The 54,578-nt window shown below is 71.0% G+C and carries 57 protein-coding genes and 1 tRNA gene (2 of these 58 cut by a window edge); 20 read left to right on the forward strand and 38 right to left on the reverse strand.

Translation table 11 applies throughout. The annotated features are described in order from the left end of the window. Positions 1-273 carry the start of a hypothetical protein gene (locus H4696_RS32410; RefSeq protein WP_086864277.1) on the reverse strand. 345 nt of this gene lie to the left of the window's left edge, so the window shows 273 of its 618 coding nt (coding positions 1-273); the start codon lies at positions 271-273; the stop codon falls past the left edge of the window. Between the two features lie 91 nt (positions 274-364). Next, a complete protein-coding gene (locus H4696_RS32415; protein WP_086864278.1) occupies positions 365-1,183 on the reverse strand; it encodes an SDR family oxidoreductase in 819 nt (272 codons plus the stop codon). Positions 1,184-1,316: 133 nt separating this feature from the next. Here H4696_RS32415 and H4696_RS32420 point away from each other — a divergent pair, with 133 nt between their 5' ends. Then, on the forward strand, positions 1,317-2,114 hold the full coding sequence (locus tag H4696_RS32420; protein WP_086864279.1) for a trypsin-like serine peptidase: 798 nt from the start codon (positions 1,317-1,319) through the stop codon (positions 2,112-2,114). 7 nt (positions 2,115-2,121) lie between these two features. Next, entirely contained in the window at positions 2,122-2,346 is a 225-nt protein-coding gene (locus H4696_RS32425) for an RNA-binding S4 domain-containing protein (RefSeq protein WP_020642824.1), read from the forward strand. Here the strand turns inward: H4696_RS32425 and H4696_RS32430 are convergent. Next, entirely contained in the window at positions 2,343-3,278 is a 936-nt protein-coding gene (locus tag H4696_RS32430; RefSeq protein WP_192782654.1) for an Ldh family oxidoreductase, read from the reverse strand. The two genes, H4696_RS32425 and H4696_RS32430, sit on opposite strands and share 4 nt — an antisense overlap. A gap of 102 nt (positions 3,279-3,380) precedes the next feature. Between H4696_RS32430 and H4696_RS32435 the strand changes: the two genes are divergently transcribed. After that, positions 3,381-3,662, forward strand: coding sequence for a DUF2277 domain-containing protein (locus tag H4696_RS32435; protein ID WP_086864281.1), 282 nt, complete (start codon positions 3,381-3,383; stop codon positions 3,660-3,662). 23 nt (positions 3,663-3,685) lie between these two features. Beyond that, positions 3,686-4,525 (forward strand): patatin-like phospholipase family protein, encoded by an 840-nt coding sequence (locus tag H4696_RS32440; protein WP_169735157.1) that lies wholly within the window; start codon positions 3,686-3,688, stop codon positions 4,523-4,525. On the opposite strand, the gene H4696_RS32445 is transcribed toward H4696_RS32440, so the two are convergent. Continuing rightward, on the reverse strand, positions 4,506-4,913 hold the full coding sequence (locus tag H4696_RS32445) for a hypothetical protein (RefSeq protein WP_143265363.1): 408 nt from the start codon (positions 4,911-4,913) through the stop codon (positions 4,506-4,508). The two genes, H4696_RS32440 and H4696_RS32445, sit on opposite strands and share 20 nt — an antisense overlap. Before the next feature lie 77 nt (positions 4,914-4,990). Between H4696_RS32445 and H4696_RS32450 the strand changes: the two genes are divergently transcribed. Continuing rightward, positions 4,991-5,077 (forward strand) — tRNA-Ser (locus H4696_RS32450). Between the two features lie 33 nt (positions 5,078-5,110). Here H4696_RS32450 and H4696_RS32455 read toward each other — a convergent pair. Beyond that, complete coding sequence (locus H4696_RS32455; protein WP_192782655.1) at positions 5,111-5,584, reverse strand: MarR family winged helix-turn-helix transcriptional regulator; 474 nt, start codon at positions 5,582-5,584, stop codon at positions 5,111-5,113. A gap of 511 nt (positions 5,585-6,095) precedes the next feature. Between H4696_RS32455 and ypfJ the strand changes: the two genes are divergently transcribed. Continuing rightward, entirely contained in the window at positions 6,096-7,034 is a 939-nt protein-coding gene (ypfJ, locus tag H4696_RS32460) for a KPN_02809 family neutral zinc metallopeptidase (protein WP_086864284.1), read from the forward strand. Between the two features lie 50 nt (positions 7,035-7,084). Here the strand turns inward: ypfJ and H4696_RS32465 are convergent, their stop codons facing one another. Next, positions 7,085-8,626: a M28 family metallopeptidase gene (locus tag H4696_RS32465; RefSeq protein ID WP_192782656.1), complete on the reverse strand. Its 1,542-nt coding sequence runs from the start codon at positions 8,624-8,626 to the stop codon at positions 7,085-7,087. An 82-nt stretch (positions 8,627-8,708) separates the two neighbouring features. Here H4696_RS32465 and H4696_RS32470 point away from each other — a divergent pair, with 82 nt between their 5' ends. Beyond that, positions 8,709-9,686 (forward strand): NAD(P)H-quinone oxidoreductase, encoded by a 978-nt coding sequence (locus H4696_RS32470; RefSeq protein WP_086864285.1) that lies wholly within the window; start codon positions 8,709-8,711, stop codon positions 9,684-9,686. On the opposite strand, the gene H4696_RS32475 is transcribed toward H4696_RS32470, so the two are convergent. Beyond that, positions 9,683-10,882, reverse strand: coding sequence for a cysteine desulfurase-like protein (locus H4696_RS32475; protein WP_086864286.1), 1,200 nt, complete (start codon positions 10,880-10,882; stop codon positions 9,683-9,685). The two genes, H4696_RS32470 and H4696_RS32475, sit on opposite strands and share 4 nt — an antisense overlap. A 134-nt stretch (positions 10,883-11,016) precedes the next feature. Here H4696_RS32475 and H4696_RS32480 point away from each other — a divergent pair, with 134 nt between their 5' ends. Next, the gene (locus H4696_RS32480) at positions 11,017-11,583 is read left to right on the forward strand and encodes a bacterial proteasome activator family protein (protein ID WP_086864287.1); all 567 of its coding nucleotides are present in this window, start codon (positions 11,017-11,019) and stop codon (positions 11,581-11,583) included. Positions 11,584-11,771: 188 nt separating this feature from the next. Here the strand turns inward: H4696_RS32480 and H4696_RS32485 are convergent, their stop codons facing one another. Genes H4696_RS32485 through H4696_RS32495 form a run of 3 tightly spaced genes read right to left on the reverse strand, consistent with a single transcriptional unit; the run spans position 11,772 to position 14,635 of the window. Continuing rightward, positions 11,772-12,911, reverse strand: a complete 1,140-nt coding sequence (locus H4696_RS32485) for an epoxide hydrolase family protein (RefSeq protein WP_086864288.1) — start codon at positions 12,909-12,911, stop codon at positions 11,772-11,774. A 3-nt stretch (positions 12,912-12,914) separates the two neighbouring features. After that, entirely contained in the window at positions 12,915-13,892 is a 978-nt protein-coding gene (locus H4696_RS32490; protein ID WP_192782657.1) for a spore coat protein, read from the reverse strand. Next, positions 13,889-14,635 carry a cytidylyltransferase domain-containing protein gene (locus H4696_RS32495; protein WP_169735158.1) on the reverse strand — a complete coding sequence of 249 codons (747 nt, stop codon included), beginning with the start codon at positions 14,633-14,635 and terminating at the stop codon, positions 13,889-13,891. The genes H4696_RS32490 and H4696_RS32495 overlap by 4 nt, the downstream gene beginning before the upstream one ends. Positions 14,636-14,675: 40 nt before the next feature. Between H4696_RS32495 and pseB the strand changes: the two genes are divergently transcribed. Together pseB and pseC are read left to right on the forward strand one after the other, a co-directional pair. Next, positions 14,676-15,659 carry a UDP-N-acetylglucosamine 4,6-dehydratase (inverting) gene (gene pseB, locus H4696_RS32500; protein WP_086864290.1) on the forward strand — a complete coding sequence of 328 codons (984 nt, stop codon included), beginning with the start codon at positions 14,676-14,678 and terminating at the stop codon, positions 15,657-15,659. Continuing rightward, positions 15,652-16,782, forward strand: coding sequence for a UDP-4-amino-4,6-dideoxy-N-acetyl-beta-L-altrosamine transaminase (gene pseC / locus H4696_RS32505; RefSeq protein ID WP_086864291.1), 1,131 nt, complete (start codon positions 15,652-15,654; stop codon positions 16,780-16,782). Before pseB ends, pseC begins: the two co-directional genes overlap by 8 nt. On the opposite strand, the gene pseI is transcribed toward pseC, so the two are convergent. From pseI to H4696_RS32525, 4 genes are read right to left on the reverse strand one after another with little or no spacing between them, the layout of a single operon-like run. Continuing rightward, the gene (gene pseI, locus H4696_RS32510; RefSeq protein WP_086864292.1) at positions 16,779-17,828 is read right to left on the reverse strand and encodes a pseudaminic acid synthase; all 1,050 of its coding nucleotides are present in this window, start codon (positions 17,826-17,828) and stop codon (positions 16,779-16,781) included. The genes pseC and pseI overlap by 4 nt on opposite strands. A gap of 26 nt (positions 17,829-17,854) precedes the next feature. Beyond that, complete coding sequence (locus H4696_RS32515) at positions 17,855-18,307, reverse strand: GNAT family N-acetyltransferase (RefSeq protein WP_086864293.1); 453 nt, start codon at positions 18,305-18,307, stop codon at positions 17,855-17,857. A gap of 1 nt (position 18,308) precedes the next feature. Beyond that, positions 18,309-18,743, reverse strand: coding sequence for a hypothetical protein (locus tag H4696_RS32520; protein ID WP_086864294.1), 435 nt, complete (start codon positions 18,741-18,743; stop codon positions 18,309-18,311). Positions 18,744-18,777: 34 nt separating this feature from the next. Continuing rightward, entirely contained in the window at positions 18,778-19,404 is a 627-nt protein-coding gene (locus H4696_RS32525; protein ID WP_086864295.1) for a glycosyltransferase family 29 protein, read from the reverse strand. A gap of 144 nt (positions 19,405-19,548) precedes the next feature. On the opposite strand from H4696_RS32525, the gene wzm reads away from it, so the two are divergent. From wzm to glfT1, 3 genes are read left to right on the forward strand one after another with little or no spacing between them, the layout of a single operon-like run. Further along, positions 19,549-20,502, forward strand: a complete 954-nt coding sequence (gene wzm / locus H4696_RS32530; protein WP_086864296.1) for a galactan export ABC transporter permease subunit Wzm/RfbD — start codon at positions 19,549-19,551, stop codon at positions 20,500-20,502. A 3-nt stretch (positions 20,503-20,505) separates the two neighbouring features. After that, positions 20,506-21,321, forward strand: coding sequence for a galactan export ABC transporter ATP-binding subunit Wzt/RfbE (gene wzt / locus H4696_RS32535; protein ID WP_086864297.1), 816 nt, complete (start codon positions 20,506-20,508; stop codon positions 21,319-21,321). Continuing rightward, positions 21,321-22,229 carry a galactofuranosyltransferase GlfT1 gene (gene glfT1, locus H4696_RS32540; protein WP_169735159.1) on the forward strand — a complete coding sequence of 303 codons (909 nt, stop codon included), beginning with the start codon at positions 21,321-21,323 and terminating at the stop codon, positions 22,227-22,229. Before wzt ends, glfT1 begins: the two co-directional genes overlap by 1 nt. 70 nt (positions 22,230-22,299) lie before the next feature. Here glfT1 and H4696_RS32545 read toward each other — a convergent pair whose 3' ends face one another. The 5 genes from H4696_RS32545 to H4696_RS32565 all read right to left on the reverse strand — a co-directional run bounded on the left by H4696_RS32545 (position 22,300) and on the right by H4696_RS32565 (position 26,223). Next, positions 22,300-22,704, reverse strand: a complete 405-nt coding sequence (locus H4696_RS32545) for a hypothetical protein (protein ID WP_143265364.1) — start codon at positions 22,702-22,704, stop codon at positions 22,300-22,302. A gap of 112 nt (positions 22,705-22,816) precedes the next feature. Beyond that, positions 22,817-24,292, reverse strand: a complete 1,476-nt coding sequence (locus tag H4696_RS32550; RefSeq protein WP_086864300.1) for a hypothetical protein — start codon at positions 24,290-24,292, stop codon at positions 22,817-22,819. A gap of 11 nt (positions 24,293-24,303) precedes the next feature. Further along, positions 24,304-24,876, reverse strand: a complete 573-nt coding sequence (locus H4696_RS32555; RefSeq protein ID WP_225955865.1) for a DUF3558 family protein — start codon at positions 24,874-24,876, stop codon at positions 24,304-24,306. Between the two features lie 6 nt (positions 24,877-24,882). Next, the gene (locus H4696_RS32560) at positions 24,883-25,329 is read right to left on the reverse strand and encodes a hypothetical protein (protein WP_086864302.1); all 447 of its coding nucleotides are present in this window, start codon (positions 25,327-25,329) and stop codon (positions 24,883-24,885) included. Positions 25,330-25,458: 129 nt separating this feature from the next. Continuing rightward, positions 25,459-26,223 (reverse strand): ESX secretion-associated protein EspG, encoded by a 765-nt coding sequence (locus H4696_RS32565; protein ID WP_086864303.1) that lies wholly within the window; start codon positions 26,221-26,223, stop codon positions 25,459-25,461. Positions 26,224-26,336: 113 nt separating this feature from the next. On the opposite strand from H4696_RS32565, the gene H4696_RS32570 reads away from it, so the two are divergent. Beyond that, positions 26,337-26,582, forward strand: coding sequence for a hypothetical protein (locus tag H4696_RS32570; protein WP_086864304.1), 246 nt, complete (start codon positions 26,337-26,339; stop codon positions 26,580-26,582). Positions 26,583-26,627: 45 nt separating this feature from the next. Here H4696_RS32570 and H4696_RS32575 read toward each other — a convergent pair whose 3' ends face one another. Further along, positions 26,628-28,547, reverse strand: coding sequence for a glycosyltransferase (locus tag H4696_RS32575; RefSeq protein WP_086864305.1), 1,920 nt, complete (start codon positions 28,545-28,547; stop codon positions 26,628-26,630). An 8-nt stretch (positions 28,548-28,555) separates the two neighbouring features. Continuing rightward, a complete protein-coding gene (locus H4696_RS32580) occupies positions 28,556-29,026 on the reverse strand; it encodes a GtrA family protein (protein WP_169735160.1) in 471 nt (156 codons plus the stop codon). Between the two features lie 125 nt (positions 29,027-29,151). Here H4696_RS32580 and H4696_RS32585 point away from each other — a divergent pair, with 125 nt between their 5' ends. Together H4696_RS32585 and H4696_RS32590 are read left to right on the forward strand one after the other, a co-directional pair. Continuing rightward, positions 29,152-30,525, forward strand: a complete 1,374-nt coding sequence (locus H4696_RS32585; protein WP_086864306.1) for a decaprenylphosphoryl-beta-D-ribose oxidase — start codon at positions 29,152-29,154, stop codon at positions 30,523-30,525. After that, positions 30,522-31,277, forward strand: a complete 756-nt coding sequence (locus H4696_RS32590; protein WP_086864307.1) for a decaprenylphospho-beta-D-erythro-pentofuranosid-2-ulose 2-reductase — start codon at positions 30,522-30,524, stop codon at positions 31,275-31,277. The genes H4696_RS32585 and H4696_RS32590 overlap by 4 nt, the downstream gene beginning before the upstream one ends. Positions 31,278-31,282: 5 nt before the next feature. Here H4696_RS32590 and H4696_RS32595 read toward each other — a convergent pair whose 3' ends face one another. From H4696_RS32595 to glf, 6 genes are all read right to left on the reverse strand, one after another. Further along, complete coding sequence (locus H4696_RS32595; RefSeq protein WP_086864308.1) at positions 31,283-31,864, reverse strand: hypothetical protein; 582 nt, start codon at positions 31,862-31,864, stop codon at positions 31,283-31,285. Between the two features lie 15 nt (positions 31,865-31,879). Next, positions 31,880-33,397: a hypothetical protein gene (locus H4696_RS32600; protein WP_086864309.1), complete on the reverse strand. Its 1,518-nt coding sequence runs from the start codon at positions 33,395-33,397 to the stop codon at positions 31,880-31,882. An 81-nt stretch (positions 33,398-33,478) separates the two neighbouring features. After that, complete coding sequence (locus H4696_RS32605) at positions 33,479-34,042, reverse strand: hypothetical protein (protein WP_192782658.1); 564 nt, start codon at positions 34,040-34,042, stop codon at positions 33,479-33,481. A gap of 111 nt (positions 34,043-34,153) precedes the next feature. Continuing rightward, entirely contained in the window at positions 34,154-35,122 is a 969-nt protein-coding gene (locus H4696_RS32610; RefSeq protein ID WP_086861963.1) for a decaprenyl-phosphate phosphoribosyltransferase, read from the reverse strand. Then, positions 35,119-35,637 (reverse strand): phosphatase PAP2 family protein, encoded by a 519-nt coding sequence (locus H4696_RS32615; protein ID WP_086861962.1) that lies wholly within the window; start codon positions 35,635-35,637, stop codon positions 35,119-35,121. Before H4696_RS32615 ends, H4696_RS32610 begins: the two co-directional genes overlap by 4 nt. After that, positions 35,630-36,853 (reverse strand): UDP-galactopyranose mutase, encoded by a 1,224-nt coding sequence (gene glf, locus H4696_RS32620; protein ID WP_086861961.1) that lies wholly within the window; start codon positions 36,851-36,853, stop codon positions 35,630-35,632. The genes H4696_RS32615 and glf overlap by 8 nt, the downstream gene beginning before the upstream one ends. Before the next feature lie 79 nt (positions 36,854-36,932). Between glf and H4696_RS32625 the strand changes: the two genes are divergently transcribed. Continuing rightward, positions 36,933-38,942 (forward strand): DUF6541 family protein, encoded by a 2,010-nt coding sequence (locus H4696_RS32625; RefSeq protein ID WP_086861960.1) that lies wholly within the window; start codon positions 36,933-36,935, stop codon positions 38,940-38,942. Positions 38,943-39,080: 138 nt separating this feature from the next. On the opposite strand, the gene H4696_RS32630 is transcribed toward H4696_RS32625, so the two are convergent. After that, a complete protein-coding gene (locus H4696_RS32630) occupies positions 39,081-39,962 on the reverse strand; it encodes an LLM class flavin-dependent oxidoreductase (protein ID WP_086861959.1) in 882 nt (293 codons plus the stop codon). A gap of 96 nt (positions 39,963-40,058) precedes the next feature. Between H4696_RS32630 and H4696_RS32635 the strand changes: the two genes are divergently transcribed. Beyond that, positions 40,059-40,859, forward strand: a complete 801-nt coding sequence (locus tag H4696_RS32635) for a Cof-type HAD-IIB family hydrolase (RefSeq protein WP_086861958.1) — start codon at positions 40,059-40,061, stop codon at positions 40,857-40,859. Here H4696_RS32635 and H4696_RS32640 read toward each other — a convergent pair. From H4696_RS32640 to H4696_RS32650, 3 genes are read right to left on the reverse strand one after another with little or no spacing between them, the layout of a single operon-like run. Next, positions 40,856-41,584: a lysophospholipid acyltransferase family protein gene (locus H4696_RS32640; protein ID WP_086861957.1), complete on the reverse strand. Its 729-nt coding sequence runs from the start codon at positions 41,582-41,584 to the stop codon at positions 40,856-40,858. The genes H4696_RS32635 and H4696_RS32640 overlap by 4 nt on opposite strands. A gap of 9 nt (positions 41,585-41,593) precedes the next feature. Beyond that, positions 41,594-43,039, reverse strand: coding sequence for a glycan biosynthesis hexose transferase WsfD (wsfD, locus tag H4696_RS32645; protein WP_086861956.1), 1,446 nt, complete (start codon positions 43,037-43,039; stop codon positions 41,594-41,596). Then, positions 43,036-44,691 carry a hypothetical protein gene (locus H4696_RS32650; RefSeq protein WP_086861955.1) on the reverse strand — a complete coding sequence of 552 codons (1,656 nt, stop codon included), beginning with the start codon at positions 44,689-44,691 and terminating at the stop codon, positions 43,036-43,038. Before H4696_RS32650 ends, wsfD begins: the two co-directional genes overlap by 4 nt. Positions 44,692-44,960: 269 nt before the next feature. Here H4696_RS32650 and H4696_RS32655 point away from each other — a divergent pair, with 269 nt between their 5' ends. Beyond that, positions 44,961-46,847: a DUF6541 family protein gene (locus tag H4696_RS32655; RefSeq protein ID WP_143265174.1), complete on the forward strand. Its 1,887-nt coding sequence runs from the start codon at positions 44,961-44,963 to the stop codon at positions 46,845-46,847. Between the two features lie 400 nt (positions 46,848-47,247). Here H4696_RS32655 and H4696_RS32660 read toward each other — a convergent pair whose 3' ends face one another. From H4696_RS32660 to H4696_RS32690, 7 genes are read right to left on the reverse strand one after another with little or no spacing between them, the layout of a single operon-like run. Continuing rightward, the gene (locus H4696_RS32660; RefSeq protein ID WP_086861954.1) at positions 47,248-48,216 is read right to left on the reverse strand and encodes a lysylphosphatidylglycerol synthase transmembrane domain-containing protein; all 969 of its coding nucleotides are present in this window, start codon (positions 48,214-48,216) and stop codon (positions 47,248-47,250) included. A gap of 12 nt (positions 48,217-48,228) precedes the next feature. Continuing rightward, the gene (locus H4696_RS32665; RefSeq protein ID WP_086861953.1) at positions 48,229-49,473 is read right to left on the reverse strand and encodes an acyl-CoA reductase; all 1,245 of its coding nucleotides are present in this window, start codon (positions 49,471-49,473) and stop codon (positions 48,229-48,231) included. Beyond that, positions 49,470-50,522, reverse strand: a complete 1,053-nt coding sequence (locus H4696_RS32670) for a LuxE/PaaK family acyltransferase (RefSeq protein ID WP_086861952.1) — start codon at positions 50,520-50,522, stop codon at positions 49,470-49,472. Before H4696_RS32670 ends, H4696_RS32665 begins: the two co-directional genes overlap by 4 nt. Further along, the gene (locus tag H4696_RS32675) at positions 50,519-51,913 is read right to left on the reverse strand and encodes an AMP-binding protein (protein ID WP_086861951.1); all 1,395 of its coding nucleotides are present in this window, start codon (positions 51,911-51,913) and stop codon (positions 50,519-50,521) included. Before H4696_RS32675 ends, H4696_RS32670 begins: the two co-directional genes overlap by 4 nt. Next, the gene (locus H4696_RS32680; protein ID WP_086861950.1) at positions 51,910-52,641 is read right to left on the reverse strand and encodes an SDR family NAD(P)-dependent oxidoreductase; all 732 of its coding nucleotides are present in this window, start codon (positions 52,639-52,641) and stop codon (positions 51,910-51,912) included. The genes H4696_RS32675 and H4696_RS32680 overlap by 4 nt, the downstream gene beginning before the upstream one ends. Continuing rightward, positions 52,634-52,879, reverse strand: coding sequence for an acyl carrier protein (locus H4696_RS32685; protein WP_086861949.1), 246 nt, complete (start codon positions 52,877-52,879; stop codon positions 52,634-52,636). The genes H4696_RS32680 and H4696_RS32685 overlap by 8 nt, the downstream gene beginning before the upstream one ends. Before the next feature lie 11 nt (positions 52,880-52,890). Continuing rightward, positions 52,891-53,610, reverse strand: coding sequence for an acyl-ACP--UDP-N-acetylglucosamine O-acyltransferase family protein (locus H4696_RS32690; RefSeq protein WP_086861948.1), 720 nt, complete (start codon positions 53,608-53,610; stop codon positions 52,891-52,893). A 149-nt stretch (positions 53,611-53,759) separates the two neighbouring features. Between H4696_RS32690 and H4696_RS32695 the strand changes: the two genes are divergently transcribed. Further along, positions 53,760-54,578, forward strand: partial view of a DegT/DnrJ/EryC1/StrS family aminotransferase gene (locus H4696_RS32695; RefSeq protein ID WP_086861947.1) — the 5' portion only. It continues 288 nt past the right edge of the window; the window shows 819 of its 1,107 coding nt (coding positions 1-819); the start codon lies at positions 53,760-53,762; the stop codon falls past the right edge of the window.

The following is a 54,578-nucleotide window of genomic DNA, read 5'->3' on the forward strand; positions in this document are numbered from 1 at the left end:
CCCGCCGCCCAGCCAGCCGGCCGCGACGAGCAGCACCGCGGCGCCGCTGCCCAGCCACGTGCGGGCGCGGCGCCGGATCACCACGGACTTCGGCCGCAGGTCCTGGTCGCACACCGGCGGCCGGGTGAAGATCGGCTCGCTCGCTTCGACGTCGTCGTCGGTGCGGCGGCGCCGGGGCAGGCTCGCCGCCAGGATGCCGGTGCGATCCAGCAGTTCGACCGCGGTGCGGTCGCTGGACGGACGGGTCGCACTGCGCGGTGCGGTGCGAAGCATCGGGACCTCCGGTGCGGGGGGCTCGCGGACCCCACGCATTCTGGACCATTTCTGACGATGCTGTCAGAAACGCAACCCCAATGAGTGAAGGTCAGCTCTCCATCTGCTTGAGCCCGAGCCGGGCCAAGACCGCCAGCGGGCGCTGGTAGGCCGAGCCGAGGACACGCGGGATGGCGTCGATGACGTAGGCGTCCGGCCCGATCAGGATCCGCGCGGACTTCCGTTCCACCCCACGCAGGATCGTCTCCGCCGCCTTCTCCGGCGTGGTGTGCGCGATCCGCTCGAAGCCCCGCGCGGCCTTCTCCTGGTCGCCGGCGTCGCTGCGCGCGTTGCGCACGATGTTGGTCTTGATCCCGCCGGGGTGCACGCAGCTCACCGCGACCGGGTGCCGCGCGATCAGCATTTCTTCGCGCAGCGCCTCGGTGAATCCGCGGACGGCGAACTTCGCCGCGTTGTACGCGCTCTGCGTCGGCACGCCGACGAACCCGAACACGCTGGAAATGTTGACGACGTGCCCTTCGCCGGAAGCGATCAGGTGCGGCAGGAACGCCTTCGTGCCGTTCACGACGCCGCCGAGGTTGACGCCCATGAGCCAGTCGTAGTCCTCGAAGGACATTTCCTCGACGGTCGCGCCGAGCGCCACGCCCGCGTTGTTCACGATGACGTTCGCGCCACCGAAGTCGCTGACGACCTCCTCGGCGTGGGCGAGCACGGCGGCCCGGTCGGCGACGTCGAGGGTGTACGCGCGGGCGTTGTCGCCGGCCAGCTTCGCCGTCTCCGCCGCGTTGTCGGCGTTGACATCGGAAAGGGCGACGCGCGCACCCCGCCGGGAGAACTCCAGCGCCAGCGCGCGGCCGATCCCCGAGCCCGCCCCGGTGATCACCACGACCTTGTCCCCGAACCGCTTCATGGTCCCTCCCTGGGTGTTACTCGTGAGTTACGGATACTAGCGGCTGTGAGCTTCCTGTGGGTGCGCTGATTGTGTCGGTGCGACGCCTTATGGTGATCTGGTCGGAGCGCCGGGACGAACGGACGAGGAGGCGATGCGCGTGCGGCGGACGGCCGTCCTGCTCAGCGTGGCCGCGATCCTGCTGCTCGGCGCGGCCTTCGTGATCTTCGTGGACCACCAGCCGCGGTCCGCGGACGCCACGACGTCCGCCACCGTCGAGGCCGCGCCCGCGTCGACGCCCGACCTGCCCGCGGTGTCGAGCCCCGCGGTCGGCGCGCTGTTCGTCGAGGGCATGCACTACTGCACGGCCAGCGTCGTGCACAGCGACCAGGGCGACGTGCTGCTGACCGCGGCCCACTGCATCCACGACGGCGAGGGCGGCGGCTACCTCACCGGCGTCACCTTCGCGCCCGCCTACCACGACGGCGTCGCGCCGTTCGGCTTCTGGACGGTGTCCGACGAGCTTGTCGCGCCCGGCTGGAGCACGTCGTCGGACCCGGACCTCGACGTCGGCTTCGCGACCGCGCACCAGGCGGGCACGACGAAGACCCTGGAAAGCCTGGTCGGCGCGAACACCCTCGCCACCGGCACCGGGTTCGAGCAGACCATCACGCTCACCGGCTACCCGGACGACTCCGAGGTGCCCGCGGTCTGCCAGAACACGACCAGCCAGCAGGACACCTACCAGCTGAAAGTGGACTGCAGCGGCTTCCCGACCGGCACCAGCGGCGGCCCGTGGGTCACCGGCCAGGACCCGAAGACCCGGCTCGGCACGGTCATCGGCGTCATCGGCGGCTACGAGTTCGGCGGCGACGACCCGGACACGTCGTACTCGAGCTACTTCGACACGGACGTCCAGGCCCTCTACCGGCAGACGACCGCCCGGGCATGATGCGGGTATGAGCGATCCCGTCGACGTACCCATCACCGGAGAGCCGATCCGGCTCGGCCAGTTCCTCAAGCTGGCCGGCCTCGCCGAGGACGGTTCCCACGCCAAGGACCTGATCGACGCGGAGGAGGTCACCGTCAACGGCGAGGTGGAGACCCGCCGCGGCCGCCAGCTGACCGACGGCGACGTCGTGGCCGTGGGCCCCGACCGCGGCAAGGTCATCCTGGTGCACTAGCCGACGCTGGTCAGCGGCGGCAGGCCGAGCGAAGCGGCGAGGGTGTCCAGCTCCCGGCGCACGGGACCGGCCAGCGGGACGCCGAGCGCGCGGCACTGCTCCAGGTGCTGGGCCTCGCGCCAGCCCGGGTAGCGGATCGGCGCGCCGCCCTCCCAGCCGAGCATGCTGCCGAACAACGCGCTCGCGGCGCGGTAGAAGCCGTCCGCGCTGCGCAACGTCGTCGGCGCGATGGCCAGCACCAGCACGCCGGTGTCGTGCTCGTGGTCGGCCACGCCGGAGAGCACCCCGGCGAGCACCTCGACCAGCAGCGTCAGCCCGGCGGCTTCGGAACCCGGCTCGTCCATGTCGAAGACGAACTCGGGGTACGCGCCGCCGGGCGCGGCCATGCCGAGCGGGTTCATCGGCCGCCCCGGTTCGCCGCCGGCGGCGAGCACCAGGCCGATCATCGCGTGCGGCAGCGCCCGCGCGGCGTGGTGCCCGGCCCGGCCGAACGGCCCGATCCCGCGCAGCGAAACCAGCCCGACGCCGAACCTCCCGGCCCGGGTGACCGCGCGGTCCATCGCGTCACCGACGGCCCACAGCCCGGACGCGCGGCGGTAGTCGATCAGCGCGGCGGCCCCGCGGTCGGCGATCATCAGCGGCTGGGCGTGGGGCACGACGTCCCCGGTTTCCAGCAGGGGCAGGTGGACGCGGGTCAGGTCGGCGACGCCGGTGTCCGGCGAGCCGGTCAGGTCGCCGTGGCAGAGCGCCTCCGCCGCGATGCGCGCACGGGCTTCGGGGAAGCCGTGGGCGGCGAAGACGTGCGCGACGAGGGTGACGAGCTCGTCAGCCCGCACGCGGGGCCAGGCCTGTTCCGGGATCGGGGTTTCCGGCGGCTCGGCTTCGAGGACCGGGGGTTCGGGGCGGGCGGAGCGGAACGGTCTGAGGGGCACTGCTCCGACCTTGCCCAAGCGGCGGTTCGGGCGTCAACGAGCTGGGGCCGGGCCTACCCGACCGTGTGATCGAGGCGTCCGAAGAGTCGTACCCTGGGCGGCATGTGCCGAAACATCACCACCCTCCGGGGGCTCCAGCCGGCCGCGACGGGCGAGGAGATCGAGGCCGCGGCCCGCCAGTACGTCCGCAAGGTGACCGGCGTGCAGTCGCTTTCGGACGCCACGCGCGAGCCCTTCGAAGCCGCGGTCGCCGAGATCACCGCGATCACCACGCGGCTGCTGGAGCAGCTGCCCGAACGCCGTCAGCCACCGGCGACCGTGCCGCCGTTGCGGCGCCCCGAGGTCCAGGCCCGGATCGCGGCGAAAGCCTTGCGCCAGGCCTGATCCGGCGCCGATAGGGTGTCGGCATGGGCGGACAGGCGTTGGTGCTGGGCGGCGGCGGGGTCGCCGGGATCGCGTGGACGACGGGGCTGCTGACCGGGCTCGCCGAGCACGGGCAGGACCTCACCGGCGCCGATCTCATCGTCGGGACGTCGGCGGGGTCGGCGGTCGCCGCGCAGGTGACCAGCGGGCTCCCGCCGGCCGAGCTGTTCGCCCGCCAGGCCGACCCGGCGCTGCAGGCGCCGGAGATCCCGGCCGACATCGACTTCGAGAAGTTCGCGGCCGACTTCGGCGGCGCGGTCACCGGCACGACGGACCCCGCCGAGATCCGGCGCGCGGTCGGGCGGCTGGCGCTGGCGGCCGAAACGGTGCCCGAAGCCGACCGGCGCGCGGTGATCGAAGCGCGGCTGCCGGTGCACGAGTGGCCGGCGCAGCGCCTGGTGATCGTGGCGGTGGACGCGGAAACCGGCGAACCCCGCCGCTTCGACCGCGCGTCCGGCGTGCCCCTGGTCGACGCGGTGGCGGCGAGCTGCGCGGTCCCGGGCGTCTGGCCGGCGGTGACGATCGACGGCCGCCACTACGTCGACGGCGGCGTCCGGTCCGGCGAGAACGCCGACTACGCGACGGGCTTCACCCGCGTCACGGTGATTTCGCCGATGGGCCCGGATTCGCCGCTGCCGATGGAGAAACCGCTGCCCGCGGTGCTGGACGAGCTGCGCGCGGCGGGCGCGGAGGTCGCGCTGATCACGCCGGACGAAGCCTCGGTCGCGGCGATGGGCGAGAACCCCTTGGACCCGTCGACGCGGACGCCGGCCGCCGAAGCGGGCCGTGCGCAGGGCGCGGCGCTCACGCTGAGCTGGGCTTAGCCCGCCGGATCGCCAGCCGCAGCCCGACGTTGCCGGCCAGGAACCCCGCCGCGCAGACCCCGAAGATCCACGGGCCGGGGATGCGCAGCTCGCCCGTGGTCTCGGCCGCGGGCTCCTCGTCGTGGGGCCGGTAGCGGACCTCGATGCGCGCGCCGTGCGGGTAGGCCCGGCTGATCTGCACGTCCCGGTACCGGGGACCGCCCGGTTCGTCGACGCGCGCGACCGCCGTGGTCCGGTCGACGACCCGCTCCACGGTCGCGGTGGCCACCAGCGAGCCGGACCGGTCCTTGAGCGTGCCGCCGATGATCATGGCCGCGAGCAGGGAGCCCAGCATGACCGCCAGCGAGGCTGCCGCGACCGCGCCCCGGAGCACGCCCGGTGTTGTCATGCGATGAGCACGCCGGCGCGGCCGCCGCGGTTGCCCTGACGAGGCGGCGGACTCCGTCGGCTACCCTCGTGGGCAGGGGTAGCGTGTCCGAGCGGCCGAAGGAACATGTCTTGAAAACATGCGAGGGGGCAACCTCTCCGTGGGTTCGAATCCCACCGCTACCGCACTGAGAGCCCGGGCGCCGGCCGCGCCCGGGCTCAGCTTTCGGTTTCCTTCAGGTGGTCCAGCACGCGCTCGAACGACGCCGCGAACGTGGCCTGCTCGTGCGGGCTCAGCAGGTCGATCAGGTGCTCGCGGACGCCTTCCACGTGGGTCGGCGCGGCCGTCTTCAGCAGGGCCATGCCGTCTTCGGTCAGCTCCGTGATGACGCCGCGCTTGTCCTCCGGGTCGCGTGCCCGCCGGACCAGGCCGGTCTCCTCGAGGCGACCGATCTGGTGGGACAGCCGGCTCTTCGTCGACCCCAGCTCCGACGCCAGTTCCGACATGCGCATCCGGTGCTCGGGCTGCACTTCGAGGCAGACGAGCACCTCGTAGTCGGTCAGCGACACCTCGTGCCGGTCGGTCAGTTCGCGGTGCAGCCGCTGCCGCAGCCGCAGCGTCGCGACGATGTAGGAGCGCCACGCCGCCATCTCGGCCTCGTCCAACCACCGCACAGGTCGCTCCTCGGTCATAAGGCAGCGTAGAACGCTGATCAAGGATCCGCGCCCGCCGAGTCCGATCCGTCCGCCGGTGAATACGCCACCGCAACATCGCCCGAAGGTGGGGTTACGAAAAGGTTGAGACTCGGCCCGAAAAGGCGCATTCTGCTTGTCGGCGGACGGTTGACCAGGTATGCGGCGCGACGACGGCGACGTGCCGGCCCGGGGCCCCGCCAGGAGAGGTCAGGTGGTTGCGTGACGGGTGATCCTCGCGGTTGACCGCTTGCTGCGTCCCCGCGATCGGAACGGACTTCTGCCGGGTCGGTCGCGATTGCGGAGCAGCACGAGCGCGGGCTTCTACGGTGCGTTCACGCATTCGGCGTCGATCGGGCCTGTTTCCGGTCACGGCCTCGGAAGTCGTGACGGCAGCGCCTGAACGCCGGCCCCGGATGCGGCCAACCGCCCGACGAAACAGAACCTCGGTACAACGCCTGGGTGCGGCCGTCAGCGCGACGGCCGCACCCAGGCTCGTTAATATCTGCGGGTGAGGTTCGACGACGACGCCGGCCTGGACGCTTCCGAAGTCCAGGACCTGCGCGGTAGCGGCGGTGGTGGCGGCGGAGGGATCGGCGGCCGCGTGGCACTGGGCGGTGGCGGGCTCGGCGTGGTGGGCCTGATCATCTACTTCGTGCTCTCCCAGCTCGGCGGGGTCAGCCTCGGCGGCGGCAGTGGGAGCGGCTTGAGCGGCGGGCTCGGTAGCGTCGGGTCCGGCCAGCAGGTCGACAACACGAAGCTGGCGAGCGAGTGCAAGACCGGCGCCGACGCCAACAAGAACCACGACTGCGCCATCGTGGCGATCGTGAACTCCGTCCAGGACTACTGGACCCAGCAGTTCGCGCGGTCGGGCTCGACGTACCAGAAGGCGCCGACCAAGTTCTTCAACGGCGGCGTGCGCACCGGCTGCGGCAGCGCCACCTCCGACACCGGGCCGTTCTACTGCCCGGCGGACTCCGACGTCTACATCGACCTCTCGTTCTTCGACGAGCTGAAGACGCGCTTCGGCGCGCAGGGCGGCCTGTTCACCGAGGCGTACGTGCTGGCCCACGAGTACGGCCACCACGTGCAGAACCTGCTCGGGACGTCGAAGAAGGGCACCGGCACCGGCCCGACGTCCGGTTCGGTGCGGCTCGAACTGCAGGCCGACTGCTACGCCGGCGTCTGGGCCAACCACGCCTCGACGACGCCGACCGAGAGCGGCAAGCCGCTGATCACCGACGTCACCCAGGACGACATCGCCTCGGCGCTGGACACCGCGTCCCGCATCGGCGACGACTACATCCAGGAGAAGCTCGGCGGCGGCCAGGTCGACCGCTCGAAGTTCACCCACGGCACGTCCGCGCAGCGCAAGAAGTGGTTCTCCACCGGCTTCCAGACCGGCGAACCCGCCCGCTGCGACACCTTCGGGACGAACAACCTGGGCTAAGGACACGAAGAAGGGGCCGTCCCAGCGCTGGGACGGCCCCTTTTTCGTCGTTACGCCGTCAGCGCGTGCGGGTCGCCGGCCACGGCGCGGGCGGAGAAGTTCCGCTGCGCGCCGCGTTCGGCGGCCTTCTGCTTGGCCGTCTTGCTCGTGCCCGGCTTGACGCCGTTGATGCTCTCGGTGCTCGTCGCGTAGACGCCGAGGGCCCACGCGACACCGTCCGCGTTGCGGTCCAGCGCGACCCGGTCGATGTTGCCCAGGTTGTCGCAGGCCTGGTGGTAGCACGGGTCGAACGCGATGCCGGCCGTGCCGCCCCACTTCGCCGCCTGCGCCGGGGTCTTCAGGACCTCGGCGCCGGTGTCCAGGCCGCCCGCCGGGATGCCGACGGCGATGAACTCGCCGTAGTCCGAGCGGCCGGTGAAGTCGGTGCCCTCGAGGGACACGCCCCGCGCGGCCTGCATGAAGTCGACGAAGGTCTTCTCGATCTGCGCCGAGCCGTACGGGCCGGCACCCGCGCCGACGCCGTCGGAGTTGTCGCCGTCGTAGGCGAAGTACCCGGCGTTCGGCGAGCCGATCATGTCGAAGTTCAGGTACAGCGCGATGTCGAGCTGCTGCTCGAAGCTCAGCTGGTCGACGTAGTAGGTGGAGCCGATCAGGCCGAACTCCTCCGCGCTCCAGAAGCCGAAGCGGACCGCGTTGTTGACCTTCGGGCTGCTCCCCAGCTGCAGCGCCGTCTCGAGCAGGGCCGCCGAGCCGGTGCCGTTGTCGTTGATGCCCGGGCCAGCCGGGACGCTGTCGAGGTGCGACCCCAGCATCACGACGTTGTCCTTGCGGCCGGTCTTGGTCTCGGCGATGACGTTGTAGCTGGTCCGCGCCTCCTGGAAGGCCCGCAGCTCCAGAGTCACCGGCTGCCCGGCGAGCGTCGCCAGCTGCGCGCCCGCGGCGGCCGTCACGCCGCCGGTCGGGATCTTCGCGTTCTCCGGGCCGCCGAGCGTCCCGTTCAGCGCGCCGTCGGTGTTGTTGTAGACGATGGCGCCGACCGCCCCCGCGGCCGCGGCGGTCTGCTGCTTCTGCGCGAACGAGCAGCCACCGCGCTTGATCAGCGCGATCTTGCCCGCGACGTCCGCGGTGTAGTCGGTGGCCTCGCAGCCGCTGGTGTCGTCGACCGCGACCACGGCGAGCGGCGCGGTGATGCCGCCGACCGGCGTCGAAACGGTGTACTCCATGGCGATGACCGGGACGTCGGCGCCGCCCGCGGTCAGCTTCTCGGCCAGGGTCTCCGAGTAGGTGAACGGGAACTCCTGGCGGGTCACCTGGAAGCCGGCCGCCTCGAGCTTGGTGGCGATGTACTCGGCGGACTTCTGGTGGCCGGCGGTGCTCGCCGCCCGCGTACCGCCGTTGGTGTCGGCGATGCGCTGCAGGGCGATCAGGTGCCGGTTGACGCCGTTGACGTCGACCTTCTTGACGAGCTGCTTCGCCAGGGCGGGGCCTTCGGGGACCGCGTTCGCGGCGGCGGCCGGGGTGAGGCCGAGCACCAGCGTCGCACCGGCGGCGATCGCCACCGGAGGAAGGAATCTCTTTCGGAAGAGTGACATGGTTGCTCACCTTTGTGCGATATGCGAAGTACGTCAATGCGTCATTCGGCGGGAGCTTCGCGCACCGGGATACAGTCGACACATGTACGCGATCACCATCCGTGAACCAGGTGACCCGGACGTTCTCGAGTGGACGGAGGTCGCGGACCCGCGTCCCGGCCCCGGCGAAGTGCTGCTGGAAGTGGCCGCGAGTGCGGTGAACCGCGCCGACCTGCTGCAGCGCCAGGGCCACTACCCGCCGCCGCCCGGAGCCAGCGAAACCCTCGGTCTCGAGTGCTCCGGAACCGTCGCGGAGCTCGGCGAAGGCGTCGAAGGCTGGACCGTCGGCGACGAGGTCTGCGCGCTGCTCTCCGGCGGCGGCTACGCGGAGAAGGTCGTCGTCCCGGCCGGTCAGCTGCTGCCGGTGCCCGGCGAGGTCGACCTGCTCGCCGCGGCCGGGCTGCCCGAGGTGGCCTGCACGGTGTGGGCGAACGTCGTCATGCACGCGAAGCTCACCGAGGGCGAGGTGCTGCTGGTCCACGGCGGCGCCGGCGGCATCGGCACGCACGCCATCCAGGTCGGCAAGGCGCTGGGCGCGACCGTCGCCGTCACCGCGGGGTCGGCCGAGCGGCTCGAGAGCTGCCGCCAGCTCGGCGCCGACATCACGATCAACTACAAGGAAGCCGACTTCGTCGAGGTCCTCAAGAAGGAGACGGGCGGCGCGAACGTCATCCTCGACAACATGGGCGCGTCCTACCTCGGCCGCAACGTCGACGCGCTGGCCGCCGACGGCCGCCTGGTGATCATCGGCATGCAGGGCGGGGTCAAGGGCGAGCTGAACGTCGGCGCGCTGCTCGGCAAGCGGGCTTCGGTGTTCGCGGCGGGCCTGCGGTTCCGGCCGCTGGAGCAGAAGGCGGCGATCGTCGCCGACGTCCGCGAACGGCTGTGGCCCCTGGTTTCCGACGGTGCCGTGAAGCCGATCGTCGGCCAGGTCGTGCCGATGGCCGAAGCCGCGTCCGCGCACCGCGCCCTGGAAGAGGGCAGCGTGTTCGGCAAGGTGCTGCTGGCGGCGAAGTCTTAACGGAGTTCTTCGAGGACCCGCACGAGCTGGTTGATTTCGAAGACGTTGGAGTAGTGGGCGAGCCCGATCCGCACGGCGCCGCCCACTTCCCCGACGCCCAGTGACGCGAAGACGCCGGCCGTGCCGTCGTCGGCGAAGGCGCACAGCCCCTGCGAAGCCAGGTACTCGGCGACCTCGGGCGCCTTCTTGCCGGCGACGGCGAAGGCGAGCGCGGGGATCCGGCGCATGGCGTTGCCGATGACCATGATGTGCCGCAGCGACAGCAGTTCCGTGGACAGCTGCTGGAGCAGCCCGGCGTGGTAGGACTTCGCCGAGCCGAGCGAGGTGACCAGGCGCTCGCGGCGCGACCCGGTGGCGGCGTCGTCGAGGCCCGCGAGGTAGTCGATCGACGCGATCAGCCCGGCCAGCAGCGGGTAGGCGTGCGGGCCGAGTTCGAGGCGGGCGGCGCCGCGCGCCATGGGGTCGAGCGAGACGGACGGGATCCGCTCGATGAGTTCGGGGTCGCGGAAGACGAGCGCGCCCACCGACGGCCCGCCCCACGCCTGCGCGGACACGACCATGACGTCGGCGCCGAGCGCGTTGATGTCCAGCGGCAGGAACGGCGCGGCGTAGGTGGCGTCGACGACGACCAGCGCGCCGACCCGCTTGGCGAACTCGATGATCGTCGGCACGTCCGGCCGCGTCCCGACGGACCCGGAGGCGAGCGTGACCGCGACGGCCTTGGTGCGCGCGGACACGAGCTGCTCGTACTGCCACGCGGGCAGCTCGCACGTTTCGATGTCGATCTCGCCCCAGCGCACGACGGCGCCGACGCGCTTCGCGGCGCGCTGCCACGGCGCGAGGTTGGCTTGTTCGTCGAGCCTCGACACGACGACCTCGTCGCCGATCGTCCAGCGCTCGGCGAGCGAATCGCAGAGCCGGCGCAGCATCACCGGCGCGCTCGGCCCGAGCACGACGGCGGCCGGGTCGGCCCCGACCAGGTCGGCCACGGCCCGGCGGGCCGCGGTCACGATGCTTTCCGCGCGTTGTGAGGCCGGAAACGCTCCGCCCGGCCCCGACACCGGGGCGCGCATCGCCGTGGAAACGGCCGAAGCGACCTGTTCCGGTACCAGCATTCCGGCGGCGCCGTCGAAGTGAATCCAGCCGTCACCCAGCGCGGGAAAGAGCCCACGGATACGAGCGACGTCGAACGCCATGTGGACACCGTACGGACGTGCGGTTTCGCCGTGCGCCCGGGGTTGGGTGGAGAGCCACCGGGAACACCCGGAGCGGCTACGCTCGGAGACGGACACCCCGTGGGTGTCGCGGAGCGTGTCGAAGGCAAGCCAGGATGGAGCACATGACCGAGCCGAACTTCACAGCCGGTGACGCTGGCCAGGAACATTCACCCCACGTGGTGGTCGTGGGCCCGGACGGCACCCCGGTGGGCGCGGACGAGCACCCCGAGTCGGTCGGCGACCTCGTCGAAGAGCCGGCGAAGGTGATGCGGATCGGCACGATGATCAAGCAGCTCCTCGAGGAGGTCCGCGCGGCCCCGCTGGACGACGCTTCCCGCAACCGCGTGCGCGAGATCCACGAGACGTCGGTGAAGGAACTGGCGGCCTCGCTGGCCCCGGAGCTGCAGGACGAGCTGGAGCGGCTGGTGCGGCCGTTCACCGACGACTCGACGCCTTCGGACGCGGAGCTGCGGATCGCGCAGGCTCAGCTGGTCGGGTGGCTCGAGGGGTTGTTCAGCGGGATACAGACCGCGCTGTTCGCCCAGCAGATGGCGGCCCGGGTCCAGCTGGAGCAGATGCGGCGGGGGCTGCCTGCCGGTCCTTCGGCGGGTGGACCTGGGGCCGGGCCGGGGCACGAGGGGCACGGGCCGGGGATCTCGGGGACGGGTCAGTACCTCTGACGTCTGCGGTGAGGTTGTCCACAGACCGGAGGGCCTGTGGACAACCCCTGTGGACAACTCGCTCGGGCGGGTTTTGCCACCGGCTCGGAGGTCTTGAATGAGTCATTCAGGACCTCCGAAGACCTGAATGAGTCATTCAGGACGCCACCGCAGCCGCCGGCTTCACAGCACCGGACCGGCGCCGGCCGTCAGCGCAACGAGCTGAAGAACTCCCGCAGGTCGCCGATCAGCGCGTCCGGCTCCTCCAAACCAGCGAAGTGGCCGCCGCGCGGGAACTCCGTCCAGCGGACGATCTCGTCCGTTCGCTCCGCCAGCTCCCTGATCGGCAGCCCGATGTCGTCCGGGAACACCGCCACCGCCGTCGGGACCGGGTTCCGCGGCGGCGGCGCGCCCCAGCCCGCGGTCAGCGCCGCGTACAGCCGGGCCGATGAGTTCGCCGTCTCGGTGAACCAGTAGATCGACACGTCCGCCAGCAGGTCGTCGCGGTCGATCAGGTCCTCCGTCGTGTTCGAGAACGAGCGGAACTTCTCCGCGATCCACGCCAGCTGGCCCGCCGGGGAGTCGTGCAGGCCGTACGCCAGGGTCTGCGGCTTCGTCGCCTGGATCATCGCGTAGCCCGTGCCCGACGCCGAGAACGCTTGGCCCTTCTCCAGCGACCGTTTGCCCAGCTCCGGGTCCGAAAGCCCCTCGAGATCGGCCGGGGTGCGGACCACCGCGGACGCCAGCATCGTCACGTGGATGCCGAGCAGCCGCTCCGGAAACTGGACCGCTAGCTCGCGCGAGATGATCGCGCCCCAGTCACCGCCGTGGGCGCCGAAGCGCTCGTAGCCCAGCGACGTCATCAGCGAGGCGAACGCCCGCGCCACCCGGTCCGGGCCCCAGTCCGGGGTCGGCGTCGGGCCCGAGAAGCCGTAGCCCGGGATCGACGGGACCACCAGGGTCAGCGCGTCCGCCGGATCGCCGCCGTACGCGCGCGGGTCCGTGAGCGGACCGATCACGTCCAGGAACTCCACGATCGAGCCCGGCCAGCCGTGGGTCAGCAGCACCGGCGTCGCCGCCGGCTCCGGGGACACCACGTGCAGGAAATGCACGTTCGTCCCGTCGATCGTCGTCGTGAACTGCGGGAACGCGTTGAGCCGCGTCTCCTGCGCCCGCCAGTCGAAGCCCGTCCGCCAGTACTCCGCCAGCTCGCGCACGTAGTCGACCGGCGCCCCGAGCCGCCAGCCGGTGCCGGCGGGCTGGTCGGGCCAGCGGGTGTTCGCCAGGCGCGTGCGGAGGTCGTCGAGGGCGGCCTGGGGAACGTCGATGCGGAACGGGGTGATCGTCATGCTTCAACGATAGGAAGCATCGCGGACAGATCCGGTCCTCGATGCCAGGGAATCCAGGACCCGGTCGACCCCGAGACCGTCCACTGTGGACGACGCCGTGGCCGACAGCGACCGCCGCAGCGAGGCGTCGGTGAGCAGCGAACGCAGCACCGCGGTCACCTCGGGCAGCCGCGAAGCCAGGGACTCCGCGGGACCGAGCCCGGCCGCCAGGCCCAGCTCGAGCGCCGCCCGGTAGCCCGGCTCCTGGTTGTCGACCAGCCGGACCGCCGCCGTCGGGACGCCGAGGCAGCACAGCTCCACGAACGTCACCCCGGACGCGCTCACGGCGACGTCGGTCGTCGCCAGGATGTCCAGCAGCGCCGGGCTCGGCGGGGCCACCCGGATCGACTGCCCGGGAAGCAAAGAGGGGACCGAAGGCTCCCCGCGCACCAACGCGTCCACCACGAACGGCTGCTCGGTGTCGCGAAGGGCGCGAAGCAGCAACCCGACCGTCGCCGACCACTCGGCGCCGCCGCCCAGGACGACGGTGACGTGCAGCGGCGGCCCGGACGGTGCCCGGCGGGTCCCCCGCACGACATCCCGCAGCGGCGCGTACTCGATGCCGCGCAGCAGCACGTCCGAGCCGTCGTCGGGCCGGGGAGAAGGCGCGAAGCTCGAGTCGACGACGATGTCCGCGGGACGGCGGCCGAACACGTCGTCCTCGATCGACACCAGCACCGCGCCGGCCGCGTTGACCTCCGGCCGCACGTCGCCGAGGCCGTAGTGGTCGACGACGACCGCGTCGAACCCCGTCGCGTCGAAGGGCACCCGCGAGACGCCCAGCTCGTCGAAGCGCGAAGCGAGCCACTCGGCGTTGTCGGTGCGGCCCGCGAACGCGACCCGCCAGCCGCGCGCCACCGCCCGCTCGGCGTAGGCGACCATCCGCGCGATGTGGCCGGCGCCGATCGACGCCGACGCGTCCGCGCGCAGCAGCAGCCTCACGAACCGACCTTCTTCTGCTCGACGTGCGCGTTCAGCGCCACCAGGTCCGGCCGCGCGCGCAGCAGCGCGACCACGGCCCGCCAGTCGCCGACGCGGTCGCCCAGCTCGGCCACCAGCGCGGACAGCAGCTCCCAGTCCTCGGCGGTGTCGAGCGTCACGCGCAGGTCGTCGGCGGCCGGGCTCACCACGACGCCGCTGCACGCGTACCGCGTCGGCTGCGAGTAGATGCCCGACGTCACGTGCTCCCGGTCCGCGCCGGTGGCGGAAGCAACCTGCTCCAGGAGTACGTCGGCGCGCACCAGCTCGGCGTCGAAGCCACGCGGCAGCGTCCGGACCAGCGTCGTGCTCACGTAGTCGAGCGTCGGCTGGGCGCGCCAGAGCGTCGCGAGCTGGCCGATCAGCGCCGGGTCCAGCAGCGGGCAGTCCGCGGTGAGCCTGATCACGGCGTCGGCGGGGTGCTCCCGCAGCGCGAGCCCGAACCGCTCGAGGACGTCGTCGAGCGGACCCCGGACCACGGCGGCACCACAGCGAGCGGCTTCGAGAGCGACGTCGTCGTCGGAGGCGTCCGAGGAGGTCGCGACGACCACCTGGTCCACGCCGGGAGCGGCCGCGGCGGCCCGGACCACCCAGCCCAGCACGCTGCGGCCGGCCAGCGGGCGCAGCACCTTGCCGGGCAGCCTGGTCGAGCTCGACCGGGCCTGGATGACGGCGTTGACACCGGGCGCTCCACGCATGGGTGACATGATGGCCGACGGCAACCCACCCCAAACGCGGAGGTCAACGATGTCCGAGCTGGATGGCTCCAGCATCCTGCTCACCGGCGGGACCGGTTCCTTCGGCAAGGCGTTCATCGCGCACGCGCTCGCCGAACTGAACCCGAGCCGGCTGGTCGTGCTCTCCCGCGACGAGCTGAAGCAGTACGAGACCCGCCAGCTGTTCGGCGACGACCCGCGCCTGCGCTGGTTCATCGGCGACATCCGCGACCGCCGGCGGCTCGAGCGCGCCATGCACGGCGTCGACTACGTCGTGCACGCCGCCGCGCTCAAGCAGGTCGACACCGGTGAGTACAACCCGTTCGAGTTCGTCCAGACCAACGTCATGGGCTCGCAGAACGTGATCGAGGCCGCGATCGACACCGGCGTCAAGAAGGTCGTCGCGCTGTCGACCGACAAGGCGTCCAGCCCGATCAACCTCTACGGCGCCACCAAGCTGTGCGCCGACCGGATGTTCATCAGCGGCAACCACTACGCGGCCGCGCACGTGACGCGCTTCTCCGTGGTCCGCTACGGCAACGTCATGGGCTCGCGGGGCAGCGTCATCCCGTTCTTCCGGAAGCTGGCCGAAAAGGGCGAATCGCTGCCGATCACGCACAAGGAGATGACCCGCTTCTGGATCACGCTCCCGCAGGCCGTGCGGTTCGTCGTCGACTCGTTCGACCAGATGCACGGCGGCGAGCTGTACGTGCCGCGGATCCCGAGCATGCGGCTGGTCGACCTGGCCCAGGCGATCGCGCCGGGCAGCGAGATGCACGAGGTCGGCATCCGCCCGGGCGAGAAGCTGCACGAGGAGATGATCGCCCCCGACGACGCGCGCCGGACGGTCAAGCTCGAGGACCGCTACGTCGTCCAGCCGCACCTCGCGGGCTGGGGCTACCAGGAGCCCGAAGGCGGGACGCCGATGCCGGAGGGCTTCGCCTACCGCTCGGACACCAACGACCTCTGGCTGAACCCGGAGGAGCTGCGCGAGCTGGTCGAGCAGCATGGCTGAGTTCCTCCCCTACGGCCGCCAGTCGATCAGCGAAGAGGACATCCAGGCCGTCGTGGACGTGCTGCGTGGCGACTGGCTGACGACCGGGCCCGCCGTCCATCAGTTCGAAAACGACCTCGCTGGGTACACCGGCGGCACACCCGCGGTAGCCGTCACCTCGGGCACCGCCGCCCTGCACGTCGCCTACGCGGCCGCCGGGATCAGGGCGGGCGACGAGGTCGTCACCTCGCCGATGACGTTCGTCGCCACCGCCGCGACCGCCGCCCTGCACGGCGCGAAGGTGGTCTTCGCCGACGTCGAACCGGACACCGGCAACCTCGACGTCGAGGCCGCGAAGGCCGCGGTAACCGACCGCACCAAGGTCGTCGCCGCCGTCGACTACGCGGGCCACCCGGCCGAGCTGGACGCGCTCGCCAAGATCGCGCACAACGCGGGCGCGCTGCTGCTGGAGGACGCGGCGCACTCGGTCGGCGGGTCCTGGCAGGGCCGTCCGGTGGGCTCGATCGCCGACCTGACGACGTTCTCGTTCTTCCCGACCAAGAACCTCACCACGGCCGAAGGCGGCGCCGTCGTGACGCCCCGGGAAGACCTGCTGGACCGGGCGCGGAAGTTCCGCAACCACGGCCTGGTCCGCGACCGCGCCGAGCAGCGCTACCCGGACGAAGGCGGCTGGCACCAGGAAGTCCACGAGTTCGGGCTGAACTACCGCCTGCCGGACGTCCTCTGCGCGCTCGGGTCCAGCCAGCTCACGCGGCTCGCGGAGTTCAAGAAGCGCCGCGCCGAGATCCACGCCCGCTACACCGCCGCGCTGAGCGACGTCGACGGCGTGGCGACGCCGCCGAGCCGCCCGGGCGCCGACCCGGTGTGGCACCTCTACCCGCTGCGGGTCCTCGAAGGCCGCCGCAAGGCGCTGTTCGAGCACCTGCGCGGTACCGGCATCGGAGTCCAGGTCAACTACATCCCGGCGTACTGGCACCCCGTCTTCGAGGACCTGGGCTACCGCCGCGGCCTGTGCCCGAACGCCGAGGCGTACTACGAGCAGGAGCTGTCGCTGCCGCTGTTCCCGGCGCTGACGGACGCCGACGTCGACCGCGTCGTCGACGCCGTGCGCGCGTTCTTCTAGATCAGGTCCCAGGTCAGGGGCGTGCCCTTCGCGGCGTCGACGCGGAAGGTGCGCCCCACGACCTTGGTGATCTCGGCCGGGGCCAGGCCGCCCGCCGGCCGGATCGACCGGACGTTCGCCGCGGTGACCTCGTCGCCGGCGCGGACGTCCTCGACGACGTAGAGGGACCGGCGCAGCCGCAGCCCCTCCTTCTCGCTCTCCCGCGGGCCCAGCACGGGCTCGCCGAGGGCCTCCCACGCCCGGTGCGTCTCGGCGACCAGCGCGGCCAGCTCCGCCGGCTCCAGCGAGAACTCCGAGTCGACGCCGCCGTCCGCGCGGGCCAGCGTGACGTGCTTCTCGATCGCCACCGCGCCCAGCGCCACGGCGGCCACGGGCGCGCCGATGCCCGGCGTGTGGTCCGACAGCCCCACCAGCGTCTGCGTCAGGCCGGCCAGCAGCGGCAGGCCGCGCAGGTTGCTCTCGCGCGGCGACGCCGGGTAGCTCGCCGTGCAGCCGAGCACGATCAGCTGGTCGTTGCCCGCTTCCCGGGCGGTGCGGACCGCGGCGTCGATCTCGGCGACGTTAGCCATGCCGGTCGAGATGACCAGCGGCTTGCCCGTGCGGGCGCACAGCTCGATCAGCGGCAGGTCGACGATCTCCGACGACGCGATCTTGTACGCCGGCGCGTCCAGGGACTCCAGCAGCTCGACGACGGTCGGGTCGAACGGGCTGGAGAAGATTTCCAGGCCACGAGCACGGGCTCGTTCGAAGAGCGGCGCGTGCCATTCCCACGGCGTGTGGGCCTTTTCGTACAGTTTGTACAGGTTTTCCCCGCCCCACAGTTCGTGGGTCTCCCCGATCCGGAACGCCGGGGTGTCGACGTCGATGGTGATCGTGTCGGGGCGGTAGGTCTGCAGCTTGACCGCCTGCGCGCCGGTTTCCGCGATGGCGTCGATGATCTGCAGCGCCCGGTCGAGGTCGCCGTTGTGGTTGCCGGACATCTCGGCGATGACGAACGGCGCGTGGCCCGGACCGATCAGGTGCGCGCCGAACCGGATGTCGTGCATGGTGCCTCCCCGGGGTGGACTGCGGGTCAGCTCAGAGTCTTGCGCAGCTGCCGGAAGCCGCTGACGGCAGGCGCGGCTTCGGCGTACCCGGCGCGCTCGAAGAGCTTCGCCGAGGCGGTGTTGTCCAGATGCACGGCCGCCAGCACGGTCCGGACGCCGAGGCGGTCGCGGGCGGCCCGCTCGCCCTCGGCGAGCACGGCGCCGGACAAGCCTCGGCCGCGGCTCTCGGGGGCGAGCGTGATGCTGACCTCCCAGCCGTCGCCGTCGCGCCGGTCGAACCGGACGGTGCCGACCGGCGTCTCCTCGTGCTCGACGACGAGCAGCAGCCGTTGCGGGTCGGCCAGCACCCCGCGCAGCCACGCGAGGTGCTCGTCGAGGGCCACCACGGCCGTCGAGCGCGACGACTGGCGCGTGCGCGGGTCGTTGCGCCAGTCCAGCAGCAGCTCGGCGTCCGCTTCGGTGGCTTCCCGGGCGTCCAAGCTACTGGCTGACGGGCTCTTCGACCCGGTCCTCGAGCCGGCGCAGCCGGTCCTCGTAGCGGGAGATGCCCGCCAGCCGGACCCGGATCTGCGCGTGCTGCCGCTGGATCTCCTCGATCAGCGTGCGGGCCTCGGCGATCTGCGGCGCGTCGGCCTTCGGCACCAGCGACATCGACTCGCGCAGCGTCTCCAGGCGGCCCTCCTGGGCGGCCACGTGCGGGATCAGGCGGTCGAGCTCGGCGCGGGCCCAGCGCAGGTCGCCCCGTGCCTGCTCGAGGTTGTGCTCGGCGTTGTCGAGCCGGCGCCGATGGTCGGCGGTCGCGTGCTCGAGGTTGTTGACGCGGTCGGCGAGCGCGCGGGTGCGTTCGTCGACGCGGAAGTCGATCAGCCGGGCGATCCGGTCGACGAAGCCTCTGCCCAGTTTCTGCACAGCCATGGGTGGGTCCTTACGTGGAGGTGGGGACGCGCGTTCAGCGCAGGAGGGTGGTGTCGCCGGTCTTCGTCCAGGAGTCCAGCAGCCGCCCTTCGGCGGCGATCTGGTGTTCCGGGCCGACGATGCAGGAGTCGCCGGCGGCGTGCTCCCACGAGGTCTGGTCCGGGTTGTCGATGAACGAGAACCCGGTGAGCACGAGCTGCGCGGTCGGGAACGACGTCCGCGCGATCCAGGCCGCCAGCGTGCCGGTGGTCGACCACGTCGGCTCGTCGCGGGTCGGCAGGCCCAGCGCGTCCGACAGCGGCAGCACGACCTCGCGGTTCGACACCGGCACCGCGCCCAGGTCGGCGGGCCACCAGCCCGGCAGGTCCTCCGGCTCCCAGTGCATCCGGCCCGGCTCGACCAGCAGGTAGAGCCGCTTGCGGTAGTCCTGGAAGACGTACGGGGTGGCCCGGATCGCCCGGTTGAACACCACGACGTGCGTCCGGGAGCCGACGATCTCCTCGCCGGGCTTGTCGACGACGAAGCCGTTGACCCGGATGACCAGGTCACAGGCGTCGATCGCCTTCGCGCGCTGGGGGTCGGGCGGGAGCGGCTGGTTGCCGACCACGGCCACCGAGCGCGGGTCGGGCCGGTCGGCGTACGCCGCGAGCAGGTTGACCATCAAGCTCGCCGCGCCGAGAGCAGCAGTCATAAGCCGAGAAAGTACCAGCACAAAGGTCACCGGCCGCCGCGTATCGGCCACTCGGCTCTACCACAGCGGCGGGGTGGCCCGGACGCCGCTCATCCCATCGGTACCCTCGTCCACGTGCATGCCACCAGCACGGTTCAGGCCGCGAACTCCCCCGTAGCGACGCCGGCACCGCCGACGTCGGACAGCAAGACGTTCGCGCGCGCCTTCGCCGACATCAAGGCCGGTTTCCGCGCCCGCGAGCTGTGGGGACACCTCGGCTGGCAGGACATCAAGCAGCGCTACCGCCGCTCGGTGATCGGACCCTTCTGGATCACGATCAGCCAGGCCGTCATCGCGCTCGGGCTCGGGTTGCTGTACTCACAGCTGTTCAACACCCCGATCCAGGTGTTCCTGCCCTACCTGTCCACCGGCTTCATCCTCTGGGGCTTCATCAGCGGCTGCCTCGCCGAGGGCATGGAGACGTTCATCGCGAACGAGGGGCTGATCAAGCAGCTCCCCGCGCCGCTGAGCGTGTACATGCTGCGCACGGTGTGGCGGCAGTCGCTGCTCCTGGCGCACAACATGATCGTCTACGTCGCGGTGCTGGCGATCTTCTTCACCGCGCTGGACAACCAGTACTCGCTGGGGTCGAAGGACGGCCTCTGCGCGGCCGGCCTGTACTGCCACCCCGGCCTCAGCTGGACCGTGCTGCTGGCCATCCCGGGCTTCCTGCTGCTCGCGCTGAACGCGGGCTGGGTGACGCTGCTGCTGGGCATCATCTCGACCCGGTTCCGCGACATCCCGCAGGTCATCAACTCGCTGATCCAGCTGCTGTTCTACGCCACGCCGATCGTCTGGCCGGTGGACCAGCTGCTCGCGGGCGGTGCCCGCGCGAACGCCTCCTGGGCACTGCCGATCATCCAGCTCAACCCGCTGTACCACTTCATGCAGGTGGTCCGGGCGCCGCTGATCGGGCAGTCCTTCACGCCCGGCAACTGGATCGTCGTCGGCGCCATCACCATCGTCGGGTGGGCGCTCGCGCTCGTCGCGATGCGCAATTACCGTGCCCGCGTCTCCTACTGGGTGTGACACATGGTCTCCATTGACGTTCAGAACGCCTTCGTCGACTTCCCGATCTTCGACGCCAAGACCCGTTCGATGAAGAAGAAGGTCCTCGGCAAGGTCGGCGGCAAGATCGGCACCGACACCAAGGTGCCGATCATCGAAGCGCTGCACGACGTGACGCTTTCGCTGCGCGAAGGCGACCGGGTCGGCCTGGTCGGCCACAACGGCGCGGGCAAGTCCACGCTGCTGCGGCTGCTCGCCGGGATCTACGAGCCGACGCGCGGCTCCTCGCGGATCGAGGGCAAGATCGCCCCGGTCTTCGACCTCGGCGTCGGCATGGACCCCGAGATCTCCGGCGAGGAGAACATCATCATCCGCGGCCTCTTCCTCGGGATGACGGCCAAGGAGATGGAGAAGCGCGTCGACGACATCGCGGAGTTCACCGAGCTCGGCGACTACCTCCAGATGCCGCTGCGGACGTACTCGACGGGTATGCGCGTGCGGCTGGCGCTGGGCGTCGTCACGTCGATCGACCCCGAGATCCTGATCCTCGACGAGGGCATCGGCGCGGTCGACGCGGCGTTCCTCAACAAGGCCCGCGACCGGCTCAAGGACCTGGTGAAGCGCTCCGGGATCCTGGTCTTCGCCAGCCACTCGGACGAGTTCCTGTTCGAGCTCTGCGACTCGGCCATCTGGATGGACGAGGGTCACCTCAAGCAACAGGGTTCGCTGCGGGACGTCCTCACGTCGTACAAGGGGCGTGACCCCTTCGAGAACATGAGCCAGGAAACCTTGGAGCGCTTCGGCATCGAGCCGGTGGCGACGACGAACGGCGGCGAATGATGGCCAGCGAGACCCGGCAGCTGCCCGACGGCGCGGTCGTCGGCGTGGTCGTCACGCGGCACCGGCGCGAGCTGCTGGCGGACTCGCTGAAGGTCATCGCGGCCCAGACGCGGCCGGTCGACCACCTCGTGGTGGTCGACAACGGGCCGGACGACTCGGCCCGCGAAGTCGTCGAGAACTACCCGCTGCCGAGCACGTACCTGCCATCGCACCGCAACCTCGGCGGCGCCGGCGGGTTCGCGCTGGGCATGCTGCACGCGCTGTCGCTGGGCGCGGACTGGATCTGGCTGGCCGACGACGACGGGCGCCCGGCCGACGAGAACGTGCTCGCGATCCTGCTGGAGGAAGCGGAAAAGCGGGACCTGGCGGAGATTTCGCCCGTGGTGTCCAACATCGACGCCCCGGACAAGCTCGCGTTCCCGCTGCGCCGCGGCCTGACGTGGAAGCGGTCGCAGGCCGAGCTGGGCGTGGACTTCCTGCCCGGCATCGCGTCCCTGATGAACGGCGCGCTGTTCCGGGCGTCCACTTTGGACGTCGTCGGCGTGCCGGACCTGCGCCTGTTCTTCCGCGGCGACGAGGTCGAGCTGCACCGGCGGCTGGTGCGTTCGGGCCTGCCGTTCGGCACGTCGCTGAAGACGAAGTACCTGCACCCGGACGGCTCGGACGAGTTCAAGCCGATGCTGGGCGGCAAGTTCCACGCGCAGGACCCGGAAAACGAGGTCAAGCGGTACTACACGTACCGCAACCGCGGGTACTTGCTGTCGCAGCCGGGGATGCGGAAGATCGGCGCACTGGAGATCGTCCGGTTCGGACTGTACTTCGTCGGCGTGAAGCGGGACCCGAAGGCGTTCCTGCAGTGGCTGAAGCTGGTGCGGCAGGGCCGCGCGGAGAAGTTCTACCGCTACTGAAACTGTCCGTCGAGCGCCACCGGCACGGACACCGTCCGGACGTCGGTGAGCTCGGCGGCGGGCGGGAGCGTCAGTACTCTTCGGTCTTGAGGTGGTCGGAGCGCACTTCGCGCAGGTCGGTGACCATGTCCTTCGGGGCCACCGCGACGAACACCATCATTTCCGGCCGCTGGAAGTCCACCTCGGGGTAGGTCTCAGGCTCCGCCCAAACCCGGGCCGCCCACCGGCCGTCCCCGGTCGTCATGAAGAGGGAGTAGCGGCCGTCGCGCTCGTCCACCACCTCGAACTCGCGCTCGAGGAAGGTGCCGTAGGTGCGGACGGTGTACCACTCTTCCAGGTCCGCGATCGGCACCAGCTTCCAGGGCTCGCCTTCGCGGTAGAGTTGCACGCCGGCAGGCACCCGCTCGGCCGCGGGATGGCTTTCGCCCTGGTAGACCGCGTATTCCGCGGGCGAGATCCTACGAACTCCCGGCACTCGAGCCTCCTCCTCCGCCGTCGACGATTCCGTCCCGTCCGCGCGCACGAGTCCACAACCAGCCCAAACGAGAAACGGCCCCGGTTGCCCGGGACCGTTTCCGCGATGTCCGTTATTCGCCGATGACCGGCGGCGCGGTGCGCAGGTCGGTGCCGAAGACCTCGTCGGGGTCACCCTCGACCAGGTACGTCGGGCGCGAGTGCTCGGTGTCCTCGTCACCCTCGCCCTTCTGGCCGCGGCCCATGGCGCCGCCGCCCATCCCGCCACGGCCGGCTCCGCCCGAGCCGAGCCCGCCCATTCCGCGTCCGGCAGCCGCCTCGGCCGCGCCGATGCCGCCGGGCCGGGCCGCACCGGACGCGGCACCCGCGCCGGTCGCGTTGCCCGCGCCCGAACCGCCGGGCCCGAAGCCGCCGGCTCCGCGGCCGCCGCCTCCGCCGACCTTGGAGTTGTAGGCCTCGTCGCCGCCGAAGTTCATCCCGCCCATCGGCATCGGGCTCATCGGCGGCATGCCCCCGAACTGCTGGTTCGGGTTCGGGGTCGACCCACCGGGGAGCGAACCCGGCGTGAAGCCGGACGGCGTGGTCGTGCCGGCGGGGAGCAGTCCCGCGCCGGTGGTCGAGCCGGGCCCGGAGAACTGCGGCGTGCCGGTGGTGCCCGGGATGTTGCCGGTGGTGAAGTTGTTGTTGCCGCCACCCGGCATGTTCACCGAGTGCGACCCCGGCGTGTTCACGCCGGACGGGGTGTTGATGCCGTTCTTGTCCCCGGTGCCGTTGGGATCGCCGCTCCCCCCACCGGTGCTGAAGCTCGGCGGCGGCGCGAAGGCGGGCTGCTTCGACGCGGCCTCGTAGAGGTTCTTGTCGTAGGTCGCCATGACCCCGGCGGCCTGGTCGTGCGCCGCCTGGCTGTCCTTCTGCTTCTGGATGGACTTGTCGACGTTGTCCGCCAGGTTGAAGGGGTTCGAGGTCGCCCAGGAGGTGAACTCGTCCTTCCAGCTGAACGGAATCGGCGCCGGCATGGAGTTCTTGGCCGTCGACGCGGCCTGGCCCTGGTCGTAGATGGTCTCCGAGGCGAGCTTCGCGTTCTGCGAGTTGGCGTCGGACCACTTGCCGAGGCTGGTGAAGTACTGCTGGGCGTTCTCGGCCGCGGTGCCTTCCCAGGTGCCCTTGGAGGCGTTGACGGCGGTGTTCATCGACTGGGCGAACTTGTCGAAGACCTGGTGGACCTCGTGATAGGCGGTCGAAACGCTGGAGACCTGCTCGACGTCCAGGTTGCTCTGGAGGAACGCTTGCAGCTGTTCGTGGTCGCTGCCCTTGTAGTCCGCGTTGGGCGCCTGAAGGCCCTGGACGTACTCGACGTCGCGGCCTTCGGTGGCGGCCTCGACGTTCTTGTCGCCCATCTGCTGCGCTTGGTTCTTCGCCCTGGCTTGGGCCATCCACTGCTGGATCGGACCGAACAGCCAGCTGCTGGGGTCGACGCCCTCTTCCGCCTTCTGCTGCAGGTAGGCGTCGCGCTCGGCGGGCGCCATGTCCTGCACTTCTTGGGGAGTCTTGTCCGCGGTCTTCGGCGGCGGTCCCTGTCGCGTGCTCATCTGAACTCCCCTTACGCCTTGGGCAGTTTCGGCTCGACGATCTTCGTCGCAACCTCTTCGGCGACCTGGCAGGCCTTGTCGACCGTGTTGGTGGCGGTCACGTTGACGTCGACCCGCGCCTTGTCCCCGACACCGAGCGCGACCGTGCACCCGAGGGGCGCCTGGCTTGATGCCTGCTTCGCCTTGCGGCCGTTGACGTCCAGGTCCTTGATGCCACCGCCGGTGTCGACGACCGAGTCGAGGGGGGCATCGTCGCGGATGGCGACGCCGATGATGATGCCCTCTTCGCTGGCGTCGCTGAGGTGATGCTGGTAGGAGCAGACACGAGCGCCACCGAGCTTCTTCTCCTCCGCTTCGCCGAAAGAGGTCGCGTAAGGCGCCACATCAGCTGCGGTGAGCAGAGTGCACGGCTCGAGCGAGGTGGTCGAAGCGTTGCCCGGATCCGCCGAACTCGACTCTTGCGAAGACGGCGCACTCGACTCCGAGGCGGCGGGCGAAGCCGTCCCGTTCTTCGGGTCCGTGCAGCCGGCCAGCAAAAGAGCGCCCGCGATGACGGGCAGAGCAGCGCGTGCGAGGAGTTTCATCATTCCCTAGGGCTTGGTCTTCAGGCCGTCGAGAGCGGCGTTCTCGGATTCGTGGTAGAGACCCGCGGCGCGGGACAGCGCCTCGTTGGCCTGCTGCGCCACCTGCTTGAGCTGGGTAAGCACGACACCCGCGGACCCTTCGGCCTGGGCCGCGCCCTTCTGGTCGTGAGCCGCGATGGTGTGCCCGTAGGGGTGGTTGCCCAGCTGGGGCGACTGGTTGAGGATGTAGGTCGTTTCGCTCAGGCCGTTCAGGTCGTCGACCAACTGGGTCAGGGCGGTCTGGAGCGGCTTGACGCCCTCCGGGGTGATCTTGAAACCACCGCTCTTGGCCGCGTCGACCAGCTTCTGCGTCTCCGCCGTCACGCTCTGCACCGCGGCGCTCATGGCACCCGACGAGAGCGGGTTGACGATGTCCGCGAAGGAGCCGCCGCCTCCGCCGTCCGCTATCAGCATCGCAGTCCACCCCGAATTCGCTTCGCCCGTGCGTGTGCACCCGGGAGTCTACTAGCCGGGCACCCAGCGCAACCGCGCTTCACCGATCTTCGGTTCGGACGCACCCGGCGCCCGGGCGGTTCCCGAAGCTCAGAACTGGCCTTCGAGCTGGGCGTACAGCTGCTGGGCCAGGCGTGCGTTGTCGGCCGGGGCGTAGGTGAGCCAGCGCTGGCCGTCCGCGGCCGTCCTCGAGGACATCAGCCAGCGGCCGGCCGGGGTGTCGAACCAGGCCAGGGGCGGGTACGTGCCGCCGCGGGTCTGGGCCGTGAACTGGCCCACGCGCTTCTTCGGTTCCTGGAAGACCCGCTCGATCATGCGGACCTGGGGACCGCCGCCGCCACTCTGGCCGCGGGGGCCGCTGACGCCCGCGAACGGGTCGTACGCCTCGTCGCGCCGCTGGGTGCGGGGCTGCTGGACCGGGCGGGAGATGGTCACCGACTGGCCGGGGGCGGCCGGGGTGAGCGGGAGGAGGTCGACGATCGCCGGGACGATGCCGGTCGGGCGGACCTCCTCGAAGACGATGAGGTTCTCCTCCTGCTTGGCGAGCACCGCGAACTGGCCGTCGGAAGCGACGCGGGCGAACAGCTGCCGGTCGCCCAGCTCAGCGGCCGCGCTGATGGTCACGCTGCCGCGGACGAACGTCGACAGCGCCAGCTCGGCGTCGGCGTCGAGGCGGCCGCGGCTCCACAGCCCGCGGCCGGTCAGGTCGCGGACGACGGCGTCGCGGATCATCGCGCGCTGCTCGACCGTCGTGCCGACGTGCGGCACCTCGAACGGCGTCGGCGCGCGGCCCAGCCCGAGCTGCTCGAGCAGGATGTCCACCGCTGCCAGCGACAGCGAGAACGAGTGAGGCATCGCCTTTTCCCCCCGCGGGTTCTTCCGATCTCGGGAAACGGTACCGCCACCGGGTGCTCCGCCCTCAGCGAACCCGCTTGCCGCGCGAAGATCGCCGCTGGTCCGATGGACGCATGGCCGATCCGAAACCCGCACTCGTACTGCACCTCGCCACCGGCGGGCAACCGCTGCTGTTCGCGCTGACGACCGAGCAATCCGCCACGCTGGCGGGCAGGCTCGCCCAGCTCGTGAAGGAGGGCTCGGTCGAAGCGGTGACCACCAAGGACCACCCGGCGGTCGTGATCAACTTCGCCCACGTGGCCGCCGCGTACGTCGACGACCTCACCCGGAAGAGCACGGTCTTCGGCATCCACGCTTGAGGCCGCCCCACGGCTGAGCGTGGGACGGCCTCGGCGAACCCGTGGTCAGAGCTTGTACAGGCGCTTCCAGTTCTCGCGCGAGGTCAGCTCGGGCATGGCGCGCTTGTACTGCTCCTGCACCGCCGCGCCTTCCTTGCGCAGCCGCTGGACCACCTTCGCTCCACGCTTGGCCAGGTCGAACATCTTGACCTTGTCGTAGGACCGGACGCGGACGCCTTCCTGGTTCGCGTCCGTCACGACCGCCGTGTCGAACAGGGCGATGTGCCACCAGTTCGCCTCGTCGATCGGGACCGCGCCGAGGCCGAAGCGGCTGCGGCCGAGGACCCGGTCGAGCACGCGCTTGATCAGCACCAGGCGCTGCATGCTGGGCCGCGGCGCGCTGTTGATGATGCCGATGTCGTTGGACGCGATACCCGGGACGTCGGTCGCCTTGTGCCGCTTGGTCTCCGGGTAGGCGTCGCGGATCCGGCGGATCTCCTGCATCGCCTCGACCCCACCGTCACGCAGGATCTCCGGACCCTCGAGGAAGTCCTCGACGGCCTTGATCAGCGTCGCCGACAAGCCGTACTGCATGCCGAGCAGATAGCGCACCAGCTGCGCCAGCAGCACCCGCGAGAGCAGGTTCAGGTTGAACGGCGAGTGCAGCGCGGCGGTGATGATCGAGTTACGCAGGTTGAAGTACCGGTGCCACTCGTCCCAGTCCTTCATGTGGAAGTCCGCGTGCCACACGCCCGCGCCCGGCAGCGTCACGGTCGGGAAGCCGTGCGCGCGGGCCCGGTAGGAGTACTCCGCGTCGTCCCACTGGAAGAAGAACGGCAGCGGGTAGCCGGTCGCCTGCACGACCTCGTACGGGATCAGGCACGACCACCAGCCGTTGTAGCCGGCGTCGAGGCGGCGCTCCTGACGGTTCGGCTTGAGCGTCTCCTCGTCCACGCCGAGCAGGTCGGCCGTCGACAGCGAGTGCTCGACCGGCTGGCCGGGCTCGAGGGTGTTGAGCCGGGCGTACTCGGCGCCGACGTGCAGCTGGTTCGGGTGGAACAGGTTCAGCATCTGGCCGCCGACGATGATCGGGTTGGCGGCGCGGTTGGAGAACGCCGTCATCCGGATCACCAGGTCCGGCTCGAGCAGCACGTCGTCGTCCATGAACAGGACGTTCGCGTGCTCGGTCGCGGTGTGCCCGGCCACCTCGAACAGACCGCGGGTGAAACCACCGGCACCACCGAGGTTCGGCTGCTTGATGTAGTGCAGCTTGTCCGCGAGGTCCTTCGCGACCTGCTCGAACCCCTCACGCGACTCCACCAGGTCGGTGCCCTGGTCGGCGACGTAGATCGCGTCCAGGGTCTCCAGCGAGGAGACGTCCGCGGCGAGCGCCTGCAGGTTCTTCAGGCAGTCGTCGGCGCGGTTCATCGTGCAGATCGTCACCGCCGTCGGGCGGATCTTCTCCGGCGCCTCGACCGTCCAGCGGACCTGCTCCACCCGCAGCGTCTGGCCACCCTCGGTCTCCAGGTCCAGCCAGAGCGCGCCACCGTCGTAGAACTTGTCCAGCTTGCCGGTCAGCACGACCTTCAGCTGCGTGGCGTCGGCGACCTGCTCGGCGGCCACCACACGCGGCTCACCCTCGACGTCGGACGCACCCATCGACAGCAGGCCGGTGCCGGTCACGACGGCCTCGACCGAGACCTCTGACACGGTCGTCCAACGCTGCCAGTAGCTGGCCGGGAACCGGCCGAAGTACGTGTTGCCCGACACCTTGGAGGCGGGCTCCAGGGAGATCACCGCACGTTCCCGCACGGCCGAGCCCCACTCAAGCTCGGCGTACAGGTCCTTGCTGACGATCGGCGCCGGGCCGGCGTAGAGCCCACGCTGCGCCGTCAGGCGACCCTGCGGAGTGTGCTCGGTGAACCGCGTCTCGGCGGCCGCGCCGGCTTGGGTGGTCGGCGCCGGGGTGGCTGTTTTACCGGGCATTGAGTTCCTCAGTTCTCCTCGGTCGACGGCTCGCGGAAGACGACCCACTTGAGCATCACGAAATTGATCACCGTGGCCGTGGCCTGCGACACGGCCCAGCACAGTGTGTGCTGCCACGCCGATTCCGGCAGAACCTGCAGCATCAGCTGGTTCACCCCGACCGCGACGAAGAACGTCACGGTGTAGAGCAGGACGAACGAGCCGACCTGCGCCTTGCCGTCACGGCGCCCACCCGAGAAGGTGAACTTCCGGTTCAGGAAGAAGGCCGTGGTCGTGCCCACGATGAAAGAGATAGCGCGGGCGACGTCGACCCACGGTGAAGTGGCCATCCCGGCCACCTGGGTCAGCAGCGTGTACGTGCCCAGGTCGACCAGGGCGCAGAAGCCGCCGATCAGGGCGAAGCGAATGAGCTGCCCGAGCAGTCCGATGCTGGACGGCTGAGCAGCTGCGATGTCGGCTTGCGGATCGGTCGCCACCACTGCATTACCTCGTTGCCTGAGTCATGGTCACCCGCGCGGGCGCTTGTGCCTTGATGCGCAAAGTGTAGAAGCGAGCACTTCAGGGTCACGTTCCGGGCGTCGTTCGGCGTGGCTACCCTGGTCGGGTGACCCACGTACCCGAGACACAGCGACGCACGCTTTCCGGCTGGGGACGCACCGCTCCGACCGTCGCCGACGTCCTGACCACACCGGACGTCGAGACCATCGCGCGCGCCGTGCGCCAGGCCGGCGGGCGCGGCGTCATCGCTCGTGGCCTCGGCCGGTCCTACGGCGACCCGGCGCAGAACGCGGGCGGCCTGGTCGTCGACATGACCGCGCTCGACCGGATCCACTCGATCGACCCCGACTCGGGCCTGGTCGACCTGGACGCCGGCGTCAGCCTCGACAAGCTGATGCGCGAGGCGCTGCCGCACGGCCTGTGGGTCCCGGTGCTCCCGGGCACCCGGCAGGTGACGATCGGCGGCGCGATCGCCAACGACATCCACGGCAAGAACCACCACAGCGCGGGCAGCTTCGGCAACCACGTCGTGTCGATGGACCTGCTGACCGCGGACGGCCAGGTGCGCACGCTGACCCCGGAGGGCCCCGAGTCGGAGCTGTTCTGGGCGACCGTCGCCGGCATCGGCCTGACCGGGATCATCGTCCGGGCGACGGTCCGGATGAAGAAGACCGAGACCGCGTACTTCATCGTGGACGCCGACCGCACGTCGAACCTGGACGAGACGCTCGGCCTGTTCACCGACGGCTCGGACCTGACCTACGACTACTCGATGTCGGTGCCGGACCTGATCTCGTCGGACCACCGCCTCGGCCGGGCGACGTTCTCGCGCGGCTCGCTGGCGAAGCTCGACCAGCTGCCGCCGAAGCTGCGCGCCGAGCCGCTGAAGTTCGACGCGCCGCAGCTGGCGACCCTGCCGGACGTCTTCCCGAACGGCCTGGGCAACAAGCTCACGTTCGGGCTGATCAACGAGCTGTGGCAGAAGACCGTGCCCAAGAAGGGCGCGCGCGGCAAGATCCAGAACCTGACGCAGTTCTACCACCCGCTGGACATGCTGAGCGAGTGGAACCGCGCCTACGGCTCCAAGGGCTTCCTGCAGTACCAGTTCTCGGTGCCGTTCGGCGCGGAGGACCAGCTCAAGGCCATCTGCCGGCGGATCGCGACCTCGGGCCACTACTCGTTCCTCAACGTCTTCAAGCGCATGGGCGACGCCAACCCGGCGCCGATGTCGTGGCCGTCGCCGGGCTGGATGCTCAGCGTCGACTTCCCGATCAAGGACGGCCTGAGCCGGTTCTGCCTGGAGCTGGACGACGCCGTGCTCGCCGCGGGTGGCCGGCTGTACACCGCGAAGGACTCCCGGACGTCGGCGGAGACGTTCGCGAAGATGTACCCGCGGCTCGAAGAATGGCGCAAGATCCGCGCTTCCGTTGACCCCGAAGGCGTTTTCGCCTCTGACATGAGCCGGAGGCTCGAACTGTGATCGACGCGGTGGGCAACCCCCAATCCCTGCTCCTGCTCGGCGGCACGTCCGACATCGCGCTGGCGATCGCCGAGAAGTACCTGGCCGAGAAGCCGCTGCGGGTCGTGCTGGCCGCGCGCCCGTCGCCCCGCCTGGACGCGGCCGCGCAGCGCCTGAAGGACAAGGGCGCCGAGGTGTCCACTGTGGACTTCGACGCCAAGGACACGGCGTCGCACCCGGGCGTGCTGGACAAGGCGTTCGAGGGCGGCGACATCGACGTGGCAGTCGTGGCGTTCGGCCTGCTCGGCGACCCGGAAGAGGTCTGGCAGGACCACGCGAAGGCCGTCGAGCTGGCGACCGTGAACTACACGGCCGCGGTGTCGGTCGGCGTCGCGCTGTCGGAGAAGCTCAAGGCGCAGGGCCACGGCACGGTGATCGCGCTGTCGTCGGTGGCCGGCGAGCGCGTCCGGCGGTCCAACTTCGTCTACGGCTCCACGAAGGCCGGTTTCGACGGGTTCTACCTGGGCCTGGGCGAGGCGCTCGCGCCGTCCGGCGTGCAGGTGACGGTCGTCCGGCCGGGTCACGTCAAGACGAAGATGACCGAGGGCCTGAAGGACGCTCCCCTGGCGCAGACCGCCGAGCAGGTGGCGGAGACCGCCGTCACGGCCGCGCGAGCGGGCAAGGACCTCGTGTGGGCGCCGGCGCAGTTCCGCCTGGTGATGTCGGCACTGCGGCACGTGCCGCGGCCGATCTTCCGCAAGCTGCCGATCTGACGCGATCAGGCGGTTCCGTCGAAGGCCCGGACCGCGAAGGCCGGGTCTTCGACGAAGAGCTTCAGCACGCGGATCTTTTCCGTGCCGCCGAGCGGGCGGGTCGCGGCGACCGGCCGGTGCAGCCGGACGACGACGTTGGTCTCCATGTTCTGCGGCATGACCAGCTCCTCGGCACCCCAGACGAGGGTCCTCGCGCTCGCGTGGTTCTCCGTGCGCCGGGTGAAGCTCTCGACGTCCGCGCGCGGCAGCCGCAGGTCGAACTGCGCGAAGGCCCGCACGCGCAGCTCGTCCGCTGACACCACGTGCGGCCGGGTGGTCCCCGCCGCCAGCGTGCCGAGCAGCCACGCCGCGGTGTAGACCTCCGCCAGCAGCAGGAGCGCGTCCCCGACCGGACCGAAGTCGACGAGCAGGAACGCTCCGGTCTCGACGAGCGAGACGACGAGGAACACCACGATCATCGGCCGTTGCGGACCGGCGTACGGGAGCGCCACACCGCCGTCCGGGACATCTTTGCGCCCGCGCAGCAGCAACCAGATGCTCGAGAAGAGGACGGCCTCGTGCCGCACCGCCCGCCGGAATGCCCCCATCACCGGCCAGCCTAGCTAGCTCCCGGCGGCGTGGGCAGGCACCAGGTACAGGTTCTGGCTGCCCATCCACGGCGAGTCGATCCGCCAGCTCGCCAGTGCCGCCGGCGGGGGCGCGCGGCGGGTCGTCGCCAGGACCAGGTCCGGGCTGATCGGCGCGACGCTGTGGTCGAAGTTGTGGAAGTTGGCTTCCAGCAGCGCGCGGCCGATGTCGCCGCTGCGGCGCTTCGTCTCGGTGATCGCCGGGTCGACCGCGCCGCGGTCGGAGAACTCGTCGACCAGTTCGCAGTCGCACGCGTAGGCCAGCGCGCCGACCTCGCCCGCCGTCTCCACCTTGCGGCCGTGGGCGATCGCCGCCAGTTCCTGGCCGATCTCGCGGTACTCCGTCGTCGACGCGTGGTTGCTGGTGATCGGCGCGAACTGGCGCGGGAGGCCCGGCATCGCGTACACGGCGACGCTGGCGGCGACCACCGCGGCGGCGGCCGTCCACGTCCCGCGGCGCACCCGCTCGGGGACCGCCGAGGCGCCGGCGGCGAGGAAGACCGTCGCGCCGATGATGCTGGGCGCGTAGTACCAGTGGTACGGCGGCACGCCGAGGCGGCTGTAGGCGACGTAGTGCAGCGCACCCGCGACGGCCAGCGCGGCGAACGGCGTCAGGCGGCGGGCGGTTTCGGAACCGCGGCGGTACCGCTCGATCCAGACCACCCCGGCCGCGGCGGCGAGCACCAGCGGCAGGAACGACAGCGCGGCGGCGGTCGGGAAGTTGCGCCAATACAGCAGCGGGCCGTTCGTGAAGCTGAACGGTCCCCACGACTGCTGGCTGATCTTGATGACGAGCGTGTCCGGCACGGCCGAGCCGAGCACCAGCCAGCTGAAGCCGAACCACGGGAGCATCACGGCGAGCGCCGAGAACGCCGTCCGCCAGATGCCCACCCAGAACTCGCGGCGAGCCGCGAACAGCACCGCCGCGATCAGCAGGAGGTCGATCCGAACGAGCGCGAGCAGCCCGATCACGACCCCCAGCCGTCCCGCGTGGCGCTCGCCGGCGTGGACGAGCGTCCAGACGACGCCGGTGGCGCCGAGCGCGACCTCCAGCCCGATCGACGACAGCAGCAGCGGGTTGACCAGCAGCAGCGCGAACGTGAGCGGCGCGAACGCGGCCGGCAGCCCGCTGCGCTCGCCGAGCCGGCGCAGGCCCAGCACGAGCAGCACCTGCGCGACGACGAACACGATCCCGGCGGCGAGGACGGCGTCGCGGACGGCGAACGTGACCGCGCCGAGGGCCAGGACGTTCAGCGGGGACGTCGCGGTGTTCGCCGTCCCCTGCTCGATCAGGCCCCAGTGGGCGTGGAAGGCGAGGTTCTTCGCGTAGGACAGCGTGATGTAGGTGTCATCGATGAGATGGTGGCTGACCAGGGCGAACACGAGGGCGGAGGCCACCGCGGCACCCGCCGGGAGGACCCACGGACGGGTGACGGGCACGGCCGCCGGCAGCGCACCGGCGGCCTCGGGGAGTTCTGCGGAGGCGCTTCGCATCCCGGACACCGTACCCCGCCCGTGATGCTTCCGTGATCTGAGCGGGGGGCCGGTGGTGCAGACCACAGTCGCCCCGGTGGGTCAGCTGCCTTCGCCGCTGCCCTGGTTGTTGCCCTGGTTGTTGCCCTGGCCGCCGCGGAAGCCCGGGCCGCGGCCGTCGAAGCCCTGGGGGCCGCTGTACTGGCGGTGCATGCCGGGGCGGCCGTCGCGGGGGCCGTGGTGGCTCGCGGCGGCGATCCCGCCGACGATGCCGCCGCCGACCAGCAGGCCGAGGACCCCCACGGCGACGAGCTGGGTGGCGCGGTGGCCGACGAACCGCCGGAAGCCGCCGGACTGGCGTGGCGCGGCCGCGGGCGGGCCCCAGGCGCCGTAGGACTGGCCGGGGCCGGGCTGGGAGAGCTGAGGGGTGGGTGGCGCCTGCCCGCCACCGGCCGCCGGAGTGGCTGGCTGAGCGGGCGGTTGCTGGCCGAGGACCGCGGTCTGGTCGGCGGCCGGGGCGGCGGGCTCGCCCGGAGCAGCCGCCGCGGGCTGGGCGGGTGGTTGCTGAGCGGGCACCGCCGGGGTCTCGGCCGGGGTGGTCGGCTGCTCGACGGTGGGCTGGTCGGCTCCCTGCGGGGCCTTCTCCTCGCGCGGCTGGTCGTTCATAGTCGCTCCTGTGGTCACGGGGACGGGCGCAGTGCCCGCCCCCACCACCTCAGGGTGCGCCGTTCAGCTGTGTTTCACCTGAAACGAACCTGTCGATCCGCCATGAGAGGGTCACAGGTAGAACGACAGGAACAGCGTGACCACCCAGGTCGCGCCCAGCACCTGCAGGATGCGGTCCTTGAGCGCGATCTCCTCGGGCTCGCCCGCGATGCCGCCGTCGACGTCGACCGCGTAGCGCAGCACCGCCACCACGAACGGGACCATCGAGATGAGCGCCCACACCGAGTTGTGCTCGGTCTGGCGGATCTCGAACGCCCAGAGGCAGTACGACATGATCAGGATCGCCGCCGACGTCGCCCAGACGAACCGCAGGTAGCTGGCCGAATACTTCTTCAGCGACGAGCGGATCTTCGCGCCCGTCCGCTCGAACAGCATGATCTCCGCGTAGCGCTTGCCCGCCACCATGAACAGCGAGCCGAACGCCGTGACCAGCAGGAACCACTGGGACAGCGCGATGCCGCCCGCGACGCCACCGGCGATCGAGCGCATCAGGAAGCCCGAACCGACGATGGCCAGGTCGACCACCGGCTGGTGCTTGAGGCCGAAGCAGTAGCCGAGCTGGACGGCTTCGTAGACCGCCAGCACGACCGCCAGCTGCCAGCTGGCGATGAACGACACGCCGAGGCCGGCCAGGAAGAACACGACCGCGGCCCCGTACGCGACGGGGACCGGCACGATGCCGGCCGCGATCGGCCGGTTGCGCTTGGTCGGGTGCGCCTTGTCGGCCTCGACGTCGATGGCGTCGTTGATCAGGTAGACCGAGCTCGCCGTCAGGGAGAAGGCCACGAAGGCGATGATCGCGTCGATCAGGAGACCGGTGCGGTCGGTCGACTTCGAGAACGCGAAGAACGGGGCCGCGAAGACCAGGACGTTCTTCACCCACTGGCGCGGCCGCGCCGTCTTGATGACGCCGCCGACCAGGCCGAACCGGCCGCGTGACGCGGTGGGCTCCGTGGTCTCCGGAGCCTCGGAAGTCACGGCCGTTTCCTCACTGGGGCGCTGCTCGGTCGTTTCGCTCATGGATTCTTCTTCAGCTTCCGTCGTATCAGACCACCGACGAGCCCCCCGAGAGCTGCACCGGCCAAAACGTCTGTCGGATAGTGAACGCCGAGCACGAGCCTCGAGGCCAGCATCGGCGGTACCAGGGCGGGCACCAGGTTACGCCCGGTCAATCCGGAGTAGAGCACCGCCGCCGCCGTAGTGGACGTCGCGTGCGACGACGGGAAGCTCAGCTTGCTCGGCGTGCCGACCAGGACCTCGACGCTCGGGTGGTCCGGCCGGGGGCGCCTGACCACGCGTTTCACCGCGATGGACGCGGCGTGCGCGCCGACGACGCCCACCGAGGCGACCAGCCAGTCCTTGCGCCGCTTCTTGTCGACCGCGGCGCCGATCAGGCCGAGGGCGAACCACCCGGCGCTGTGCTCGCCGAAGTGGGAAAGGCCGCGCGCAGCCTTCACCGAAGCTTCACTCTTCAGAAAGCCCTGGGCCTTGGCCAGGACCGCCACCTCTCCGGTGGGCTGCCCCTTCTCAAGCATCGAGGGACCCGTCGAGCGGCGCGCCGTCGGTCAGGTGCGGGGCGATCTTGTTGTCGAACGCCGACAGCGCCGAGCCGATGGCCATGTGCATGTCGAGGTACTTGTACGTCCCCAGCCGGCCGCCGAACAGCACGTTCTTCTCGCGCGCCTCGACCTTGGCCAGCTCGCGGTAGGCCTCGAGCTTCTCGCGGTTCTCCGGCGTGTTGATCGGGTAGTACGGCTCGTCTTCCTCGGTCGCGAAGCGGGAGTACTCGCGGAAGATGACCGTCTTGTCCTTCGGGTAGTCCCGCTCCGGGTGGAAGTGGCGGAACTCGATGATCCGGGTGTACGGGACTTCCTGGTCGTTGTAGTTGACGACCGAGGTGCCCTGGAAGTCGCCGGTCTGGGCGACCTCGGACTCGAAGTCGACGGTGCGCCAGGTGAACCGGCCCGCCGAGTAGCCGAAGTAGCGGTCCAGCGGCCCGGTGTAGACGGTCGGGGTGCCCGCCGGGATGTGCTCGCGGACGTCGAAGTAGTCGACGTTCAGGCGGATCTCGATGTTCTCGTGCTCGGCCATCTTCTCGAGCCACGCGGTGTACCCGTTGACGGGCAGGCCCTCGTAGGTGTCGTTGAAGTACCGGTTGTCGAAGTTGTAGCGGACCGGCAGGCGCGTGATGATGTTCTCGCCCAGGTTCTTCGGGTCGTTCTCCCACTGCTTCGCGGTGTAACCGCGGATGAACGCCTCGTAGAGGGGACGGCCGACCAGCGAGATGGCCTTCTCCTCGAGGTTCTGGGCGGCGGAGGTCTCGAACTCGGACGACTGCTTGGCGATCAGCTCGCGGGCCTCGTCCGGGGTGTGCGACTTGCCGAAGAACTGGTTGATCAGGGCCAGGTTCATCGGGAACGAGTAGACCTGGTCCTTGACCCGCGCGAACACGCGGTGCTGGTAGTTCGTGAACTCGGTGAAGCGGTTCACGTACTCCCAGACGCGCTTGTTCGAGGTGTGGAACAGGTGCGCGCCGTACTTGTGCACCTCGATCCCGGTCTCCGGCTCGGCCTCGGAGTAGGCGTTGCCGCCGATGTGGCTGCGCCGCTCGAGGATGAGGACCTTCTTGCCCAGCTCGGCCGCGGCCCGTTCGGCGACGGTCAGGCCGAAGAAACCGGACCCGACGACGACGAGGTCGTAACCTGCGAAATCGTCTTCAGTAATCTGTGCGGGGTTCGTGTGCGCGCTCACGGGCGTCGAGGGTACGGGGGTCGCTGACCCGGCTCGCACCCGACTATCACATTTCGGCCTACGACACACCTGGAAAGCAGTGCCTGCACCCGAGGACTTCTGGAGCTACTTCACCGCCGTGGCCACGTATCTGGCCGTGCTGGCGGTGCCCGGCGGGGTCGTCGGGTGGGCCGCCGGCCTGCGCGGCTGGGCCCTGGCCGGGCTCGCGCCGCTGCTCAGCTACGCCATCACCGGCCTGGCCGGTCCGTGGCTCGCCATCGCGCACGTCCCGTACGGCCCGGCGAGCGTCGCCGCGTGCACCCTCCTGCTCGCCGCCGTGCTCTACGGCCTGCGCCGGCTGTTCGCCGCGCGCGGCTGGTCGACGCCGGGCGCCGAGGAGCCCGCGGTCCCGTGGACGCGCCGGGCGCACCTGGCCGTCGGCGCCTGCGTCGCGGTCGCCACCGCCGTCTCGATCGCCGTCGTGGTCTCCGGCCGGGGCGGGACGACCGCGGTGTTCCAGCGCTGGGACACCGTGTTCCACGCGAACGGCATCCGCTACATCGCCGAGACCGGCGACGGCTCGCTGACCGGCATGGGCACCATCAACTGGTACCCCGACGGCTCCTTCTACCCGAACGCGTACCACCTGGTCGGCGCGCTGGTCTACCAGCTGTCCGGGACGTCGATCCCGGTGACGCTCAACGCCGTGACGATGCCGATCGCCGGGCTGTTCGCGATCGCCATGGTCGCGCTGGTGCGCCAGCTCGGCGGCCGCGCGGTGTTCGCCGGCAGCGCCGCGCTGGTCGCGGGCGGCGCGACGACCGGGGCGTACGAGTCGGTGTCGAGCGGGCTGCTGCCGTTCGCGCTCGGCATCGTGCTGACGCCGCTGGCGGTGGTCGCGCTGCAGCGGTTCGTGGTGCGGCCGGGCATCGACACCGGCGCCGTGCTGGCGCTGAGCGCGACCGGGCTGCTCGCCGCGCACTCCAGCGCGCTGTTCGGGGCCCTCCTGTTCGCGTTCCCGCTGGTCGTGCAGCGCTGGTACCGGGCGCTGCGCGGCAAGCGCGTCGACGGCGTCCCCGAGGGCCGCGCGGCGTGGCGGGTCGTCGGCGGCGACGTGCTGCGGATGCTGCCGGTGATGGTCACGGCGGGCGTGCTGGCCGCGCCGATGATCCTCGGCGCGATCACCTTCACGTCCGGCTCGTACCCGTACCACGCCTGGGGCTCGCACATGCCGGTGTGGAAGGCGCTGGCCATGCTGGCGACGTTCAAGCAGGTGCTGCCGGTCCCGCAGATCTGGCTGACGGTGTTCCTCGCGATCGGCGTCTTCACGCTCGGCGCGCTGCGGCGGCTGCGCTGGCTGGTGCTCTCGGCGCTCGGGCTGTCCGCGCTGTTCGTGGTCGTCGCCTGCTTCGGCGGCGAAGACTGGGTGATCAGCCTGTCCCGGCCCTGGTGGAACGACCGCTTCCGGCTGATGGCGCTGGCCGCGATCCCGCTGTGCCTGCTCGCCGCGCACGGCATGAGCGAGGCCCAGCGGTGGCTGGCGAAGGCCGCCGGGAGCCGCGCGTGGGTGCGGGCGCGGCCGTGGCTGACCGGCCGGGTCGGGCTGGCGTCGGCGGTCCTGCTGGTCGTCGCGATGGGCGTGCTGACCGGCGGGTTCTACCGCGCGGCCAACGCCAAGACGGTGTCGCTGCTCTACTACAACGGCCTGCCCGGCGAGGTGGTCCCGCCGGTGAGCGCGGACGAGATCGAGGCGATGGACCGGCTGGGCACGCTCGGGATCCCGGCCGACCAGAAGGTGCTCAACGACCGGCTGGACGGCACGGCCTGGATGTACGCGCTGACCGGCGTGCACCCGGTGGCCGGCCACTACGACGCCGGCGTCGCGCCCAAGGACGCGGTCTACCTGGCCCAGCACTTCGCGGACTTCGACAGCGACCCGGAAGTGCGCGCGGCGGTGCGGCGGCTGAACATCCACTACGTGCTGGTGGGCAGCGGCACCATCCGCCGGGACACCCCGATCGCGCGGGGGCTGCAGCACCTGGACGGGCACGACTTCGTGAAGGCCGTGTACCGCAACCCGGGCGCCGTGATCTACCGGATCGTGAAGTAGTGCGCCCTCGTGGCCGCGGCGCCCCAGCCGCGGCCACGAGGGCCCCCGACCCCCCGGGGTGATCTCGGTCGTCTGTGAGGAAGGACGCCCGAGGAGCGGCAATCGGTTTCCCGCTCACCCCGATGTCACCCGGACGGCCTAGTGCAGCTCCGGCAGGACGTCGCTCGCCACCTGCTCCAGCACAGCCTCGCGGCCCTCGTACGGCGTCGACGAGCGCGGCCAGTGCGAGATCACGTCGGTGAAGCCCAGCTCGCCCGCCCGGCCCACGGCGTCGCGGAACGCCTCCACGCTGCTCAGCGAGAACACCGGGGACGAGTCCAGGTTGACGTACCGCTGGACGCTCGCCCGGTCGCGGCCCACTGCGTCCAGCCGCTGGTCGAAGACCTCGGTGAGCTGCTTGACGCCGGCCCACCACTCGTCGGCCGTCGCGCCGCCCTTGCCCGTCGTCACCCAGCCGGCGCCGAAGCGGGCGGCGAGCGTCATCGTGCGGGGGCCGTTGGCCGCGACGACGAACGGCAACCTGGGACGCTGCACCGGGCCGGGCAGGTTGCGGGCCTCGCGGGCCCGGTAGTACTCGCCGTCGAAGTCGAACTTGTCGGTCATCAGCAGCCCGTCGAGCGCCTCGACGAACTCGGTGAAACGGTCCACGCGCTGCTTCGCCGTCAGCTCGGGGGCGTCGAGGACCGCGCCGTCGTAGTGCAGGTGGTCGACGCCCGCGCCGACGCCGAGGACGAACCGGCCGTCGGAGACGTCGTCGAGGGTGATCAGTTCACGCGTGAACGGCACGGGGTGCCGGGCGACCGGCGACGCCACGAAGGTGCCCAGCCGGATGCGGGACGTCACCATCGCCGCCGCGGTGAGGGTCGGGACCGCGGAGAACCACGGGCCGTCGACCAGGTTGCGCCAGCCCAGGTGGTCGTACGTCCACGCGTGGTCGAAGCCGTACTCCTCGGCGGCGCGCCACTTCGGCTCGGCGGCCCACCAACGATCTTCCGGAAGAATGACGATGCCTACTCGCACAGGTCCGGACGCTAGCGGTAACCACCGACAGTCGCACGGACGGGGACGTGGCCACCCGAACGTGTCAGGGACAATGGCAGGGTGGAGAGACCCCAGTTGATCGCGTCCGATGTCGACGGCACCCTGCTCGGCCCCTCCGAAACCCTCACCGCCCGCACCATCGCGACCGTCCGGCGGGCGATCGACGCGGGGGTGCCGTTCGTGCTGGCCAGCGGCCGGCCGCCGCGGTGGATCGCCCCGGTCGCGAAGCCGCTCGAGCTGACCGGCTACGCCGTGTGCGCGAACGGCGCCGTGCTCTACGACTGCGGCCGCGAGGAGATCCTCGAGGTGCACGGCCTGCTCGCGCCCACGCTGCTGCACGACATCGCGCACGCCCTCGACAAGGCGCTGCCCGGCTGCCGGCTGGCCGCCGAGCGCGTCAGCACCGGCGCGGTCGACCACGACATGCGCAACTTCGTGATCGAGCCGGACTACCACAACCCCTGGGGCGACGGCGAAGGCCGGACCGCGCCGCGGGGCGAGGTGCTCGGGCACCCGGCGATCAAGCTGCTGGTCAGCCACCGCGGGATGTCGTCCGAGGAGATGGCCGACGGGGTCAACGCGCTGTTCGACCGCGAGGTGGACGTCACGTACTCGTCGTCGGGCGGCCTGGTGGAGCTGTCGGCGCACGGCATCACGAAGGCGACCGGCCTGGCCGACCTCGCGCGGCGCCTGGACGTCGACCCCGAGCGGGTGATCGCGTTCGGCGACATGCCCAACGACGTCGAGATGCTGCGCTGGGCCGGCCACGGCGTCGCGATGGAGAACGGGCACCCGCAGGTGCTCGCGGTGGCCGACGAAGTCACCGGCCCGGCCGGCGAGGACGGGGTCGCGCAGGTCCTTGAGCGCTGGTTCTAGCGGCGGTCGAGCTCGGCCGCTTCGGCCGGGGTCGGCGCCGTCCCGCCCAGGTGGGCGGGCAGCCACCAGCGTTCCTCGTCGGAGGCGGGCTGGTCCGGGTACTCGGCCTGGGCGCGGTCGAGCAGCGCGCTCATCCGGGTGCGCAGCTCCTTCGTCACGACGTCCCAGTCGTCGCCCTTCGCCGGGTGCATCGGCTCGCCGATGAGGATCGAGATCGGCACGTGCCGCCGGGTCAGGTCCTTGGGCCGGCCCTTCGTCCAGAGCCGCTGGGTGCCCCACAGCGCCATCGGCACGACCGGGACATCGGCCGCCGCGGCCATCCGGACGGCGCCCGACTTGATCCCCTTGACGGTGAACGACTGGCTGATCGTCGCTTCCGGGAACACGCCGACGACCTCACCGGCCTGCAGCTTTTCGAGCGCCTCGCGGTAGGAGGCCAGCCCGGCGGAGCGGTCGACGGAGATGTGGTGCATCCCGCGCATCAACGGTCCGGCGATCTTGTTGTCGAAGATCTCCTTCTTCGCCATGAACCGCGTCAGCCGCTTGGCCGGGCGCGCGCCGAGGCCGCAGAAGATGAAGTCCAGGTAGCTGACGTGGTTGCACGCGATGACCGCGCCGCCGCGGCGCGGGATGTGCTCCGCGCCGTCGACCCGGATGCGGTTGTCGAGCACGCGGAACATCGTCCGGGCCGCGGCGATCACGGGCGGGTACACGAAGTCGGCCATCGCGCCAGGTTACGCGACCGTAGGTTTCGGGCGGCCGTTCAGCGGTGAAGGACACACGGCCAGCACCACGGCCAGCAGGAGCGTGAACAGCGCGACCGACTGGTGCTTGATGCCCTCGATGCCGTCGCCCAGCGCCGCGGTGCCGAACTGTGTCAGCGAGACGGCGAGCAGGAACGCCAGCACCACGCCCACTGCGGTGCGCCGCCGAAACCAGGCTCTGACCAGCACGAACAGCCAGATCGGCACCAGCGCGAACAGGCCGAGCGGGGCGAGCACGCCGGTCAGCCACGACACGACCGGCACCCGGTGCTCCTGCGCGTGCGGCGCGAAGCCGGCCTCCTGGTCGAAGCTGCCGAGGTAGTCCGGCCGTGCGGTGAGCTGGTCGGTCGCGGCCCGGTTCAGGACTTCGAGAGTCCGGCCGGGGTGCGTCGCGAAGTAGCCGACGACGTGCGGGCGGCTCATCAGCTCGCGGTAGCGCGGGTAGAGCGGGTCGATCCGGGCCGGGTGCGGGTGCCACCAGCCGTTGCCCGCGTACTGCGCGAACGACGGCGGCAGGCCGAGCGCGGCGAGGTCGGCCTGGGTGTCGTGCCTGCCGTCGACGATGTTCAGGAAGATCGAGTTGAACATGTTGATCTCGCGCGAGTCGTCCCCGGGGAACTCGGCGTACGTGCCGTCGGGGGCGAGCGCGGGTTCGACGCTCCGCTGCGCCGCCAGCGTGACCAGCCCGACGGCACCGATGACCAGCACCGCGGCCGCCCACCGCTTGACCCCGCGCAGCGTGCCCGGCCGGACCAGCAGCACCGCGAGCGCGAGGATCGGCAGGATGATCAGCGTCTGGACCTTGGCGTTGACCGCCAGGACGCCGCCGGCGAACGTCACCGCCATGCCCGCGTAGCTCCAGGCGCCCTCGCGCGCGGTCAGCAGCAGGCCGCCGACGGCGAGCAGCAGGCCGAGGAAGGCCGCGCCTTCGCCCAGGATCGCGGCGAAGTACCCGAAGAACGCCGAATCGGCGACGACCAGCAGCAGCCCGGCCGCCACCGCGAGCCGGACGCGCCGCGCGTACGGCAGGCCGAGCACGATCGCCGTGACGGCGGCCGCGGCGATGACGCTGCTCAGCAGGCCCAGCACGACCAGGCTCAGCGTGCCGGGGTGGCCGGCCGGCCCGCCGAGCCGGACGGCCAGGTCCGCGAGCCAGCTCTGCGTCAGCAGGTACGTCGGCCGGCACGGCGGCGTCCCCGGCGCGGGCGTGTAGGCGAGGTGGACGAACGCCTCGGGCAGGCCCTTCCAGGTGATCCCGGCGCCGCACAGCACGCGGCCGCCGTCGCCGTTGTTGGACATCGCGATCGGGCGCGGCACCAGGAACCGCACCACGAACAGGGCGAGCGACGCGCCGAACACCCCGATCCCGAGCCGCGTCTCGGCGGGCAGCCGCCGTGCCGGGGCCTCGAGCTTCACGTAGGACAGGGTACGTAGCGGAAGTCCGGCCCCTTGTCGAGGTCGGCGACCACGGCCTTCGCCTGTTCCGCGCGCGGGTACACCGCGACCCAGTACGGCGTGCCGACGCGGCGGAAGGTCGCGACCTCGTACTGGCCCGCGTAGACCGGGTCGATGGCGCAGTGCTGGCGGTCGGCGTAGCCGCCGTCGCCCGGCACGGCGACGGTCGGGCGCCGGCCGTTGACGACGTAGTCGTAGTCGGTCGAGACGCCGCCTTCGTGCCGCCCTTCGCGGGCGATGTGGTCGTCGGTGCGGCCGAGGACGTCGACGATGAGCAGCTGACCGCCGCGGGCGGCGAGCGCGCCGGGCGCGCTGCCGCTGACCACGGACCCGGGCGGCAGGTACTCGCCGAGCCAGCCGCCGATCTCGGCGAGCTGGGTGCCGTTCGCGCGCCAGTCGCGCACCCGGTCGAGCATCTCGGGGCTGAACACCGAGACGAGCACCGCGATCCCGGCCAGCCCGCAGGCGGTCACCGGCACCAGCCGCGTCGCGGTGGGCCACGACCGCGGCGACGGCGCCGGCCGGCCTTCGACGTCCGCGGTGAGCACGCCCCACACCGCGACGGAAGCGACGGCGAGCAGCGGCGGCACCGGGGCCAGCAGCCGCCACGCCGGGCCGGGGTCGCCGCCGATCAGCACCGCGGCGGCCGCGAGCCCGAGCGCCATCGCGAACAGCAGCCAGACCAGCGCCCGTGCCTCGCCCGCGCCACGGCGCAGCAGGAGCGCGACCGCGGCGACCAGCCCGAGCAGCAGGAAGCCCTGGTGCGCGAGCGCGAACCCGGACAGGTACGGCCAGCCGGTGGCGACCTGCGAGCCGAACGGGGCACCGAGCTTCGCGGCCAGCGGCGTGGGCAGGTAGTGCTGGTAGAACGTCATCCGCCAGGCCAGCCGCGGGATCAGGAACACCAGCGCGCCCAGCAGGTAGCCGGCCGGCGCCCACCAGCTGTGCTGCTTCTTCGCGGCGGCGCCGGTCAGCCACAGCCCGCCCAGCGCGGCCACGACGAGCCCTTCCGGGCTGGTCATGACGGCGAAGGCGACCAGCACCCCGGCGACGACCGGGCGGCGCGCCGCGAGCGAGTAGCCGACGGCGAGGACGAGCAGCACGAACAGCGGGACCTCGGAGCCGGACGGCCCGTAGACGGCCAGGCCGCCGGCGCTCGCCGTGAGCACCGCGGCGGCGACGCCGATCGCGGCACGCGGCTCGGCACCCTCGGGCGTGGCCGCGGCGACGATCCGGTTGACCAGGAAGTAGGCCAGCAGCACGCAGCCGAGCGTGGCGGCAACCCCGAACACGACGGCGGTGGTGTCGACCTCGGCGCCGAACGCGGCGCGCGGCAGGGCGATCAGCACCAGCCACAAGAAGTTCGTGTAGCCCTCGACGCGCTCTCCCGGGTTGAAGACGGGCCCGTTGCCGTCGGCGATGTTCTGCGCGTACCGGAAGGACACCAGGGCGTCCTCGGTGACGGTCGCGAACAGCAGCTGGTGGAGCAGCGAGAGGCCGAGGGTCAGCGTGAGGACCGTGCCGCGCCAGCCGCGTTCGGCGTCGAGGCGGGTCCAGGACAGGACGACGATCGCGGCGAGGACGAGCCACGCCACCACGACCGCGTAGACCACCCGTCCCCCTCACGTCGTCCCCCATCCGCCCGGCCGGGCGGCACCGCCAGGTTATCGGGCCCCGACGGTGGTGCGTTTCCTTCGGTTTACCCCGGGCGATCGAAAAAACCGAAGATCGCCTACTCCGCGTTAGTCAATCAAGGAAATTCACTCGTTAATATAACCCGATCGGGTGGCAAACTCGACGGTCGAAGTGACGTCACTGAATTGCCGCATCGGACTCCTCACCCCGCGACGCGAGGCCGATCTTCGTCGGCTTACTCTCCACCGTGCTTTCCGTCTGTACCGCCATTGTCGTCATCGCCGTCCCGGGACTGCTGCTCGGTCTCGCGGCCGGTTTGCGCGGCTGGGCCTTGGCCGGGCTGGCGCCGTTGTCGAGCTACGCGATCGGCGGGCTGACCGGACCGTGGACCGCGGCGCTGGGATTGCCCTTCAACGCGGTGACTTACGCCGTTTCCACGGTCGTTTTCGTCGCGGTCGCGTTCGGTGCCCGGAAACTGGCGGTGCGCCGCCGGCCGCCGGAGCCGGAGCCCGGCTTGTGGGCGCGGCGCGGGCACCTCGCGGTGGGGGCGTGCCTGCTCGTCGCGGCCGCCGCCGGCCTGTCCGCGGCCCTGCTCGGAATGGGCCGCCTCGGTGCGCTGCCGCAGGGCTTCGACGCGGTCTACCACGGCAACGCGGTCCGCTACATCGCCGACACCGGCGACGGCGGCCTGTTCGGCACCGGCCAGGTGAACTGGTACGGGGACGCGGCGCCGGTGTTCTACCCGAACGGGTACCACCTGCTGGCCTCGGTGACCTACCGGCTGAGCGGGGCGTCGATCCCGGAGACGCTGGACGCGAACACCGTGCTGCTGCCGGGCTTGCTCGCGTTGTCGCTGGTGACGCTGGTGCGCGAGTTCCGCGGCCGCGCGGTGCTGGCCGGCGCGGTGGCGCTGACGGCGGTGGCGCCGGTGATGGGCGTCTACGAGTCGATGGACCGCGGCCCGCTGCTGCCGTTCGCGCTGGGGGTGGCGCTGACGCCGCTGGGCGCGGTGGCCCTGCACCGGTACCTCGAGCGGGCGGCGCCGGACACCGGCCTGGTGCTGGTGCTGGCCGGTGTGGGCCTGCTGTGCGTCCACTCGTCGACGTTGTTCGGCGGCATCCTGTTCGCCGGGCCGCTGCTGGTGCAGCGCTGGCTCACGGGGTGGCGCCGGATCGGCCGCGACCTGCTCGCGCTGCTGCCGATCGCGGTGGCGTCGCTGGTGGTGGCGTGGCTGCAGCTGTCCGGCGCGCTGGGCCTGGCCACCGGCGCGGTGCCGTACTACGGCTGGCCTAGCGAGTACCGCGCGTCGACGGCGCTGGGGGCGCTGCTGGGGTTCCAGCACTTCGAGCCGCACCCGCAGGTATGGCTCTCGGTGGCGTTGTTCCTGGGCATCGTGTTCTTCGCGCGGGCGGGCGCGCTGCGCTGGATCGGCCTGACGGCGGCCGTGACGGGCCTGGCGTACATCGCGGTGGCGTCGTCGAACGCGCCGATCGTGATGGCGCTGTCCCGCCCGTGGTGGGACGACCCGTACCGCTTCTTCTCGATGGCGGCGATCCCGCTGTCCGTCCTGGCCGCGCACGGCCTGGCGTCGGCACAGGCCTGGCTGCGCGACCGCCTGCCCGCCCGGATCCCGGCGGTGGCCACCGCGGTGGTGGTGCTGCTGGGGTTCGTGGTGCTGTCGAACGGCCTGTACGTCCGCTCCAACGGCGCCCGCGTGTACACCGGCTACCAGGCGGCGGACCCGGCGAAGCTGCGCACGACGCCCGGCGAGATCGCCGCGATGGAGGAACTCGGCCGGCTCGCGCGCCCGGGCGAATGGGCGATGAACGACCGTTTCGACGGAACGGCGTGGACCTATGCTTTGTCGGGTATTCGCACGGTCGCCGGGCATTTCGACGAAACTTTGCCGCCGAAGGACGCGCTCTTGCTGGCGGAGCGGTTTCACGATTACGAGAGCGACCCCGCGGTGCGTGCCGCGGTGCGGCGGTTGAACGTGCATTGGGTGATTTTGGGCAAGCCGTCGACGGAGCCAGGAAAGCCTTATCAGCCGGGGTTGATCGGATTGGCGGGTGCGCCGTTCTTGAAGGAGGCTTTCCGCAACTCGGACGCGGTGATCTACCGGCTGGTGGCCTGACCCCGAGTTGTCCACATGTGCGTAAGCCCTGTGGACAACCTGTGGGTGACCCTGTGGACGGCGTCGGCGGAGTCGGATCGGCGCGCCGGTCGCGGGCCTGGCAGGGTCCGGTCACGCCCCTTCATGCCGGTGTCCCGGTGAGGTCGGGCGGCACCGGCGGCTTCTGCGGTGTCGCGAATGACTCATTCGCGACCTTGGTGTAGCCCTGACCTGGGACCCCGAACGCCACCGGGAGCCAGGCGGAGCTGGGTGAGGACTGGGCGGCGCCAGGGCTCGCAAGGTGGGCGAGGATGGAGCGGGCCGGCCACGCGCGCGGGCTGAGGGCCGAGCAGGTGCAGCGAGATAGCCGGACAGAGCCTCGTCGCCAAGCCGGACGGGTCTCGGCGGTGGGCAACTCCGGTCAGGCGGCGGTGGTCACCGGGCTGGTCGAGCGGGCCGCCACCGCGGCGATGCCCGCCGTCAGGAGGTCGGCCACCGTGAACATCACGCGGGAGGCCACCGCGAAGGCCGTGGCCTGGCCGACCGTCAGGCCGCTCGCCGTCAGGACCGCGACCTGGGCCACCTCGCGGACGCCGACGCCGCTGGGGAGGATGAACGCGAACGTGCCGACCGTCATCGCCACCGCCATCGCGCCCACGCAGAGCACGAAGCCGCTGAAGCCCGGGGTGCCGACCGAGTTGGCCAGCAGCCAGAGGTGGATGCCCTGCAGGCACCAGGCCGCCGTCGAGGCGCCGAAGACCTTGCCGACCACCTTCCAGCCCAGCGGGTGGGCCAGCGGCGGGCGGCGGAGGATGCGCAGCACCAGCGACGTTCCCCAGGTCAGGACCTTCGGGTGCAGCATGGCCAGGCCGACCGGGATGAGCACGAACAGCCACAGCGCGCGCGGGCTGTTGCTGAACACCCCCGGGGCCGCCAGGAGCGACACCACCAGCGCCGAGACCACGCCGACGCCCAGCTGGATCAGGGAGCCGGTGAAGATCCGGGCCCGGGCCAGGCCCGCCTTGCGGCCCAGCTCCATCTGCAGGAGGTACGCCCACACCGAGCCCGGCACGTACTTGCCGAGCGAGCCGACCAGGCAGATCTGGGCGCCGCGGGCGTAGCCGATCGGCTTGCCGAGGTCGTCGACCATCACCTGCCAGCCCCAGGTCGACACCATGATCGCCGCGACCAGGGCGAGCAGGCTCAGCAGCGACGACTGCCAGGCGACGTCGCGCAGGGTGTGCCAGAACTCGCCCCAGTTCGAGGCGAGCTGCTTGGCCGCGAAGCCGATGACCAGCAGGATCGCGACCCATCTGACGACGTCGAGGACTTTCGCCTTGGTGGACTTCGGCGGCTTGCCGGCAGCCGGCAAGTCCTCAACTGTCGTCATCGACGGGTCTCCTCAGGCCTGCACCGTGACCAGGCGGCTGAACTCGGAGAGCAGATCGTAACCGTCCCAGACCGCCGAGAACGTCAGGGCGCTGCCGAATGGCACGATCCGGTCGACTCCGCGGCCCGCCAGCTCGTGCGCGAACGCCGTCAGCTCCTCGGCGGTGAAGCCGAATTGGCTGACCGTCTGGTCCTTGCGGAGGACGATCGGCACCAGATCGGACAAAGTGGACACCTGCGCGTTCGCGAACGTGCCCGCGCCGAGCCACTCGCGGGGCAGCACCGCCGGGTCGGCCAGCTCGAGGGTCGCCAGGCCGTTGCCCTGGAACGCGATCTCCTTGACCAGGCCGTCGACCGCCGCGCCGTACGCCGACACGCGCTTCTGGACGGCCATCGCGGGCTCGGTGACGTGCTGCTTCGTCTCCAGGACCGCCGCCAGCAGGGTGCGGAACTCCTGGCCGGCCTCGCGCGCCCCGGCCTCGTCGCCGACCCAGAACACCGCGCGCGGCGACGAGCAAGCGGCCTGGTCGAACCAGTACGAGTCGTTGTAGAAGCCCTCGGCGGCCGCGCGGCGCTCCGCTTCGGAGGCCCGCTGCCAGCCCGCCACCGAGGCGACGGCGAAGGACGAGCGGTCCGGGAACGTCAGGTCACGGGCGTGCGGCGCCAGCGGGTACTTCCGGAGCGCCGCGACCGAGCCGTCGCCACCCCAGATGACGCGCAGGTCGGCGGCCAGGGACAGGGCGCCGCTCACCTCGTCGCTGCGGTCGTAGGTCACCATGCGCTGGGTCGCCGTGACGGCCTCCGCGACCGAAGCGTCCACTTCGGACAGTGCGGCGTTCAGCGCCTCCAGCACCGCCTCCGCGGCGCCCGCCGAGCGCGACGAGACCCGGACGACGTTGTGGTTGCCCGCCAGCGCGGACAGCGCCCAGGAGTAGACGAAGATCGTGTCGACGTTCGCCGGGGGCACGTGGAACACCAGGCCACGCGGGAACCGCAGCGCGCTACCCGAAGTGTCCAGAGTGGACAGCGCCTTGGCGATCTCGCCCTTGCGCAGGAAGAAGCCGAGCGACGCCAGCTCCGGGAACCGCCGGGCGGTGGCCGGGGCCAGCAGCTTGCGGGCGAACTTCGTGACGAACTCGACGATCCGCGGGTCGCCGACGCGCAGCCGGCCACCGGGCGGCTCGGCGCGCAGCTGCTCGACCAGGGAACCGACCTCGACCGGAGCCGACTCGGGGAAACGCTGGGTCAGGGAAGTCACGCCGCCGCTCCCGAGAAGGTGTCCGAACAGCCGCGGGCCTCGGCCTTGGGCAGCCGGCCGAGCACGGAGAAGTGCTTGCCCGGCCAGTCGCCGTCGTCGATGCCGTTGCAGACGCCGAGGTCTTCGGTCAGCAGCACGTGGCCCGGGTACGACGTCGGCAGCGTCGAGACGACCTCGATCACGCCCGGCTCGCCGACCGGCTGCTCTTCCCACGTCTCCGGGTTCCGGATCACGACGTCGGCGAAGTCCGGGCAGTACAGCGAGTTGCCGGACGGGCCCTCGACGAACACGGTGCCGATCTGCTCGATCATCCCGTAGTAGTTGTGGATCCGGGTGAGCCCGGTGTCTTCCTTGAAGCGCCGCCGGAACTCGGTGTTGTCGACCGCGCGGTCGATCAGCTTCTTCCAGCCACCGGAGTGGATCAGGATGCCGTTCGACAGGTCGAGGCCGTTGTCCCGCGCGACCTCGTAGAGGTACAGCCAGACCATGAAGGTGAAGCCGAAGATCAGGAAGGGCTTGTCGCCGTACTCGGCCAGGAACTTCTTGACGGCTTCGACGTCGGGCTTGTCGTTCTCGTCGAGCACGTACGTGTGCTTGCGGCCGAAGTTCGCCATGCCCAGCACGCCCGCGCCGCGCGCGGAGAACGAGCGGCGGTTCTTGATGATGCCGATGGTGTCGACCATCAGCATCGGCAGCCGCTCGCCGCCGAGGACCTCCTGCAGGGTCGCGCCGAGCTGCTTGGTCTGCGCGCCCGCCGCCTCCTTGTCCAGGTAGATCCGCGACGCGCCGGCCCCCGTCGTGCCCGACGACGTCAGCGTCTTGAAGACCTCGCTGTCCGGCACCGACTTCAGGTCGTGCGTCTTGAACATCCGCACCGGCAGCCACGGCAGGTCGGCGATCGAGCCGAAAGCCGCGTCCGGCGCGATTCCCAGCGACGACAGGATCCGGTCATAGCCTTCGGAGTTTGCCCGGTGGTGGGCCGTCAACGAGGCCAGTTCGGGCAGCAGCAAGGCCTCCCGGTCAGCCTGCGACCGAGTGAACACGCTCATACCTTCGCCTCCAGGGACCGGTAGTCGATCTTGCCGCTGGCCAGCAGCGGCACGGTGTCGATCGGGCGGACGTCGAACCCGCTGGCGTGCAGGTGCAGCCGCTCGGACAGCGCCCTCGACGCGTCCTTGCAGATCGCTTTGTCGACACCCTCCGCGAACAGCACGACCTTGTCGCCGGCGGGCACCGCCGCCACGACGTCGATCCCGACCGCCGCCGCGCGGGCCGCCTGCTCGAGGTCGTCGAGGCTGACGCGGTTGCCGAACACCTTGCCGATGCGCTTGAGCCGCCCGGTGATGAACAGGTACCCCTCTTCGTCGAGGTACCCGAGGTCACCGGTGGCGAGCACGCCGCCGTATTCGTCGCCCTTGGCCAGGCCGGACTCGTCGTCCGCGTAACCCAGCATCACATTGGGCCCACGGTAGACGACCTCACCGACAATTTTCGGGTGCGTGGTCTCCGACCCGTCGTCGCGACGGACCGAGAACTTCCCGCCCGGCAGCGCCGGCCCGGCGGAACCGAGCTTTTCGGCCAGCCGTTCGGCGGGCACGGTCGTCATCCGCGGCGCGGCCTCGGTCTGGCCGTACATGACGTACATCCGGCCGCCGACGGCCAGCATCTTGTCGTTGAACTCGGCGATCAGGTCGTCGCGCAGCTTCCCGCCGGCCTGCGTCAGCGTGCGCAGCGTCGGGTACTTCGCGGGGTCGAACTTGAGCCGCCGCAGCATTTCGTAGTGGTACGGGACGCCCGAAAGGGACGTGACGCCGTAGGTGTTCACCGCGTCCCAAAAGCCGCGGCCGAGCACGCCGGACGGCTCGATGACGATGGTCGCGTCCCGCACCAGGTGTGAGTTCAGCACCGACAGGCCGTAGCTGTAGTGCAGCGGCAGGCAGGTGGGCGCGACCTCGTCGGCGTCGATGTGCAGCACCTGCGCGATGGCGTCGGCGTTGGCCAGGATCGCCTGCCGCGAGAGCCGCACGAGCTTCGGGTTGCCGGTGGACCCGCTGGTCGGGAGCAGCACGGCCAGGTCGGGGTGCGGCTGGACGCCCTCTTCCGCGGAGCGGACCCAGTCGGAGCCCTGCACGCTGTACCCGTCGGGCGCGTCGCCCGAAGCCGACAGCACCGCCGCCGGGCGGAAGCGCGAGACCAGCCCGGCCAGCACGTCGGCGTCCAGCGCCGGGTCGATCAGCGCGATCGCCCGGCCGGATTCGAACGCGCCGAGGTAGGTCAGCACGCTCGGCAGGTCGACCGACATTCGCGCGAACACGACGCCGACCGGCAGCCCGGCCAGCTCTTCCATCCGCTTGCCGACCTCGGCCGACAGTTCCGCGCCCGCCAGCGTGCGGCCCCCGGCCACATCGACCAGCCGGGCTCCCGCACCCAACAGCGTCACAACACCAAGCCTCCGTCGACGCCCAGCACCTGACCGGTGATGAACGAAGCCTCATCACTCACCAGGAACCGGATCGCGTTCGCCACTTCTTCCGCGCGGCCGAGGCGCCCGAGGGGCGTCTTGCCGGCGTTCTCCGCCTTCGCGTCCTCGCTCAGGCCCGCGGTCAGGTCGGTTTCGATCACGCCCGGCGCGACCGCGTTGACGCGGATGCCGGACCGGCCGAGCTCCTTCGCCGCCGACTTCGCGATGTTCGCCACCGCTGCCTTCGACGCCGCGTACACCGTCTGACCGGCGCTCCCGTGCTCGCCGACGATCGAGGCGAGCACCACGATCGCGCCGGTCTTCTTCCGCATCATCGCCCGGGCCGCGGCCTGGACGGTGTGCAGCGTGCCGGCGACGTTCGTGCTCAGCGTCGTGTCGACGAGCTCCTCGCGGATCATCCCGAGGAGCGCGTCCTCCATGATCCCGGCGTTCGCCACGACGATGTCGAGCCTGCCGTGCTCCTTCGCGACGCCCCTGACCAGCGACGACACCGCTTTGGCGTCGGTGACGTCGAGGGCGAGCCCGGAGGCCGCGCCCACCGAAGCGGCCGCCTCCTTGGCCCGGGCTTCGTCCCGGCCGGTGAGCACCACCGTCGCGCCCGCCTCGGCGAGCGCGCGGGCGGTGGCCAGGCCGATCCCCCGCGTCCCGCCGGTGACGAGCGCGACGCGACCGGAAAGATCAGTCATTCTTCGACTGGAGCTCGGTGACCATGTCCACGGCGACCTTGAAGCTCGACATGTCGATGACCTGGTCGGTGTCGAACTCGACGTCGAACTCGTCCTCGATGGCCGCGACCAGCGCCATGTGGCCGACCGAGTCCCACGCCTCGAGGTCGCGGTACTTCAGGTTCTCGACGTCCACGTCGGCGTCGAGGTCCAGCGCCTCGACGAAGACCTCGCGCAGCTTGGGGGCGACATCCGCCATGGTGATTGCTCCTAGTGCTCTTCGCGCGGGCGGGCGTCCCACGCCTTTACCAAGGTAGAGAGGTCTTCGGGCAGCGTGACGTCCGGGAGACCTTCCTTGCCCTTCAGCCACGGCCCGAGCGCCTCGACGGTCGCCTCGTCGAGACCGCGGCGGGACAGGCCCACCACGTTGACGCCGGTCACGCGGGCCGGGTTGCCGACGGCGATGGTGAACGCGCCGATCTCGCGGCGCACCGCCGAGCCCATGCCGATCATCGCGCCGGGGCCGATCACGACCTTCTGGTGCAGGATCGCGCCCATGCCCAGGTTGGCGCCGTCCCAGATGTGGCAGTGGCCGCCCGTGACGGCGTTGGAAGCGATCGTCACGGCGTCGCCGACCAGGCAGTCGTGCGCGATGTGGGAGTTGCGGAGGTAGTAGCCGTCGCTGCCGACCGTCGTTGTCCGCCAGGTCCCTTGGTGGACACTCACGTACTCGCGCAGGCGGTTGCGGCTGCCGATGACCACGCCGTGGCCGTCGTGATCCGGGTCACCGACGGGGGCTTCATCCCAGGCCGCGGGGTGCGGGCGGCCGCGGTCCTCGCCGGGCGTGCCGATCGTCACGTGCGGGCCGATCCAGTTGCCGTCGCCGATGCGCGTGGGCCCGACGATCACCGCGAACGGCCCGATCACGTTGTCCTCGCCGAGTTCGACGCCTTCGCCGATGACGGCGGTCGGGTGGATGCGGTTGGCCACGGGTGGTCGTCCGTTCGTCGGCGGCTGGGTACTGGGCGTGCTACCGCGCCCGGTAACGTGTGGCCCGCGTTGTTGCAGGGCGGCCGGGCGCAGAACCGGCGGCTCACTGTACCGGACGCGCCGAAATCGCCTGCCGAGAGAGACTGCCCATGATCCCCATCACTGTGGTCGACGTCCGCGACGCGGAGGACCTCGTCGTCGAGGTGCTGCGCTCCGGCGCCATCGCACAGGGACCGATGGTCAAGCGCTTCGAAGACGCCTTCGCGGCCGTCTCCGGGACGAAGCACGCGATCGCGGTCAACAACGGGACCACCGCGCTGGTCGCCGCCCTCCAGGTCCTCGACCTGAAGCCGGGTGACGAGGTGATCACCTCGCCGTTCACCTTCGTCGCGACGCTCAACGCGATCCTCGAGGCCGGCGCGACCGTCCGGTTCGCCGACATCCGGCGCGACGACTTCGCGATCGACCCCGACGCCGTCGCGGCCGCGGTCACCGACCGCACGAAGGTGCTCATGCCGGTGCACCTCTACGGCCAGACCGCGGACATGGGCAAGCTCGGGCCGCTGGCCGCCGAGCACGGCCTCCAGGTGATCGAGGACTCGGCGCAGGCCGTCGGGGCGTCCTTCGAAGGCAAGCAGGCCGGCTCGTTCGGCATCGGCTGCTTCTCGCTGTACGCGACGAAGAACATCACCACCGCCGAGGGCGGCGTCATCACGACCGACGACGACGCGCTGGCCGACAAGCTGCGCGTGCTGCGCAACCAGGGCATGCGCGCCCGCTACCAGTACGAGGTCGCCGGGCACAACTACCGGATGACCGACCTGCACGCGGCGGTCGGCATCCCGCAGCTGGCGAAGCTCGACCAGCTGACCGCCGCCCGCCAGGCCAACGCGAAGCGGCTCTCGGAAGGCCTCGCGGGCACGCCGGGCCTCGACGTCCCGAAGGTGCTGCCGGGCCGCGAGCACGTG

The organism is Amycolatopsis lexingtonensis (genome assembly GCF_014873755.1).
GTDB lineage: Bacteria > Actinomycetota > Actinomycetes > Mycobacteriales > Pseudonocardiaceae > Amycolatopsis > Amycolatopsis lexingtonensis.

Excerpts from the sequence above, each read along its gene's own strand:
- H4696_RS32415 (WP_086864278.1), bottom strand. The coding sequence starts at position 1,183 with ATGAAGCGGTTCGGGGACAAGGTCGTGGTGATCACCGGGGCGGGCTCG.
- H4696_RS32420 (WP_086864279.1), top strand. The coding sequence starts at position 1,317 with ATGCGCGTGCGGCGGACGGCCGTCCTGCTCAGCGTGGCCGCGATCCTG.
- H4696_RS32425 (WP_020642824.1), top strand. The coding sequence starts at position 2,122 with ATGAGCGATCCCGTCGACGTACCCATCACCGGAGAGCCGATCCGGCTC.
- H4696_RS32435 (WP_086864281.1), top strand. The coding sequence starts at position 3,381 with ATGTGCCGAAACATCACCACCCTCCGGGGGCTCCAGCCGGCCGCGACG.
- H4696_RS32440 (WP_169735157.1), top strand. The coding sequence starts at position 3,686 with ATGGGCGGACAGGCGTTGGTGCTGGGCGGCGGCGGGGTCGCCGGGATC.
- H4696_RS32445 (WP_143265363.1), bottom strand. The coding sequence starts at position 4,913 with ATGACAACACCGGGCGTGCTCCGGGGCGCGGTCGCGGCAGCCTCGCTG.
- H4696_RS32455 (WP_192782655.1), bottom strand. The coding sequence starts at position 5,584 with ATGACCGAGGAGCGACCTGTGCGGTGGTTGGACGAGGCCGAGATGGCG.
- H4696_RS32465 (WP_192782656.1), bottom strand. The coding sequence starts at position 8,626 with ATGTCACTCTTCCGAAAGAGATTCCTTCCTCCGGTGGCGATCGCCGCC.
- H4696_RS32470 (WP_086864285.1), top strand. The coding sequence starts at position 8,709 with ATGTACGCGATCACCATCCGTGAACCAGGTGACCCGGACGTTCTCGAG.
- H4696_RS32475 (WP_086864286.1), bottom strand. The coding sequence starts at position 10,882 with ATGGCGTTCGACGTCGCTCGTATCCGTGGGCTCTTTCCCGCGCTGGGT.
- H4696_RS32480 (WP_086864287.1), top strand. The coding sequence starts at position 11,017 with ATGGAGCACATGACCGAGCCGAACTTCACAGCCGGTGACGCTGGCCAG.
- H4696_RS32485 (WP_086864288.1), bottom strand. The coding sequence starts at position 12,911 with ATGACGATCACCCCGTTCCGCATCGACGTTCCCCAGGCCGCCCTCGAC.
- H4696_RS32495 (WP_169735158.1), bottom strand. The coding sequence starts at position 14,635 with ATGTCACCCATGCGTGGAGCGCCCGGTGTCAACGCCGTCATCCAGGCC.
- pseB (WP_086864290.1), top strand. The coding sequence starts at position 14,676 with ATGTCCGAGCTGGATGGCTCCAGCATCCTGCTCACCGGCGGGACCGGT.
- pseC (WP_086864291.1), top strand. The coding sequence starts at position 15,652 with ATGGCTGAGTTCCTCCCCTACGGCCGCCAGTCGATCAGCGAAGAGGAC.
- pseI (WP_086864292.1), bottom strand. The coding sequence starts at position 17,828 with ATGCACGACATCCGGTTCGGCGCGCACCTGATCGGTCCGGGCCACGCG.
- H4696_RS32520 (WP_086864294.1), bottom strand. The coding sequence starts at position 18,743 with ATGGCTGTGCAGAAACTGGGCAGAGGCTTCGTCGACCGGATCGCCCGG.
- H4696_RS32525 (WP_086864295.1), bottom strand. The coding sequence starts at position 19,404 with ATGGTCAACCTGCTCGCGGCGTACGCCGACCGGCCCGACCCGCGCTCG.
- wzt (WP_086864297.1), top strand. The coding sequence starts at position 20,506 with ATGGTCTCCATTGACGTTCAGAACGCCTTCGTCGACTTCCCGATCTTC.
- glfT1 (WP_169735159.1), top strand. The coding sequence starts at position 21,321 with ATGGCCAGCGAGACCCGGCAGCTGCCCGACGGCGCGGTCGTCGGCGTG.
- H4696_RS32550 (WP_086864300.1), bottom strand. The coding sequence starts at position 24,292 with ATGAGCACGCGACAGGGACCGCCGCCGAAGACCGCGGACAAGACTCCC.
- H4696_RS32555 (WP_225955865.1), bottom strand. The coding sequence starts at position 24,876 with ATGAAACTCCTCGCACGCGCTGCTCTGCCCGTCATCGCGGGCGCTCTT.
- H4696_RS32560 (WP_086864302.1), bottom strand. The coding sequence starts at position 25,329 with ATGCTGATAGCGGACGGCGGAGGCGGCGGCTCCTTCGCGGACATCGTC.
- H4696_RS32565 (WP_086864303.1), bottom strand. The coding sequence starts at position 26,223 with ATGCCTCACTCGTTCTCGCTGTCGCTGGCAGCGGTGGACATCCTGCTC.
- H4696_RS32570 (WP_086864304.1), top strand. The coding sequence starts at position 26,337 with ATGGCCGATCCGAAACCCGCACTCGTACTGCACCTCGCCACCGGCGGG.
- H4696_RS32575 (WP_086864305.1), bottom strand. The coding sequence starts at position 28,547 with ATGCCCGGTAAAACAGCCACCCCGGCGCCGACCACCCAAGCCGGCGCG.
- H4696_RS32595 (WP_086864308.1), bottom strand. The coding sequence starts at position 31,864 with ATGGGGGCATTCCGGCGGGCGGTGCGGCACGAGGCCGTCCTCTTCTCG.
- H4696_RS32600 (WP_086864309.1), bottom strand. The coding sequence starts at position 33,397 with ATGCGAAGCGCCTCCGCAGAACTCCCCGAGGCCGCCGGTGCGCTGCCG.
- H4696_RS32605 (WP_192782658.1), bottom strand. The coding sequence starts at position 34,042 with ATGAACGACCAGCCGCGCGAGGAGAAGGCCCCGCAGGGAGCCGACCAG.
- H4696_RS32610 (WP_086861963.1), bottom strand. The coding sequence starts at position 35,122 with ATGAGCGAAACGACCGAGCAGCGCCCCAGTGAGGAAACGGCCGTGACT.
- H4696_RS32615 (WP_086861962.1), bottom strand. The coding sequence starts at position 35,637 with ATGCTTGAGAAGGGGCAGCCCACCGGAGAGGTGGCGGTCCTGGCCAAG.
- H4696_RS32640 (WP_086861957.1), bottom strand. The coding sequence starts at position 41,584 with ATGGCCGACTTCGTGTACCCGCCCGTGATCGCCGCGGCCCGGACGATG.
- H4696_RS32660 (WP_086861954.1), bottom strand. The coding sequence starts at position 48,216 with ATGACGACAGTTGAGGACTTGCCGGCTGCCGGCAAGCCGCCGAAGTCC.
- H4696_RS32670 (WP_086861952.1), bottom strand. The coding sequence starts at position 50,522 with ATGAGCGTGTTCACTCGGTCGCAGGCTGACCGGGAGGCCTTGCTGCTG.
- H4696_RS32680 (WP_086861950.1), bottom strand. The coding sequence starts at position 52,641 with ATGACTGATCTTTCCGGTCGCGTCGCGCTCGTCACCGGCGGGACGCGG.
- H4696_RS32685 (WP_086861949.1), bottom strand. The coding sequence starts at position 52,879 with ATGGCGGATGTCGCCCCCAAGCTGCGCGAGGTCTTCGTCGAGGCGCTG.